Consider the following 56,722-nt stretch of genomic DNA (forward strand, 5'->3'; position numbering starts at 1 on the left):
TTGGTCCCCTTGTTCTGGGCGATCACCCGACCAGAGGCATCCTCGATCTTGGTGATGTAATGGGCCGTTGGCATTTGCCCCTCATTATCGAAGGTCGCGTAGGCGCGGGCCAGTTGCTGCGGTGAAACCCCCTTGGTCATTCCCCCGAGGGCCAGCGCCAGGTTCTTGTCGCCCTTTTCCACCGGCAGGCCAAATTTCTTGGCCATCTGGTAGCCCTGGTTGACCCCGATCTTGTTCAGCAGCCAAACCGCCGGGGCATTCAGACTCTCATAGAGGGCCTTGTACATCGGCACGCTGCCGCTGTAAGTGTCGTCATAGTTCTTCGGCGTGTAGTTGTTGGTTCCATACGTCTGCTTCTTATCCTGAAGCGTCGAGTCGTAGAAGTAGCCGTGTTCCAGTGCCGGCGTGTAGACGACGATTGGCTTGATCGTCGAACCCGGCTGCCGGCGGATCTGGGTCGCCCGGTTAAAGCCCCGGAAGACGTGCTTGCCCCGGCCACCAACGACGGCGGTCACCCCACCGGTCTTCGGATCCATGGCGATCGACGCCGACTGGACCTTGGTCCCATCGGCCGAGTCCGCCGGGAAATTGTCGTCATCATCGTAGGTCTGTTGCATTGAGCGCTGTTGATCCTGGTCCAGGGTCGTGTAGACCTTGTAGCCGTCGTTCATGATGTCCTTTTCGGAAATTCCGTACTTGCTCTCCGCCTCGGAAATAACCGCGTCAAAGAAGTACGGGTACTTGTAGGTGTCGTTTGGCACGTAGCCATTCGTCACGCTCAGCGCCGTCTGCTTGTAGCGGTTGGCCTCCGTTTGGGTCAGCTTGTGGTTTTCCACCATCAGCTGGAGAACCAGATTACGCCGCTGCTTGGTGGCCGCCGGGTGCTCGATCGGGTCGTAAATTCCCGGCGAGGTCAGCATCCCCGCCAAGGTGGCAGCCTGAGGAACCGTCAGCTCGCTGGCGTCCTCGTTAAAGTAGCGCTTAGCAGCGTCCTGAACCCCCCAGACGCCGTGTCCGAAGTAGGCGTTATTGAGATACATGGTCAAAATATCGCGCTTGCTGTACTGGTTTTCCACCTCGATGGCAATGAAGATCTCCTTTGCCTTTCTCGAGAATGTCTGTTCCTGGGTCAAGAAGGCGTTCTTGACCAGCTGCTGGGTCAGGGTACTCCCCCCACCGGAGATGTAGTCCTGGTGCAGGAGCTTGTTGCGGACGAGCAGGAAGGCCGCCCGACCGAGCCCCTTGACCGAGAAGCCGTGCTCATGGTAGAAATTACGGTCTTCGGTCGAGAGAACGGCATCCGGCACGTTCTGGGAAATCTTGCTGAGACTCACGTAGGTTCCCTTCTGGGCGTAGAGGCTGCCGGCCGACTGCTTGTTGCGGTCGTAAATGATGGTTGAACGCTCCAGGCGATTCTTCAGGTTGCCGACGTCGGCCGTCTTGGCCACAAAGGTGAGGTGAATGCTCATCACCAGAAAGGCCGCCAGGAAAACAACGATAATCCACCGCGTCAGCTGATAGCGATGCCAGAACCGGCGAAGCCAGCCCCGTGCACGCTGGCCGCCACGCTTGGTGCCCGCCCAAATGCGTGCCCAGGCCGCCTTCAGCCACGCTTTTACTTGTTCCTTAAAAGGTGTTTTTTGCGGTTCACGCTTCATTCTAATTTTCTCCGTTCATTATTGACTGATTGTCATTTTAGCATACTCCAGTGCCTGCACCACAATTTTCGGTTGGCTTTTACCAATCTTTTCCCTTTCCGAATCGGAATAGTTTCATCGCAAAACCCGAACATTAAAATTATTTTGTTCAAAAATAATTAATTTCCATCTTAAAATTTATTCCTTTATGTGGTAAAATCTGAACGTTAATAAGGAAATCGCTATTGACGATTAACTAAGTAAAGAGGAAGAAATTAAATGAATAACGACATTGAACGCATCTTAATCAGCCAGGACCAGATCGACCAGCGCGAGGACGAATTGGCAGCCGAATTGACCGCCAAGTACCAGGACCAATTTCCGATCGTCGTTTCGGTTTTGACCGGCGCCATGATTTTCACCAGCGATATGCTGAAGCGGCTTAACTTCAAGCTCAACGTTGACCTGGTCGACGTCTCCAGCTATGCCGGGGCCAACTCAACCGGCGAGGTACAACTGGTGCAGGATTTGAAATTCGACGTCTCCGGACGCTCCGTCATCGTCATGGAGGACATCATCGATACCGGCCGGACCCTCGCCTACCTGGTTCAGCTGCTGAAGGATCGCGGCGCCAAGAGTGTCGAGGTCTGCGCCCTGCTTGATAAGCCCGAGCGCCGGGAGGCCGAAGTCGATGGTGATTACGTGGGCTTTAAGACGCCAAACGAATTTCTGGTCGGCTACGGACTGGACTATAACGATCTCTACCGCAACCTGCCCTACGTCGGCATCCTCAAGCGGAGTGTCTACGAACAGTAATAATGCATTAAGGCCCGCCTACCGGGGAATTTTCCGGCAGGCGGGCCTTTTTGTGTATCAAAAAACGGCTGACGTCACCGCCAACCGTTTTATTTTGACTTAAATTACATTTCGTCCGGAGCCTGAACATCCAGCAGGTTCAGTGCAGACTTCAGGACATCGCTGACGGCCTGGGTCAGGGCCAGCCGTGCCTGTTGTCCTTCGTCTTCATCGAGAATCCGGGTGTGAGCGTAGTACTGGTTGAACTTCTTAGCCAGTTCCAGGGCGTACTTGGCAACGACGGATGGGTCGTAGTTGTCGGCTGCCCGCTTGATGGCTTCGCCGTACTGGCTCAGGAAGCTAATCAGTTCCCAAGCGGAGTCACCAACCTTGGTCAGGTCAACATCGCTGAAGTCCCGGATGCCGCCCTTCCGCAGGATACTCTCGGCCCGGGCACGAGCGTATTGAACGTATGGACCGGTTTCCCCTTCGAACTTAACAACGTCTTCCAGCTTGAAGTTGACGGAGTTCCGCCGGTAGTTCTTCAGATCGTGGAAAATCACGGCGCCGACACCGACCTGCTTGGCAACCTCGTCGGCGTTCTTCAGGTCAGGGTTCTTTTCGGCGATCTGCTTCCGTGCCAGGTCGATGGAGTCATTCAGCACGTCTTCCAGGGAAACAACATTCCCCCGCCGCGTTGACATCTTGCTCCCGTTCAGGTTCATCAGCCCGAATGAGATGTGGGTGATCTGGTCCCACCAGTTGAAGCCCATTTCCTTCAGGGCCATCCGTAATTGACGGAAGTAGGTTTCCTGATCGGCACCAACCACGTAGAGGGACTTGGCGTGACCGTACATGCGCTTCCGGTACAGGGCCGTAGCCAGGTCACGGGTGATGTAGGTCGTCGTCCCATTGGACTTGATGATCAAAAGTGGTGGCAGCTTGTACTTGTCGAGGTCAACGATCTGGGCGCCCCGGCTTTCCTTCAGCAGGCCCTTGTCACGGAGCAATTGGATCGGTTCTTCCATCTTCTGGGCGGAGAAGGCTTCACCATTGAAGGAGTCAAACTGCACGTTCAGCATGTCGTAAACCCGTTGGAACCGCTGGAGGGACATCTCCCGGAACCAGCGCCAAAGCCGCCATGCTTCTTCATCACCGTGTTCCAGCTTGGCGAACCATTCACGACCCATGTCGGTGTATTCTGGGTGTTCGTCGGCTTCGGTGTTGATCTTGACGTAGAGCTTAACCAGGGTGTCAATTGGGTCTTCTTCCAGGCCCTTCTGGATTTCTGGCTGGTCACCCCACATCTTGTAGGCCGCCATCATCTTCCCGAACTGGGTACCCCAGTCACCGAGGTAGTCGATCCGGATCAGGTTGTAGTTGACCTTTTCCAGAATCCGGGCAACGGCTTCACCGATCATCGTGGAACGCAGGTGACCAACCCCCATTGGCTTGGCAATGTTTGGCGAGGAGTAGTCAATCGTCACGTTGGCGTGGTGACCGAGGTCCTGGTTCCCGTAATTTTCGGGATCGCTCAGGATTTCCTTTAAGATGTCAGAACCAACTTCCGCCTTGTCAAGGAAGAAGTTAATGTAAGGGCCGGCCACGACAACCTTGTCAAAGCCCTGCAGGTTAACCTTCTTGACCAGTTCCTGGGCAATCATCTGGGGAGCCTTGTGCAGGGTCTTGGCCAGGAAGAAGGTTGGGAAAGCATAGTCCCCGTTCTTCGCATCCTTTGGCCGTTCGATCTTGTCTTCAATCTCAGCAACATCCATGTCCGGCAATGCCAGCGCCAGTGCGTTTGCAACTTTTTGCTTTTCGTCCATTAATATTCCTCCTTGTATCAAAAAACGCCCCTAATAAGCATCATGCTTACTAGAGACGAGATCATTCCCGCGGTACCACTCTAATTGAATGAGAAATTCCACTCTTGATTATTAAACTATGCCTGCGAGGCACGCTTTCGCGATCGGCAGGTCCCTTCCTCACACCACTGAAGGGTCGCTGTCAAGTGCCGGATCGCTACTACTCCTCGGTCATTGGCTTTAACACTGATTTATTATAACAAACTTTAACCTAATTACAAGAAAATTCGCCTTAATAATTACCATTATCTGGTGATATGCTAAAATTAATTATTAAGATCTCATGAAAGGATGATGTGAAGATGCAGGAAACAATTCAGGCCCTCACGATTGCCGGTCATGACTGCGATGGCAGTGCTGGCATGCCAGCCGACCTCCACGCCTTTTTTGTAGACGGGGTCTACGGCCATGGCATCCTAACCGCCGCCGTTGCTGGTAATTCTTATGACATTACCGCCCAGCAGGTGATGCCAGCCGACTTTATCGCCGAACAATTTCACCAGCTGGCGCGTGATTTCGATATTCGCGCGGCCAAGACGGGGATGCTGGCCAATGACGCGGTGATTGACGTCGTCGCCGACCACTACCGTGAGGAAGACTTCGGCCCCCTGGTTGTCGACCCGGTAATCATTACCAAGCACGGGGCCATGCTGCTGGAGCAATCCGCCTACGAGCGTTTTCGCGAGCGAATCATCCCCCTGGCCACCGTTATCACGCCAAACTTCTTCGAGGCCCAGAAACTGGCGGAAATGACCATTAACAATCGGGCCGACCAACTGGAAGCGGCCAAGAAGCTGCAGGCACTGGGCGCCAAAAACGTTGTGGTCAAGGGTGCTCACCACCGGGAGCAGCAGGATAACGTTGTCGATCTGGTCCTGCTGGAGGACGGCAGCCACTTCTGGCTCACCAAGCCCTTCGTTGCAACGACCCGGCTCAATGGGACTGGCGATACTTTCTCTGCCATCATCGCCGCCGAACTTGCCAAGGGAAATGGCGTCTACGAGGCGGTCAGCCGGGCCAAGGACGCGGTTCACGCCGCTATCGCCAACCCGCTGGATGCCGGACACCGCTTTGGTCCAATCAATCACTGGGCCGCCCAAAAAGAGTTAAAGTAAGGAGCTGAATTTGATGCTTGATGAATATACCCATAAAGTCGTTCTCGTTGGTGACGGGGCTGTTGGTTCGGCCTTTGCCTTTGCGCTGCTCCAGTCGACCCACGAGATCGATGACCTGGTAATTGTCGATCGTAACAAGCAGAAGGCCGCCGGTGATGCCGGCGACCTGGCCGACATCACCCCGCTGACCAGTCCGGTGCGTGTCCAAGCCGGTGAGTACGCCGATGCGGCCAACGCGGACGTGGTCGTAATTACGGCCGGGGTAGCCCGCAAGCCCGGCGAGTCACGCCTCGACCTGGTGAACAAAAACGTCGCCATCCTCAGGTCAATCGTTGAGCCGGTCGTCGCCAGTGGTTTCAAGGGCGTCTTCGTGATTTCCAGCAACCCGGTCGACATCCTGACGACCCTCACGCAGAAGCTCAGCGGTTTCCCCAAGGAACGGGTCATTGGAACGGGGACCTCGCTGGACTCGATGCGGTTGCGGGTCCTGCTCGCCCATCGCCTCCAGCTGTCGGTCAACGCGGTTGATGCCCAGATCCTCGGCGAGCACGGCGACACCTCCTTTGCCGCCTTCAACGAAATTACCATTAATGGCAAACCCCTGACCGAGCGGGTTCAGCTCAGCCAGGAGGACAAGGACCGAATCGAAGACGATGTTCACCAGGCCGGTGGCAAGATCATTGGCAACAAGGGCGCCACCTTTTACGGGGTTGCCAAGTGCCTGGCCTACATCACCAGTGCAATCATTGAAAACCGCAACGTTGTCCTACCGATCTCGGCACCACTGGAGGGGCAATACGGGATCCATGATCTCTACCTCGGGTCCCCGGCCGTCATCAACAGTCAGGGAATCGGCCAGGTGATTGAGTATCCCCTGACCCCCGAGGAACACGCCAAGATGGTCCAATCGGCCACCGCGATGCAGGCAGTACTGGATAAAATTGAATAAGAAAAAGCGGCTTGACGGCCGCTTTTTTTATTAAGCCATTTCACACTGTTTGCCATCTCATCAATTTGACAGCAAAGTTTCTTAACTCCTTTAGCCTTGATTCGTAATTCCAATTCTTCATTTTCCACCTCTATCGCTTTCTTTCATCAGTGTGGCTTGCATTGTTATTGGTCTTTCTTACAGTTTAACCGTAATTTTCAGAAGATACATTGAACATATTACGGTTTAGACGTATTATTTAGGCATAAGCAGTTAAGGAAGGGATTAATAAAAATGAGTGATCTTGGCAATAAAGAAATCATGGCTAAAAACATCCAAAGATACATGGATTTGCGAGGCGTAAGCCGTAAAAAACTAGCTGCTGATTTAAACGTTAGCTATACCACTCTGACTGATTGGATAAAAGGAAATACTTATCCGCGAATTGACAAGATTGAAATGATAGCTAACTATTTTCATATTTCAAAAGCCGATCTTGTTGAAAAACCACATAAAGAAAACGAAGCTGCTGAAACTATTGCTGCCCACATCGATGATGACACTCCAGAAACTGAACGGGAACAAATTATTAATTTTATTGAGAATTTAAAAAAAGCGCGGAAGTGATAGTATGTACCCTTATGAACAGCTTGCTAGTGAGTGAGTATTCGTGGATCCCAATTTATTATCGGCCGATGCCACGTCATCTCCCCAGCCTGACCATGTATGGTGTAATTTATCTGGATCGGCATGCTAAAGAAATATAAGATTCTTCAAGAAGAGATCGCCCACTATAACATTACTGTAGATACGAAAGACAGTCGCAAACAAGAAAAGGAGGCCCGTTCCTTTGCAATGGAACGGGCTGTACCCTTGGATGATCTTATCTTTTGTTACAACCATTATCTTGTCCAAATCCTGACGACATTAAAAGCTGATAGCATTAAATAATTAGATATGTCAATAAGTAATTGAACATGTAGTTAATTATTGACATGTAGAGAATTTAGCGTAGAATGAAGTCATAAGGAAGAGCGGTAGATACTCTACGGAGCCTATTGCGGGAAAGATCTTCATTCTACAAGAATGGAGGTCTTTTTTTGTTACCCAAAGAGTTTAAAACCATAGATGAACAAATTAATCTTTTGAAATCAAGAGGGATGAATATCCCCGATGAGCAAAGGGCTAAAAAATATCTCTTAACAAATAACTACTACAACATCATTAATGGTTATAGCAAACCATTTTTGAAAGAAAAAGAAGTTTATTTACCTGGAACTACCTTTGATGAAGTTAGCAGGCTTTACTTTTTCGATAAAGAGCTGAAGCAAACATTGTTCAACTACATCTTAGATGCCGAACACCATCTAAAGTCAATTTTTGCGTATCGCTTCGCAGAAATGCATAAAGAAGATCCTGAGGCTTATTTAGACATAAATTCATATGACCACGAAAAAAGTTTATCTGTTGCTTATATTATTTCAAAAATAAATAGGATACCAAATAAATAGGATAATCAGCAAAAATAGGCATTACCAGAACAACTCAATCAACTATTATTCACAAACATATCACTTTGTTCCAATTTGGGTATTAGTCGACTATCTTGATTTTGGTGACCTTTCAACTTTAATTGATGTAGTCCCCAGAAATCTTCAAAATAAGATTGCTAATGATTTAACAAGTTTCATTATTGATAATAATCCTGACTTCAATGATAAATTCGACCCCAAGGTAATGACATCCTTCATTAAAAACATTCATGAAACTAGAAACATATGTGCTCATAATAATCGTTTGGTTTACTTTAGATGCCGTTCTGATTCAAAATTCTTTGAGTATTTGCACACTAAATATAATTTCATTCCGGACGACGACAGAAGCACTGTCTATAGCACTTTTATTAGTCTACAGTGTTTTATCAGCCAAACTGAATATGCGAAGCTCAATAATACTATCCGGAAAAGGACCCAGACGTTGGATAATCATTTAGCCTCAATAGGCATTAACTCAATTCTAAAGCTACTTGGTTTTCCAGATAATTGGCATTTGCGCCCTAAAATCGAACAATCAGAGTAACTAAAAAGCCCCCAGATGGCGACAACCATCCAGGGACCAGGGATTGATATACATTGTTGTGTCGTATCAACCCCTTCATTATATTTTGAAAGAATGCAAAATTGAGGAAAAATTTTCACTTCCATTCATTTTGCCATAGCTATGTGGCCTTGCTTCTTAGTCAAGGAATTGACATTTATGCCATTAGTAAGCGACTTGGCCACAACGATATTGCTACTACGATGAATACCTATGTATATTTGATCGACTTATACAAGGAACACACCGATGACCAAATCATCACAGCTTTGAGTAGCTTGTGAAATTCAAAATGTGTGCGGAGTGTGTGCAGGATGTGTGCAGACTTTATTATTTTATATGATTCTCCATAACTAAGAAAAAGCACAAATCCTTTAATACCAAGGGTTTGTGCTTTTCCATTACTTCAGATAGCTCTGCACACAAATCTGCACACAAAAAGCCGATAATCCTTGATATCAAAGGGATTATCGGCTCACATTCTATGCCCCAGACAGGATTCGAACCTGTACATGGAAACCCATACAACGACCTGAACGTTGCGCGTCTGCCAGTTCCGCCACTGGGGCAATCTATTCAATTAATTTTACATCAGCATTGCTACCGATGAATGCCCCAGACAGGATTCGAACCTGTACATGGAAACCCATACAACGACCTGAACGTTGCGCGTCTGCCAGTTCCGCCACTGGGGCAATTCATTTAATTAAGTTGCTCACCTAAGCAACGATATTAATTATATCTAATCTCCAGAAAAAAGCAAGCACTTTTTTGAAAAAAGCTTCATTTTCCTAAAACCAACCGATAATTATCAACAGTGCTACAACCAAGGCCGCCGTAACCCCATAGGCCCGGTTCGGATCCCCAAAGGTCTCCCGCTTCAGCCGGAAGTTGGTCTCCATTAGGATATCAACCAGGATCAGGTAAATAATCCCGATCAACTTCAGCCACCAGTATGCTGAAAGGGTCAGGATGAAGTGAACAATCGCCACCGTCAGCAAGACAAAGAAGCAAATCCGGGCGATGACCAACCAGTTGCTGACAATTTTTTCTTTCTTCGCCCGACTGCCAAAGTGATTGGCAATAATCAACAGCACTACCATTATGATCGCGATCATTCTCAGCATCGTGGCCACCTCCTCATAGTTAATTTTATCATTCTTGGATTGCCAGCGCCAGCAAGCTTGTCACTTGAAAAAATTAATAAAACAGTGTAAAGTATACCGGTATTACGGACGATTATAACTACATAATGAGGTGAGACTTAGTGGCTGATTTCGAAATTGGTGACGTTGTAAAGGGCAAGAAGTTCGGTCCCATGGATCATGACTTCACTGGTGTCGTTGAAAAGGTTTATAACAACTCCATCATGGTTTCCATCCAGGACTTTGATCCGGCCGACAAGAGCGGTGTAAACGAACTTAACGGTCGCGCCGTAATTCGGCAAAAGGAAGCCAAGATGATCAAGGCCGTGCCGCGTGAAGAAAAGGACGCGGATGAGGACGAGGACAGCAAGAAGTCCCCCGCCAAGAAGACCCGGACAACTAAGGCCAAGACAACCAAGAAAAAAACTCAAAAGAAATCAACAAAAAAGGCTGACAAATAGTTTGAAACGTTATATACTAGCTTAGTAAGTTATTTGAGCTAGTTATGCGGGTATAGTTTAGTGGTAAAACTCAACCTTCCCAAGGTTGCGTCGCGAGTTCGATTCTCGTTACCCGCTTAGCAGACGAGGTATATTGCCTCGTCTTTTTTTATTTCAAAAATAAAGGCGGATCAAGCCCAAGCGCTAGTCCGCCTTTTTGTGATCAATTAATTGGATCATGGTCCCGTAGCCGGTCACAACCAAAAACTTCGGCGCTACCTGGACATTGGCCACCGTGGTGTTAAAGCGAACGTTAACAACTCCGTCGGCGCCCTTAGCAGCAGCCCGTTCTTTCAGTTTCTCCTCAACGGCGCCATAGAGTTGGTCAAACGACTCAAAGGCGTCAATCTCCTCGCTCGGCAGCATCAGATGGCTGGTCGCATTGACAATTCCCAGAATCCGGTGGGTCTGAGGAAAGGCCTCGGTTGATAAGAACATTCTTCTCACTTCCTTGCAGTCATTATATAACAAAAAGGAACCGGATCGTTTGATCTGGTTCCTTTTTCACTCACGGAAGGAATCTCGCCACTTTGCACTGGAACTAATTACATTACCATTTTATCTTTGATTCTAAACTTCCGCAAAGTCGCATTTATAACCCCTGCTGAAGTGCACCCCGGTGACCTGATTACAGAATATTTTGAATTCTAACTTTAAACGATGTTTCTGGTCACACTTACGTTGCTTCTGCCTACTCCATAACTTCCTTCGGCGCTTCACCAGTGGGAGGATTCCATGACGGATCATGGCCTCTTTTTTTCTTCTTTCCTTCCACGTCTTTAATATACCATTTCATGGAAGCGATTACAAGCACTTTTTAAATTTTTAAGAGCATCGCGATCGCAACAATATTGTTCAGGGCGTGAAGACCGATCGAGTTTCGCAAATCCCCCGACCGCTGGTAAACATACGCCAGAACCATCCCCATGAAGCAGTAGGTCGCAAAGCTAATCACGTTGGTGCTGAGGTGGGCGCAGGAAAACACGATCCCGGACAGGATCACTTTCAGCCAGAAACGATCCGGCCGAAAGAAGAGGTTAGTCAGTACCCCACGAAAAATCAGTTCCTCGGCTACCGGCGTCAGCGTGCAGGCCGAGATCGCAAAGACAATCGTCGCCAGCTGGTTGTGGTTAAGCATGGATGCAATCGCCTGGTTATTGGCCGTTTGAGCCTGATGATAAATCAACAGGTTCAGCTGCCCCAGCACGCTCATCCCCACCAAAAGCACCAAGTAGCCGCCGATGATCATCCCCGGTCGCAACCCCTGGTGCATCGGCCGCTGCAAGTAGCGATGATAGATTCGCTGCGCCCAGCCGATGATAAAGCCAAACAGCATTAGGAAAATGGCCAGGAGCAGAATCGTCAGCCAAAAGTTGTTCGGGTGCCGGTTAGCGATGCTGATGGCCACCGGTGGCAGCTGGATCAGCAAAAACAGGATCAGCATGATCCCGCACCGGTAAAGAAAATTAAAAATATTGCCAAGCTTATTCATTTTGCTTTTTCTTTTCCGCCTCCCGTTGCTTTTTCAGCCGCCGATAGCTTCGCTGCGCCGTCACCCGGGTCACCCAGAGATTTGCAACGACAAAACCGGCAATCCACAACAGATACATCCAAAAGCCGGTAATGACGTGGGCAATCGTCAGCCAGACCAGGAGCGCGAAGATCAGGAAGGTCGGCACAAGAATTTTGATCAGGTATTCAGCTTTCATTATTTCGGTAAACCTCGTTTTTTCCATTCAGTGTACTAAAAAGCAAAAGTGAACGCAATCCTTAGCCACTGCGTCCACTCTTTCTTAATCAAACTTAATCATTTTCTCCGCTCGCGGTGCCGCGGTACTGTCCCGCACTACCAGTTCAACTGGGAAGCGTCGGACCTGCTCGGCGGCGTGCTCGTCGTGAATCTTGCTGAGCAATAGCTTGGCGGCCCCCGTTCCTAGATCCAGGATTGGCTGTCGAACCGTCGTCAGCCGCGGCGAAACGTATTCGTCCATGTAGATATCATCATAGCCGATCACCGACAGCTGCTGTGGGACCTTAACCCCGTGCTCGGCCAGTCCCCGCAGCAGGCCAATTGCCATATCATCGTTACCGGCAAAGACCGCCGTGGCGTCACTCTTCAAAACCGCGTCCGTCGCCGCGTAGCCGCCGGGCCGGCTCAAGGGCTCGATAACGACGTCGCGTTCCTGGTCCAGGTGAATGCCATTTTTCTCCAGGGTGTCATAGAAGCCCTTCATCCGCTGGGTAAAGTTTTCGCTTTGCTGCTGCGGGCGTAAAACCACCAGGCGCTGGTGACCCAAATCAACCAGATACTGAGCGGCCAGGCTGCCCCCGCGGTAGTCATCCGTCAGGACCCGGGTCCCCCGCTGTGCGTAGTTCTTGTCAAACAGGATGTACGGGATATCGCGACTGCCGATCAGCCGGTCAATGGTGGCCGTCGTCATCGTTACGCTGGCGATGATCAGGCCGTCAATCGACCGGGAGATCATCTGCGAGAGGTAGCTCTGCTCTAATTCCGGGTCCCGATTGGCACTGAAGATCAGCGGGATCATCTTTTCGTGCTGCGCCACCTGCTGAACCCCCTTGACGAAGGTTCCAAAGAAGGGGCTGCTGATGTCTGGCACCAGGACCCCGATCATGCTCGATGACTTGCGGAGAATTAGGCTGCGGGCGTTAAAGTCCGGCACGTAGCCATACTGATCCCGGAGCTTTAAGACCCGTTTTTGCGTCTCCTTGCTGAAACGAGCACCTTTCCCGTTCAGGATCTGCGAAACCGTGGTTACCGAAACACCGGCTAAACGTGCAATGTCGCGAATTGTTACTTTCTTCCCCATTTTTCGAATCTCACCCAACTTTTATTTTCTAGTAATAACTTTATATTATTCGGCGCCCCGATTCAATCAATCTTCCGGAAAAAGGTCCTGTAAAATCTGCTGACCGGTCGCTGCCTGGGCACCCCGGGTCCGGACATAGTCAACCTGGGCCAGCAAAACGGAGTATTCCCAAAGCGACGACAGGTCGTGCTCGTTAAAGTAGTGCATGGTCAATTGAATCCGGTCAAGCTCGGTCAACCGCCCCACAAAGTCATCACTGCCCTTGTATTTGCGGGTGCCGACCACCACCGGCAGATCGTGATTAAAGGAATCCTGGAGGACGTTTTGCAGGAGGTTGCCCCGCGTAATTGCCGGATGCTGATCCAAGAACTGTTGAACCTGCCAGGTGTCGAAGTAGTGGTAGCGGTGGGCCACCTTGGTCTTTTCCGAAACGGTAAGCAGGTAGTCGGTCCCGCGCGCCGTGTAAAGAATGCTGGCCACGCGAATTACGATCAAGCCGTTGATCTTGCCGTCCCAGTCAATGCTGATCAGCATGCAGAAGGTCGGATCCAGGCCCACCACAAAGCCGACGTTAAAATAGTCGTCGTTGGGCAGGTTGTGAACCTCAATTAGCGTCCCCTGCTGCTTGGCAATGGCCAACTGCTCTTGGACCTGTGCCTGGGTCATTTGTTCCACGAATTATCATCCTTACTTTTTAGAGATTTGCTGTTTTTATTTTATTCTTGAACGGGCCGGACCACAACTAATTTAATTTCATCCCCATTTTCTACTAAATCTAGCAAAATTAATTGTGGGCATCCACAACATTTTGTAGTAAGATGGTTTTTGTGTTATTAAAAGTAAAGAGGGGCCATCATGGTGATTATTACAGCAGGAATGATCGGTGTCGGCAAAACAACTCTGACGGGAAAGATCGCCGAACACCTTCACACTAAAGCATTTTTTGAACCAGTCGGTAACAATCCCGTCTTGCCGCTGTACTACAAGGATCCCAAGCAATACGGATTCTTGCTGCAAATTTACTTTCTCAACAAGCGCTTCTCGATGATCAAGCAGGCCTTATCGGACGACAACAACGTCTTGGACCGGTCGATCTACGAGGACGCGCTGTTCACCCGCGAAAACAACGCAGAAGGCAACATCTCGGATACGGAGCTCGAGGTTTACCTCAAGCTGCTCGACAACATGATGAAGGATCTTCGGCAGCTGCCGAAGAAGGCACCAGATCTGATGGTGTACTCCGAGACTGCCTTCGATACCATCCTCTACCGGATCAAGAAGCGGGGCCGTGACTACGAACAAATCGATCACAATCCCGAGTTGAAGGACTACTACTACAAGATGTGGAGTGCCTACAAGCAGTGGTACCAGGACTACGATGCCAGTCCAAAGATGAAGATCGACTTGGATACCTACAACCTGGAGGATCCGCAGAACGTGCAAACCGTCCTCAATATGATTGACGACCGGTTAAAAGAGATTCGCTAAGCACTATTCTAAGAGGCTGAGCCCGTGTGGCTCGGCCTTTTACTTTAAAATTAAGCGGCGGACAATCTCGATCAGACCCGCCGAACCGGCCCCGCCAATGATGGAGGCCAAAGGTGAGAAGGCATAGCGCTGATGATGGTGCTGGGTTGGACGATGAAGCGAATCGGCCGTAGCGGTCTCATCACTGGGCGCACTCGTTTGAAGAGTTGGCTGATGAAGGGTCGGGCGATCATGGTGTGGCTTTGGACTGGGGCTATCATACTTAGTCAGCCGGTAAGCGGCAATGAGATGGTTCAGTTTCTGTTCGTACTGGGGGTCGGTAGCGTAGCGGCCCTGCAAGGCATGGGTGGCCTGGCGGTAGGTGGTGGCGTTTTGCCGGTGGACGTTGCGGTACAGTGGCGCCGCCAGGGTCTGGGCGTAGTCGCGGAGTGCCTGAACATCACTTTGGTAGCGACGGAAATTGTCCCGGACAGTCAGGCGCTGGCCGCCCAGGTACTCGGTCGTCGGCTGGCTGGTCGCCGCCCCGGCAAAATAGCCCTTAACCCCAAAGAGGTTGTGAAATGGTGCCCGGGCCAGCTTACTGCTTCCCCAGTTGCTCTCAAGGGCCGCCTGAGCAATGATCACCGACGGGTACAGGTCGTATTCCTGTCCGATGTCCTGGGCGAGCCCGGCCAGGTGTCTGATGAAGGCCCGTTGATCCGGAGTCGGCGTCTGTTCGGCCACCTCCGCCTCGTCTGCTTGATCCGCCGCAGCTTCCTGCTCTGGAGCGGTCTGCGAGTTGGCCGGCGTGGTCCCGGTGTCCTCCTTGGCAGCGGCCTGACTGGTCTCTTCCTCAGCTTGGCGCGCTCGCTGACCTTGTTGCCAGCCCCGCTGGTAGGCAATTGCAGCCACCTGACCGCTCGGCCGCTCCCAGTGCCCCTGCTGACCATCACGCACCCCCTCTTGGAAGGCCTGCCGGTAGATCAGGCTCTGAGCGCTAAAGGCTTTGAGAAAAGCCGCAGCGTAGTCCTCGCCCTGCTCCTGGACCGCCTGTTCGTCCACCGGCTGCTGGTCAATGATTCGCTGAATGGCCTCCTGATTTGGATCTGCCTGGACGCTTGCCAGGGCAGTTCCCGGATTGTTCAGTGCAAGAAGTGCGACGGTACTTAACAAAATGATTTTCTTCATGAGATCTTCCTCCGTAATTTTTTAGTCCCTAATTATTAAGTACGGAGAAAAACGCCAAATGTATTTTTAAAATGCAAAAAAGGGATTGAAAATTCCAAAATAATTTTCAATCCCTTTTATTCTTAGTAAACAATCACCGGTTCGTTGACCTGCATTGCGTGATAAGCCGTACCGGCATCGCTCGGGTGCATATTGGCACAACCGTGCGAGCCACCAGTTGAGGCACTGCCGCTGCTCAGGTAAGCGGTCTTAGACCAGTTCTTCCGCCAGCTGGCGTCGTGGAAGCCGCAGCCAGTGTTGGTGAACTGTGACCAGTACTGAACCTTGCTGGAGTACTTTGAACCATCATCGTTGGTCCCACGCAAGGTCGACGGCGACTGCTGGTACATGATATACCAAACACCCTTTGGCGTCCGGTCGCCCGGCGTGTTGGAGCCCGTGACCACGTCGGCATCGAAGACACACTTGCCGTCCCGGTAGAACCAGGCGTGCTGGTCGGTAATTGACAGCTCAGCGTAGGTGCCGCCGATCCCGTCGTTACTGGTAACATTGTAGCCAGTCCCACGGGTATTGTAACCAATGCCGTAAATGTCCTGTTCGGCGCTGACCTCCTTCTTGCCGGTTGCAATCGCCTGGGCCAGGGTCTGACCGGCCTTTTCGGCGCTGATCTTCCAGCCGTAGGTCCCCTTGTTGTTCGTGGTAATCACGTTGCCGGCATGGGTCTTGAACTTAAATTTCCGGCCGAGGGTCGCTTGCTTCTTATTGATCTTCTTGATCTCGCTGTTGACCGCCGTCGTGTCAAAGTGGTACTTGCCGTTCTGATAGGTCGCCCGGGAAATAATCTGGTTAGTGCCGAGCTTGTAGGTCTTGTCTTCCACCTTGTAGGTAACGGTCTTGTTGAGCAGCTTTTGCAACTGCTTCTTTTCGTTCTGAACCGTCCGACTCGAGGTCGAGAGCGGTTGGTGGCGCTGCGTGGTCAGGTGCATCGTCCCGTTGGTCGACTCCCGGTTGAATTGACGAAGCAGTGCTGCTCGGTCATACTGGGTCCCCTTCTTGGCGGCAACCAGCTTGACCTTGCCGTTAACCAGCTGGGCATATGCATCCCGGGCCGGTTGCCGGTGTTGGTTGAGAATCGTTAGCTGATTTTCAACCGCCTGCCGCTTGGCCGTCAGCTGCTCGTCCACGGCCCCACTAGCCTTTACTTCCAGGTTTTGCTGCTTGCCAGACGGGAAAAAGGTGTGCTGCTTTTTCAGTGCCTGATCAAACTTTGCCCGGTCGCTGCTGGTGATCCCCGAATTCGTCGCCTGACCGCTGTAGATCAGTTTGCCATTGAGGTACACCTTGTTGGCCCGTTGAGTCTTTTTCACCTTCGTGTAGGCCTGTTGGGCGGTTAAGCCGCCAACTCGCACCCCATTAATCGTTGTGTTGCGGTTAAAATGGGTATGCTGGTGCCATGCCATCCCACCGATCAAAACGATCAGCAGGGCCACAACACCCGTAATTAAGTACTTAAGTCGTAACTGCATGCGCTGATTACTCCTCATCATTTAATATTGATTCTAGACGTCATTATACTAGCTTCTGTTAAATTTACCAGATCAGCGCCTACCTAAATGAACGAGGCCGGGAGAAAGATTCCTCCCAGCCTCTCCCTTTATTAAATCTCAGGATAACTGTTTTCTTTGATGTCTAATTTCTTGTTCTTCATGTCGGTCTTAACAACCGTCACGTCACAAGGTGCTTCACGAATCGTGTAGGACGCGGTCGAGCCAACAATTAACCGACCAACCACGTTCAGCCCGGTCGCCCCAATCACGATCAGGTCGATGCCATGCTCGCTCGGGTAGTGCTCAGCCAGTTCCAGCTTGGCGTTGCCAATTGAAACTTCGGTAGTAACGTTTTTAATGCCGGCGTTTTCGGCCTTGGTCCGGTATGCACCGAGCCGCTTCTTCATCTCTTCAACGGCGGATTCGTAGATGCTGTGGTCAACAAAGCCGTAACCACTCGGTCCAGTGGTTGGGTAGCGTTCACCGTTGATGACGCTCAGTAAGAAGAGCTGAGCGTGATTCTGCAGGGCAAGTTCAACTGCCTTGTTGAAGGCCATGTCTGATTGTTTGGACCCATCGATCCCAACTAAAATCTTTTGGTAACTCATAAAAACACCTCCAAAAACTGCTTCTTGCTACAACCTTATTTTACCACAAAGTTGTCTAGTTTCTGGGCGATTATGATTAATCCGTGACCAGGTTGTTAATTGCCTCCATGTAAATAGCCATCGAGCGGATCAGATCATCAACTGGCTGGTACTCGTTAGCCTGGTGCATCGTGTTTGGCGTCTGCGGCATCAATGCCCCAAAGGCCACGCCCCGCTCCATCAGCCGGCCATAGGTTCCGCCACCGACAACTTCCGGCTTGGCATCCTTATCGCCGCTTTGGTGAATGTAGGCGTCCATCAGCGTCTTGACGATCGGGTCGCTTGGGTCAACGTAGTGCGGCTTCTGGGACGGACCCTGCTTAACCGCAATCCCCAGTGGATCCGCCACCTTCTTGACCGTGGCTTCCAATTCATCCGGACCAATGCCCTTTGGGAAGCGGAAGTTCATGTCAATGTCGCCACCATTTTCGGCGTCGAAGTTAAGGATTCCGGCGTTCATGGTCAATTCACCCATCACCGGATCGGTGTAGGCACCGTCAAAGCCCTTCATCCGGGTGTCCAGGTGCAGGTATTTGGCCAGGAAGTGAATGAAGCTCTTGGCCCCGGCCGCAAAGTCGTATTGGTCCAGGAAGGTGGCCAGATAGGTCCCGGCGTTAATGCCCTGCTCAGGCTCCATCCCGTGAGCCGCCTTACCGATCACGGTCAGCTTCAGGCCATCAGCCGTTGGTTCGGCCTCCCCCTGGATCGGGTTCTCGTCCACGAACTGCTCAAAGGCCGCCTGGACTTGACCAGCGTCCGGTACGACAACTTCGGCAACGGCCTCCCGCGGCACCATGTTGAAGCGCAGGCCGGAATGGAAGCTCTTCAAAACGTAGTCCTCGCCATTGGTAGCCGGCACGCTGAGCTTCAGTGAAACTTGGCCCTTTTCACCATTGATGACCGGGAATTCGGCATCCGGCGAGAAGCCCAGGGTTGGGGCCGGTTCCACTTCAAAGTAGCGGTGCATCCCCGTCCAGTCACTTTCTTCGTCGGTACCAACGATGAAGCGAACACGCTTGTTAAAGGCCACGCCCTGGTCCTTCAGGTACTTGAGGGCGTAGTAGGCAGCCATGCCGGGACCCTTGTCATCGGAAGCGCCCCGTCCGTACAGATTGCCATCCTTGATGACCGGTTCAAAGGGGTCGGTATCCCAACCCTTGCCCGCTGGCATCACGTCGAGGTGGGCCAGGATTGCCAGGGTTTCGTCACCCTCGCCCCACTCGGCGTAACCGACGACGTTGTCAATGTTCTTGGTCCGGAAGCCGTCCTGTTCGGCCATTTCCAAGAAGGCCGCCAGTGCTTGGGACGGGCCAGGACCCAGTGGGTACTCGTCCGTGGCCGCACTGTCATCGCGGACACTCTTGATTCTCATCAGGGCCATTAAGTCTTCCAGATAATTTTGCTTCTGGCTCTCGGCGGCCGCTAACCAATCTGTCATTTGAATTCCTCCAATTCATCATTTCAATTCAATTCGGCTAAAATAATGATACCATTAAAGTGTAGGACTTAACATTGAAATCATTTAGGAAGTGTCAATATGGAAGAATTAACCGAACAAATTTTGCACGATGTCATCAAGCCACGACCCGCGCATAGCTTCAAGGGCACCTTCGGCAAGGTGACCCTGGTTGGTGGCAACCGCAACTTCGGGGGCGCCATCATCATGGCCTCGACGGCGGCGGTTTGCGCCGGCGCCGGCCTGGTCACGACCTGCACCGACGCCAGCAATTCCGGTGCCCTGCATTCCCAGCTCCCCGAGGCCATGTTTGCCGACTTCACGGACGACGAGCAGGTGGCCAGCCTGGTCGCTGCGGCCACGACGGTCGTAGTTGGTCCCGGCCTTGGCGATGATGAACAAAGCCTCCATATCCTTAAAAACGTCTTTGCCCACACCAATGCCGAGCAAAACGTGGTGATCGATGGTTCCGCCATCACCCTGATGGCCCGGGAAAAGTTGGCGGCGCCACAAGGGAATATTATTTACACCCCGCACGAGATGGAATGGCAGCGCCTCTCTGGGATCAAGATCGCCGACCAAACCGAGGAGGCCAACCGGGCGGCTCGGGAAAAGCTCAACGCCACCGTCGTATTGAAGAAGCACCACACCGAGATCTACACGAAAGATAAGGTCTACCAGCTGACCATCGGCACCCCGGCCCAGGCTGTCGGGGGAATGGGTGACACCCTGGCCGGGATGGTCGGGGGCTTCACGGCCGAATTCCACCAGCACCCGCTCCAGGCCGCACTGGCCGCCGTCTACGCCCACAGCGCCGTTGCCGAAAAGATCGCTGAGGATCAGTACATCGTCCTTCCTCACCAGATCAGCCGCGCCTTGCCATCCTTCATGAAAGAAATGGCTGAGGCCGAGGACGATCACCACATCGGTTTTCTAGGCTAACTAACAAAAGCGTTCTGACCGCCGCAAAGGCAATCAGAACGCTTTTAATTTTAACGAATATGCAGTTTGCGCCGCAATGCCGCCGAGCGGGCACCGATGATTGAATCGGCCAGCCGGTACTTGAGCGCCAGGTAGAGGTAAACGCCAACGCCGACCGCGACCCCCGGGATCAGGGAGAAGAAGGCGGTGAAGCGGCCGTACGGGCTGACAAAGTGGCCGATCAGCACCATCACCAGCTTGGTGAAGACGAACATGATCAAAGAGAAGCAAAGGATCTGGTTCGTCGGCCGGGCCATTTGGGCGAAGTGCATGTTAAATTCCATGTTGAACGAGTGCAGGATCAAGTAGTTGACCACAAACATCGAGATGCAGGTCGCCAGCAATGGTCCCAAGCCCTGCAGGAGCCAAATGCACGGCAGCTGGATGATGAATTTCACCACCAGGCCGATTGCCAGGAACTTCATCATCCGCTTGTTTTCGGAAATTCCCTGCATCATCGCGGCAGCCACCGTGTAGAGGCCCATCGGAATCGCCACAAAGGAGGCAAATTCCAGGACGGTGACCCCCGCTGGATCGTAGCGGTAAAAGACAGTGTAGACCTGCTGGGCGACCGCGGCTAGACCCAGGGCAGCTGGGATCATCACGAAGTAGAAAAGCATCAGCACGTTTTCAATCTGCTTGCGCATCCCCTCCTGATCGTTTTGCGCCCGGGCGGTGGCCAGCAGCGGGATTACCGTGGCGGCCATGGCCGAAGCCAGTGAGATCACGATCATGTAAAGCTTGTTGGCGTTGAAGGAGAAGAGGGCATAGAGGACGGTGATTTGGTAGTGGGTAAAGTTCCCTACCATCTTCATCATCCGCGGGAAGGTAAACTGGTCAATTAACTGGTAGAGCGTGATTCCGGATTCGATCACGATAAAGGGAATCGACTGGTAGGCAATCTTTAGGACCAGTGTCCCGGTCGAAACATCCCGATCCTCGACACTGTTAGCGACCAGACCGTTCATCTCGCCCAAGTGCCGCATCCAGGCCATCGCCAGGACGATAATCGCACCGATCGCACCGATAAAGGCCGCAAAGGTTGACTGGGTAACGGCGCTGACCCAGCTGCCGTGCTGGATCTTCATGATGAAGTAGGTTGCCGCCAACATGTAGATGATCCGAAAGAGCTGCTCGACGAACTGCGACATCGCCGACGGGGCCATCCAATTGTAGCCCTGCAAGAAGCCCCGGGTGATCGCCATCCCCGGAATGATCAGCACCGCCCAGGCCAGCGAGCGGATGACCGGGATGACGTTGGGATCACCATTGTCCATCAATGCGGCGCCAAACATCATAATCGTCGCGCAGATGATCCCCATCGCCATCGCCACGTACATGCCGGAATGATAGAGACGGCGACTGACCCCGTACATGTTGATCCCATTGTAGTGGGCAACCAGCTTGGAAATGGCGGACGGAATCCCCGCCGTGGCCACCACCAGAAAGAGATTATAGATGTTGTACCCCTGGGCAAAGAGGGCGTTGGCTTCGTTACTATAGGCCCCGAACCAGGTGACCCACGGAATTACGTAGAGGGCCCCCAGAATCCGTGAGGCAATGCTCCCTGCCGTCATCCAAGCCGAACCACTCAGCATTTTGGCTCGGGCGTCGTTTTGCGGTGCACCACGACGCGAATCGTTCGTCTGTTCATCGTTCATGATCTGCAATACCCTACCTTTATTCGTTTAGTGTGCGGCTGAATTTTAACTCAGCCGTCTGTTCGTTTATTGTTAATAATTTCAATCCTAACTATTTTAGCGTGTCAATGGGATCAGTGCAATTTGTTTCCGCGAATTTTGTCCTTTCTTTAGTACTGGTCAAGGTCGACGGTGACCAGCCGAACATCTTTTCCCGGGAAATTTTTTTGCAGGTCGGCCACCTTGCTGGCAACCGGTGCCGCTTCAAAGTGACCCAGCTTGTCGTTGATCGTGATGGCCAATCCCAGTTTGGCAAAGTCCATCGCCTCAGCCATCGTCTTGCCCTGGGTAAAGGCCTCCGGCAGATCCGGGAAATCAACCTGGATTTCGCCGTCCTTGGGGGTAAAAAAGGCCGGGTAGCTAACAATTTCCATTAAGCAAGTTCCTCCTTAAATAAAGAAGATGGACGATGACGTCCCCGCCACAATCCATCTTCTGTTCATTTTACTTTACTACGATGTTAACGATCTTGTTTGGCACCACGATAATCTTCTTCACGTCCTTGCCATCGGTGAACTTTTGAACGTGTTCGTTGGCCAGAGCCTGCTTTTGGGCCTCTTCACGGCTAATGTCCTTGGCCATCTTGATCTTGGCCCGAACCTTGCCGTTGACCTGAACGATCATCTCAACCTCGTTTTCCACCAGGGCCTTTGGATCGTACTTTGGCCATGGCTGGTAGGCAATCGTGTCGCTGATGCCGAAGTGGCTCCACAGTTCCTCGGCCACGTGCGGCATTACTGGGGAGATCATCTTGACGAAGCCTTCCATGTATTCTACCGGCAGGTCTTCCGCCTTGTAGGCTTCGTTGACGAAGACCATCAGCTGGGAGATCGCGGTGTTGAAGTGCATCCGCTCGAAGTCCTCGGTGACCTTCTTGACGGTCTGGTTGTAAACCTTGTCCAGCTTGCCGTCGTTAAAGTTGGAAACCCGATCCCGCAGGTGGTTGTTGTCATCCATCAGCAGGCGCCAAACCCGTTGGATCCACTTGTAGGAACCGTGGAGACCTTCCTCATCCCACGGCACGGATTCAGTCAGTGGTCCCATGAACATTTCATAGAGCCGCAGGGTGTCGGCACCGTACTTGTTGACGATGTCGTCCGGATTGACCACGTTGCCCTTGGACTTGGACATCTTTTCGTGGTTGGCACCCAGAATCATCCCCTGGTTGACCAGCTTCATGAATGGTTCCTTGGTTGGGACAAGCCCCAGGTCGTAGAGCACCTTGTGCCAGAAGCGGGCGTAGAGCAGGTGCAGGACGGCGTGTTCGGCCCCACCAACGTAGAGGTCAACTGGTGACCAGTAGTCAAGGGCCTTCTTGGAGGCAAACTCCTTGTCATTGTGTGGGTCGGTATAACGCAGCCAGTACCAGGATGAGCCAGCCCACTGTGGCATCGTGTTGGTTTCCCGCAGGCCGTGCCGACCGTTCTTGTCGTAAACGTTGACCCAGTCCTTGACGTTAGCCAGTGGGCTTTCGCCGGTCCCGGATGGTTCAATGTTGTCGGTGTCCGGCAGCTTCAGCGGCAGTTCATCCTCCGGAACCAGGGAAGTCGTCCCGTCGTCCCAGTGGATTACCGGGATTGGTTCACCCCAGTAACGCTGCCGACTGAAGATCCAGTCCCGCAGACGGTAGTTGACCTTCTTGTGGCCGGCATCGTGTTCTTCCAGCCAGTCAATCATCTTGGCCTTGGCATCCTTTACGTTGAGGCCATTCAGGAAGCCGGAGTTGATGTGCTTGCCGTCGCCTTCAAAGGCCCCTTCGGACAGGTCGGCCCCTTCAATGATCGGCTTGATCGGCAGGTCGAACTTCTTGGCAAAGTCGTAGTCCCGCTGGTCACCGGATGGCACGGCCATGACGGCACCAGTCCCGTAGGAAGCCAGGACATAGTCGGAGATCCAGATCGGCAGCTTTTCGCCGTTAACCGGGTTGATCACGTAGGAACCGGTGAATACCCCGGTCTTGTCCTTGTTCAGGTCCGTCCGCTCCAGGTCAGAGCGCCGGGATGCTTCTTCCTGGTAGGCCTTGACAGCAGCCGCGTGCTCCGGCGTGGTCAGTTGGTCAACCAGGTCGTTTTCCGGTGCCAGAACGACGTAGGAGGCACCGAAGAGGGTGTCTGCCCGGGTCGTGAAGACTTCAATCTTGGTGTCTTCACTGCCGGCAACTGGGAAGAAGACCGCAGCCCCTTCCGAGCGGCCGATCCAGTTCCGCTGCATTTCCTTGACGCTTTCCGGCCAGTCAACCAAGTCTAGGTCGTCAATCAGCCGGTCGGCGTAGGCGGTAATCTTCAAGACCCACTGCTTCATTGGCTTCCGGTAAACCGGGTAGCCGCCCCGCTTGGTCTTACCGTCTTCAACCTCTTCGTTGGCCACGACGGTTCCACCCATGAAGTCGGGTGCCCAGTTAACCATGATTTCACTCTCGTAGGCCAGGCCCTTCTTGTAAAGCTGTTCAAAGATCCACTGGGTCCACTTGTAGTACTTTGGATCGGTGGTGTTGACTTCCCGGTCCCAATCGTAGGAAAAGCCCAGTGATTGGATCTGGTCACGGAAGTGGTTAATGTTTTGGTTGGTAAAGCCCTTTGGATTATGACCAGTCTTCAAAGCGTATTGCTCGGCCGGCAGACCAAAGGCGTCCCAACCCATCGGGTGCAGGACGTTGTAACCCTGCATTCGCTTCATCCGGGACATCACATCGGTTGCCGTGTAGCCCTCGGGGTGCCCAACGTGCAGTCCCTGACCGGATGGGTACGGGAACATGTCTAAGGCATAGTACTTCTTTTGGTCGGGCTTGATTTCCGCCTTAAAGGTCTTGTTCTTCTTCCAGAACTTTTGCCACTTGTTTTCAATCGCAGTATGATCGTAAGCCATTCTGTGCGCTCCTTTGTATAAAATCTAAGGTCCATTCATTGATCGTAATAAAAAAGTCCCGTAGGAATCCCTTCCTACGAGACGAAATCTAATCCGCGGTACCACCCGTTTTCCATGGTTACCCATGGCCCTTGGCTCCTTAACGCGGAAAACGTCACCGCCTACTGGCTTCAGCGGCAATCTGCTAGATGAGTTCACTATCGGCCGGCCTCCTGCTCACAGCACCGCAGGATCTCTGGGTGACCGTGCCGACAGCTACTAGTTCTATCACGATCAAATATTTACCAAGTATTCTAGCAACCATCGCCCCCAATTGCAAGGGGCCGGGCGCTTTATCCTAAAATCTTCTTCAGTTCGTCAACCTTGTCCAGGTGTTCCCACGGCAGGTCGATGTCGGTACGGCCGAAGTGACCGTAAGCGGCGGTCTGCTTGTAGATTGGCCGCTTCAGGTCCAGCATCTTGATGATCCCGGCCGGACGCAGGTCAAAGACCTTCCGGACGGCAGCGATCATTTCAGCTTCGGACCGGGTCCCGGTGCCGAAGTCATCAATCGAAATGGAAACCGGTTCGGCCACCCCAATAGCGTAGGCCACCTGGATTTCCAGCTTCTTGGCGTAGCCCGCCGCTACCAGGTTCTTGGCAATGTAACGGGCGGCGTAGGAAGCGGACCGATCCACCTTGGTAGCGTCCTTTCCGGAGAAGGCCCCACCACCATGGTGAGCGGCCCCACCATAGGTATCAACGATGATCTTCCGTCCGGTCAAACCAGCATCCCCCTGGGGACCACCGATTACGAAGCGGCCGGTTGGGTTGATGAAGTACTTGGTCTGATCGTCCAGGTACTTGGCCGGAATAACGGCCTTGATGACCTGTTCCTTGACATCCTTTTTAATCTGGTCCAGCGTGACGTCAGGATCGTGCTGAGTACTCAAAACGATCGTGTCCACCCGCAGTGGCTTATCGTTTTCATCGTATTCAACGGTGACCTCCGCCTTAGCATCTGGGCGCAGGTACGGGATCACGTGGTCCTTACGCAGCTGGGCAATCTTGTGCATCAGTTTGTGGCTGAGCATCAGTGTCAATGGCATGTACTCAGGGGTCTCGTCGGTTGCGTAGCCGAACATGAGCCCCTGGTCACCAGCACCAATCTGGTCGAGCGGATCTGCGTCCCCTTCCCGGGTTTCCAGGGAGTCGTCAACCCCCTGGGCAATATCTGGCGACTGTTCGTCGATCGCCGTGATGACGGCACAGTTGTCGGCATCGAAGCCGTACTTGCCGTCGGTGTAGCCGATCTTGCGAATGGTGTCGCGGACAACCTTTTGGATGTTGACGTAGGCCTTCGTTGAGACCTCACCGAAGACCAGAACCAGGCCAGTCGTGACGGAGGTTTCTACCGCCACCCGGGAATCTGGATCCTTTTCCAGCATTGCGTCCAGGATTGCGTCACTAATTTGATCGGCAATCTTGTCAGGGTGTCCCTCGGAGACTGATTCTGATGTAAAAAGATGTTTTTCTGCCATTTGATTTAATTCCCCCATATTCTAGTCGAAACTTTTCAACAGTTTTGTAGTTGCGGTTACAAGGCATCTTCACGGCAAGCGTGAATCCTATCGGGAATTTGCTTCATAACTTGACCAATCTTAGCATAAGACCGGTCCAATAATCAATGCTTAGCTTTCAGAGCCGGGCGTTGACCAGGCCGACCGCGGTCATAAACGAGTAGACGGTCGTGGGTCCAACAAACTTGAAGCCGTCTTTTTTCATTTGCTTCGCCATCCGCTTTGACAGGTCGGTTTGGGCCGGCAGCGGTTCGCCCGGTGTTAGAATCAGCCGCTGGGGCTGGCCGTCAACGAACTGCCAAACGTAATTGTCAAAATCCTGTCCCGCTTCTTGCAGGTGCTTGATGACCCGGGCGTTGTTGATGACGGCCGCAATCTTGCGCTGGTTTCGGATAATGGACTCATCTTCCCGAAGGCGCTGGGCATCGGCTGCGGTAAATTGGGCAACCTGGTCAATTTGAAAGTCGGCAAAGGCCTTTTCAAAGGCCGGGCGGCGAAGCCAGATTGTCCTCCAGCTCAGTCCCGCCTGAAAGAGTTCCAGGCTCAGCATTTCAAAGAGGAAGCGGTCGTCGTGAACCGGCAGCCCCCAGTAGTGATCGTAGTAGTCCTGCATTGCCAGGGAGCTTTGGGCCCAGGCTGGTCGTTTTTCTGCCATGATATTCATCCTTTCCTTTCATAAAAAGCATCCTCTACTTAATTAATACGGGAAAAATGCTATTTTGTATCTTCTTTTTGGACATTTTTGAGCATCAAGGCCAGAATCAGGCCGATCACTTCCACGACGACCAGCAGGTCAAAGACCAGGTGGTAACCGTGCAGAGCGGCTGCCAGGTGCGTACTGCCGCGGCGCAGCGCATTGGCGGTCCCCGTCGTCAGAATGATGGTGGAAACTGCTACCCCGGCCGAACCCAGCACCTGCCGGACGGTGGTGATCACGGCCGTCCCGTGGGGAACCAGGTCGTTTGGCAGGGCGTTGGCACCGAGGGTCACCGCCGGCATCATTACGAAGGCGTTGCCGCCCTCAATGACCATCGCGCAAAGGATCATGATTAATAGGCTCCGCCGGTCGAGCAGGCACAGCCCGGCGACCCAGCCAGTGATGATCATCACCATGCCGACAATCATCGTGGGCTTAAAGCCAATCCTGTCGGCCAGGCTCCCGGTCAGCGGGTTTAAGAGGCTGAGCAGGACCGCTCCGGGGACCAGCGCCATGCCGGAGACGAAGGGGCTGACGCCCAGGACACCCTGGTAGAACAGTGGGAAGATGATTGTTGTTACGATCAGGGCGATGTAGGAGATCGAGGTCAAAAGGATTGCCAAATCGTAGTTGAAGGTCTTGAGCACCCGCAGTTCCAGCAGCGGTTGGTCAAGATGCAGCTGGCGGTAGCAGAAGGCCGCCACCGCGAGGACGCTGACCAGCAGGAGCAGGCCGCTGAGCGTCCAGTTAACGTTTTGCTTGCCAGCCTGGTTAACCACGTACATGATCCCGATCAGGCCAACCGACAGAATCACCGACAACCAGTCGAGGCTGCTGGTGTGCCGGACCATGACGTCACGGATCAGGCCGCTACCCGCCATGAAAATGATCACGGTGATGACGACCATGAAGAGGATGAAGAGACCCTTCCAGGTGAAAAACTTCAAAACGATTCCGGAGACGATCGGTCCACAGGCCAGGGCTGAGCCCATCACCAGCCCGGCAACGCCCATGACCGTTCCCCGCTTTTTCTTCGGCGTGATCTCAAGCAAAACCGACTGGTAGGACGGGAAAAGGACACCGACCGCAAAGGCCTCCAGCGCCCGGCCAATCATCATGAACCAAAAGCCGCTCACGCCCCAGCTGGCCGGCGTCAAAATGATCATCAGCGAACCCAGGTCAAAAAGGCCCAGCGCCCCCATGAACATCGTCTTAAAACTCAGGTTATTCAGCATCCAGGGACTGATCGGCATGCTGACGCACATCACCAGCATGAAGCCGGTCGTCAGCCACTGCACCGTCGAAGCCGAAATGCCAAAGGCTCGCATCAAGGTCGGGTAGGCCGTCGACAATGACGATTGACTGATCGACATCGTAAAGGTCCCCACTAACAACGTGAAAATAAACCAAAACCGACTGTAGGAACGGCCATTTTGGTCAATGCTTGTTTCCATCTTCTCATCCCTCTTTAGAATTATTATTGTTTAACCGGGGACCATTATATATTTTACCTTCGTGATTGTAAATGATATAATACTAGTAGATTACAACTATTATAAGAAAGGAGACTTGTTCATAGCAGAAGCGGAGTTTGACCGGGCACTCGCTACCCTCCGGTCCAATAAGGTGCGGCTAACACCGCAGCGAAAGGAAATCCTGGAATACCTGATCAGCCACCATACCCACCCGAGCGTGGAGATGATTTACGACGACCTCAAAGGCAACGTCAAAAACATCAGTATGGCGACGGTTTACAACACCCTGAAGCTGCTCGTCGACTACAACCTGGTCATCGAGTTGAAGAACGGTGACGGCAGTACTCACTACGACTACTTTGGTCATCCCCACTATCACGTTGTCTGCGACAATTGTGGCAAGATCAGCGACGTCTTCGATGAGCATTTTTCCACCATCACCAAGGAGCTGCAATCCATGACCCGTGACAAGACCGGTTATCTGGTGACCGGGAGCACAATCGAGGTCCACGGCCTCTGCCCGGATTGCCAGCGCAAGTTACACTTAAATCGCTAAAAAAACGTAACAAATCAAAATCATCGCAAGCCATAGTGGGATTGCGATGATTTTTGATTTATTCAGTTTCTCGTTGACTCAGCGAGGCCACGCCAAGGATGGCGAACCAAACCAGGGTCAGAATCAATGCCTCCAGGGTTTGGCGCTCCATGCAAAGGACCACCAGAACGAAGGCCAAAAATGCTAGGACCAGGTAGTCGGTCAGCGGTGCCCCCGGCATCTTAAACTGACGCTTTTCGGGGCACTGCTTGATGTAGCGCAGGTGGGCGGCGATGATGGCGGCCCAGATGAAGAGGAAGCTGGTCGTGGCAATGCTGGAAACAAAGGTGAAGACCCCGCTCGGCATCACCATGTTTAAGATGGCGGCCAGGCCGATCACCAGACAGGAAATCACGACCGCTCGTGCCGGAACCGCCCGCTTGGAGAGCTGGCTGATCTTTTGGATGGCTGGTCGGTGAGCATCGGCCGTCAATTCCGCCAGCATCCGCCCGGTCGTGTAGATCGAACTGTTGCAGGCCGAGGCCGCCGCGGTGATAACCACGAAGTTCACGATGCTGGCCGCGCCCCGCAGCCCGGCATCGCGAAAGACGAGGACAAAGGGGCTGTTGTTCGGCGACAGCTGGTTCCAAGGATAGATGCACATGATGACGGCCAACGCACCCAGGTAGAAGAGCAGGATCAGCACCGCAATGTGGTTGATCGCTTTGGGGATGACCTGGCGGGGATTTTCGGCCTCCGCCGCGGTCACGCCGACCATCTCAATGCCGACAAAGGCGAAGACGACCATCTGAAAGGACAAAACAAAACCGTGCAGGCCGGTTGGGAAGAAGCCCCCGTAGCGGATCAGGTTGGCTGGCGAGGCGACATAGCCTCCCTTGGACTTGAACTGGATCAGCATCATGAAGATCCCGACCGCCACCAGGATAATGATTGCCAAGATCTTAATCAGGGCGAACCAAAAGTTGATCTCGCCGAAAACGTCGACGGTGATCAGGTTCAAGCACAAAAAGATCACCAGGGTAATCACCCCGGGAATCCACTGGGGCAGATGGGGCAACCAGATTCGAATGTAAAGGCCGATCGCCGTAATCTCCGCCATCGCCAGGGCCAGCCAGCAAACCCAGTAAGCCCAGCCGGTCACGAAGCTTATCCGGGGACCAAGGTAGTCCCGGATTGCTTCCATGAAGGACCGGTAGTTCAGATCGGAAAGCAATAATTCCCCCAGGGCCCGCATGATGCCAAAACAGACGATCCCCGTAATCAGATACGCCAGCAGAATCGATGGCCCGGCCACCCGGATCCCCTTGCCGGCTCCTAAGAACAGGCCGGTGCCGATCGTACCGCCCAGGGCCATCAGCTCGATGTGGCGACTCTTGAGCCGTCGCTGCATCTGCTGCTTTTCACTCATTCTCAACTCACTCCTATGCAATTTTCGCCGGCACCTGTTCATCACGGCGGCCGTGCGATATCATTGAACCTATATTGTATACCTAATTATTTATGAGGAGTAATCTTTTTGCGATCCTGGATACCATTCACAACTTACTTTCTTTTGACCTTAGTTCTTTTCTGGTACTGGCCGGCCCGTCAACGCTGCCGGACTGCCGGACAACGAGTGACCATTGTCACCTTTTTGATCTACCTGGTGGCAATCTACTGGCTCTGCCTGACTCCCGCCCAGTTTTCCTTTCCGTCGGCACCCAAAATTCTTTTCTACTTTCACGGCGTCCCCTTCAACGCGGTCCCCTTTCAGGGCCTTAGTCCGGAATTCTTTCTCAACATCGTGATGACCTTTCCGCTGGGCGTCTACCTCTTCTTGATCAACCCCCAACGCCGTTTCGAGGGGGCCATCGGCTGGGGACTGCTCTTCAGTCTCTTCATCGAAAGCAACCAGTTCGTCTGTGACTGGCTCTTCAACCTCCAGCGCCTCGCCGACATCGACGACCTAATCACCAACACCCTGGGGGCCATCATTGGGTTCGCTTTAATGATCCTGCTTGACCAAAACGGCGGCCATAAATTCCTCCATTATTTTGTGCTCAAGTAGGCAAAATTTGCTACACTATAACATTGAGGTGAATAAAATGATTTCTAATGAACAACGGGCCCATGACATCGCCATCGCCCTGATGCAGGCCCACGCCAAGGACCTCAAGCCAATCGAGGCTTACCACGAATACGTCAACTACCTGCTGCCGATCCTCAAGGAAATCGACAAGGACTTCCCCCACGGCATCAAGGAACATTTGTAAAAAAGAACGGACCAGTCGTCCGCAAGTGTCTGCTTAAAAGACACATTGCACCGACCGGTCCGTTTTCTATTGTGCTGGTATTCAAACTGCCTTATGATAAGAATTATCAAGTAGTTGGAAGGAGGGGTAAACATGCTTTATGAACAAAAGAAGTTTGATTGGTTTAGTCTGATCGTCGGAATCCTCTTCGTCCTGGCCGGGATCGCATCCCTGATGCACCCGGACAAGACCTTGCATTTCCTGGCAATTCTTGTCGGAATCGCCTTTATCCTGCGGGGAATCTACGAACTCTGGTTCCGGCAATTCGTCAACCGAGTGCTCAATGAGGGCTCCGGCTGGCTGATGTTCACCGCGATCCTGGACATTATTTTGGGGATCATTGTCCTGGTCTACCCGAACTGGGGAGTCCTCTACATCGCCATCCTGTTTGCCATCTGGTTCATCATTGATTCCGTCATGCAGATCAAGGCGGCCGGACTCTTCCGGGAGTTCCACCGGGGCTATTCGACCTGGCTGGTGATCCTCGGGGTCTTAAGTGTCATCTTAGGAATCATCCTGCTCTTCAGCCCGATGATGTCCGCAATGACGATTGTCTGGTTGATCTCCTTGTTGCTGATGGTCTTTGGGATCATGCACATCATTGAGGCGTTCTAAGAACATCTCTGTTAGCAAAAAAAGCAATCCGTTTTTCGCGGATTGCTTTTTCTTATTTGGATTGGTTGGGGATTAGTCAATTTCAATGTGGCTGTCGTTGTCCTCACTTGCGGCCAGCTTTGGCAGGTCGAGTGTCAGAACACCGTTCTCGTAGTGGGCATTAACCTTAGTCCGGTCAACATCCGGCAGACGGTACTGACGACTCATCTGACCATAGCTCCGTTCACTATGCAAGATGTTGCCTTCCTTGTCACTGTCATCGGCGAAGGTGTCACGGTGTCCAGTGACGGACAGGATGTTGTTGGCGTAGTTGATGTGAATGTCCTTCTTGGCGAAACCAGGCATGTCAATCTTGACTTGGTAGCCCTTGTCGGTTTCGGCGACATCAGTCTTCATGTGATCAGATACCGGGGTTAAGCCTGAGAAGAAATCATCGTTCATCCAATCACGCATGTTCATCAGATTATCGAATAGGTTGTTGTTACGACGTTGAATTTCATTAGCCATAATTGATTCTTCCTTTCTGTACCTTGATCTTGATTACACTTACTATCTTAATCCCGGCCGGGGGAAATGCAACAGTTTTTTAGCAGTTAATGTTAAAGAGTGCTAATTTTCGTTTGACTATTATTGACCAAATTAATGAGTACTACTCGCCCAAGGGATTACGACTGCAAAGATTTACATAACCACAGCCCAATTTTTTTGAAAAATTTATTTTCATATGAAAAATCAATCATATAAGGACGCAAAAAATGGTGACCCTCATCCCCGAGGATCACCATTACTGATTAATTAACTGATTTTAGTACCAACCGTGTGATTGCCAGAATGCCTGTGCGGCAGTCCAGGAGCCATAACGGCTAGCAACGTACTGGTCAGCCACCCTTTCTTGGTTGGCAGCGGAGTAATCGCCGCCCAGGTAAGAAGCGGAAAGCTGGTACTTACCGATGTACTGACCGTTGGTAGCGGAGTATGAGCCACCTGATTCGCGGCCAGCAATCCAGGCCTTCGCCGCAGCTTCACTACCGCTAGCGCTAGAAGTGTAGCTCGTGCTCGTTTGACTAGCAGCGGCACTCGTCGTGTTCGTGCTTGCCTGTGTTTCCGTGGCCGTATTCTGGCTGGTTGCACTTGGCAGAGTCTCTGCCTGGCGAGCAGTGGCAACGGCAACTTCACCGTCGTCCTTGATAACCAGCTTTTGACCAACGTAGATGACGTTCTTGTCGGCAATCCCATTGTTGTTCGCCAACGTGTCGACAAAGGTTAAGTCATGACCTAACTTGTAAGAAATCCCAGAAAGGGTGTCCCCTGCCTGAACCGTGTAAATTGAATCGGCATTGGCAGTCGTTGCAGTAGCAACGGTCCCCAGTGCGACGGCACCGGCAATTGCTGCTGTAATCTGGGCGGCTTTCTTCGATAACTTCATAAAAAAATCAATCCATCCTTTTTCTCAATAGTAGATCTGCGACCAGACTTGCTGGCCGCGACAACGGTAACTACTATACTAGATTGTCTTTACGGACGGATTACCGGGAGTTATCATTTTTCGTCATTTCTGTAAACTGCCTGTAATCTTCGGCGGTGCGAACCGCTTAAAATCTTTAGGCCAACCACGGCTTTTGCTTCGTGATCGCCGCCACGATCGTCTTTTGCCGCTGACGGTTTTCCTTCCGGTGCAGCCGCCGGGTCTCGTAGCCCTCGACCATTGCCCGCTGCTCATCGGTCTGCGGAACCACCCGGTCGTACTTAATTCGCTGGTCCGGGTCCTGGATCACGTAGGTCATGAAGCAGGTAAAGCCAACGAAGCGCTCACCGGTCATCAAATGCTCCCCGATCACCTTGACGAAGACCTCCAGCGAACGCCGACCGACACCGGTAACGTAGGCCTCCATGCACATTGAATCCTGAAGCTTGAACGGCCGCAAGAATTGCACATGATCCATGGCCGCCGTGACCACCGTCGTTCGGGTCACCCGCATTGCCGCCACCGAAGCTTCGCCGTCGACCAGCTTGAGAATTTGGCCGCCGAAAACCGTCCCGTGCTCGTTCAGGTCGGCATTAAAGACCCGGTGCAAAGAAACTGATAATGTATCGTCACAATTGATGTCCATAATTTAACCCCTTACATGTTGATTATATTAGTATTTTACCACACTTCAGTTGACCCCTATGGCCGTGAGAATTGCGGAATTTTCATAATCTTTTTTAATTTTATTATCATTTTTCTCTAAAAATAAACTATAATAGGTGCAAGCCTTAATAGATGAAAGGATTGATGGTACAGATGACGGAAAACAGTCAAAAGATTCAAAGCAGGGCACTTTATGCCAACCTTGATCGCGGTGTCGCTACTCTGAATCTGAGTGAAGCTTACTATAATGACATCTATTCACTGGTCAACAGTGAAGAACTCTTAAGCATTGTTAAGCTTTATCTTGGTTCGCGCAATCCAGATTACGATGACGATGCATTCGACAATGCAACGCCAGAAGAATACGTTGAAATTATCAAGAAGATCTTAGTTAACGACGGCAGCGCCTACGATGTTTACGATCCAAAGGAAATCCTGGCCAGCGTCGAAGATCTCTACTCATTCTACCGTTCACTGCTGCGGGTTTCCGTTGTAAACTACAACAACAGCAAGATCGCCGGCAATGAATTCAAGGTCATCGACACCCACTTAAACGAGCTGGTTCGGAAGCTCTACCGGGTCATTGAAGAAAAGCTCCAGGGCTTTAAGAACCGGACCTACCGGGAAGTTAACGCTGCAACCAACGCCTCCATGCTGGTTCAGCCTAACAACTGGCCGATTCCGGAAGGCTACGAAGAGTTACGGGACATTGACTTCATCGACACCGTCATGCTTCGTCCACCAATGATGATGCACACGAAGAGCAACAAGCGTGAAGGAGTCTTCTCAGCAGTTGACGAAAATCCAATCAAGCGTTTCCACGGTCAAAAGGGTCAGTGGTACTGCTACCCAGCCAAGATCGGTGAAAGCCTGGCCTACATCTACTTTAACGTTGACTACCTGGTTAACGGGATCGCTCTTTCCAACCTCTTCGAACTGGCATCCCCAGAAGAAATCGAAGGTCAAAAGCCGGATTTGATCCTGCTCTTCGGTCTCGAAAAGACGGAAGGAATGGTTTCCCACTACTACCTGGACAAGGAAAACGACATCTGGGTCGGTGAAGTGCCATACACTGACAAGACCACTTACTTCGGCTACATGAAGAAGATGTGCCTGACCCTGCACAACCTGCACCAGATCTACAATGGCAAGCTGCCAATCCACGGCTCGATGATGCGGATCCGCTTCACCAACGGGAAGGAAAAGAACGTGGTCTTCTTCGGTGACTCCGGCGCCGGGAAGTCCGAATCAATCGAAGCCCTGCAGGAAATCGCCGATGACAAGATTGTCGAAATGGAAACGATCTTCGACGACATGGGGAGCTTTTCAATTGGTGACGACGGCAAGCTCTACGCCCAGGGGACCGAAACCGGTGCCTTCGTTCGGCTCGACGACCTGAGCAGTGCTGTTGCCTTCAACAACATGGACCGTGGTGTTTACCTCAACCCTGAACGGAAGAACGCCCGGGTGATCATCCCGGCCGACACCTACGAACGGGTAATCACCAAGCATCCAGTTGACATGTGGCTCTACGCCAACAACTACAGCAGCGAGGTTGGTATCCACCAGTTTGAGACCGAAGATGAGGCCAAGGACGTCTTCGTCGCTGGGAAGCGGAAGGCCCTCGGAACGACCGATGAAGTCGGCATGAGTACCACCTTCTTCGCTAACCCATTCGGTCCGGTTCAGGAACAAGAACGGACGAAGCCGATCATCGACAAGGTCTTCAACAAGTTTTTCAAGGACGGCGTCTACGTTGGTGAAATCTACACCCACCTGGGCAACGACAAGTCCAAGGATGCCCTGCACGAATCCGCACAGGAACTGCTGAACCTGCTGATGAACAATTAATTATAAGTGAGTGGGAAACAACCACCAAAGTGGGGCGTATGGCTAGCCTAGGGCGGGAGTTGACGCTGAAGGCGTCAGCTTTCGTCCGTAGCTAGACACTAGCCCCACGGTTGTTTTCCACGTTATCTTTTCATTATATTAAAAGAAAAAGGGACTGCAGAGAATTTCTTCATTCTTTGCAGTCCCTTTCAATTACTTCTTATCCCAATGTTCCTGCTTGAATTGCTCCCGGCCGCCAGCCTCCTCGGCAGCAAAACGCTCCGGGTGCTTCCGGTAGAACTGCTGGTGGTAGTCCTCAGCCAAATAGAAAGGCTGCGCATCCTGGATCTTGGTAACGATCGGCTCGTCAAAGAGGCCGCTTTCTGCCAGCCGTTTCTTCGAGGCTGTAGCAATTCGTCGCTGCTCCTCGTTCCTGACAAAGATCACCGGCCGATAGTTGTCGCCTCGATCCTGGAACTGCCCCATCGCGTCCGTCGGGTCGGTCTGATGCCAGTAAATCGTCACCAGATCGTCATAGGAAACCACCGCCGGATCAAAGGTGATTCGGACCGCCTCGGTGTGCCCAGTCGTCCCGGACTTTACCTGCTCGTAAGATGGGTTAGCAACGTGGCCACCGGTGTAGCCCGACTCGACCTTCTCGATTCCCGGATAGGTATCGAAGGGTTGCACCATGCACCAAAAGCAGCCACCCGCAAAAATTGCCGTTTCTAAACTCATTTGAATCATCCTTTCTGCTCCGCATTAAAAAACGTCCCGAAAAGCAGTTCATTCTGCTCTTCGGGACGTCGCTTCAACGTGTTACCACCCGTGTTCAACCGGACCTCACAGCCCAATTCTCAATGGGTACTAAGATACCCAGACCTGATATCGAGGTCACCCCGCGCGATTGCTTATCGTTCGACTCACCACCGCGATCCGCTCCAAGACCATCTTCACCATCATCAACCGGACGGGCTCACACCTCCCCCCGCTCTCTGGGCCAATCAATTAATGGTTACTCATCTTTTCTCAGCGTTTTATAATTTAATTGCCATTATAATATAACAAAGAAACAAAGAGGTCAATCATTTCCTAGCTAAAATTTACCCACCGGGGTTAAAATTAAGATAATACTTCTGAAAGGGCGGTGGTTCCAATGCAGCTTCATTCCAAGAAGCGCCTCTTATTCGACATGGCTCTGGTTCTGGTCCTTGGCCTGATCCTGGCTAAGGTCTACTGGCCGGAATTGGTTTTGCTCTTCAACCCGTCAAGTGCCCACCAGGCGGAGCTGATCACCCTGGTCCACCGTCACGAATTGGTGGATGTCTTCCTCTTAATGCTAGTGATCGCCGTCCTCTGCAGCGTGCCCGGCGCGCCCAATTCGGTGGTCTGCATCTTCACCGGTGCCTGCTTCGGTCCCCTCGCCGGCTTCCTGATCAACTGGTGCGGCAACATCATCGGCAACGGCTTCGTCCTGACCCTAGTTCATCGCAGCGGCGTTACTGATAATCTGCGACAAAAGCCCGCCTTTTCCTACCTGACTCGGCAGCGTTACCCACTGCTCGGGCTAACAATGGGTTTCATCGTCCCCTTCATCCCCAACCTGGTGGTTAATTGCGTCGCGACGGGCCTGGAGGTTTCCCGGCGCGGCTACCTCTTGGCGGTTAGCCTCGGCACCTTGCCGATCGCCTTTATCTACGCCTACAGCGGTAACGCAATTTTTACCCTGGACCTGAAAAAAATCATCATTATTGTTGGAATGTTTATCCTTCTCTGCGCCTTCTACGTCGCAGTTCGACTGCTCCACCAGAAAGAAAGAATCAAAAAAGGATGATGGCGTTTGTGTCATCATCCTTTTAGTATGTTTATTTGAGGTTAGATTTTAGTACCAACCATGTGATTGCCAGAATGCCTGTGCGGCAGTCCAGGAACCGTAACGGCTAGCAACGTATTGGTCAGCAACCTTTTCCTGGTTAGCAGCGGAGTAGTCACCGTTCAGGTAGGAAGCGGAAAGTTGGTACTTACCGATGTACTGACCGTTAGTAGCGGTGTAGGAACCACCAGATTCACGAGCGGCAATCCAGGCCTTAGCAGCGGCATCGTTGCCACTAACGCTGGAAGTGTAGCTAGTGGAGCTCGTGTTGGTTGCAGCAGCTTGGCTGTAACGAGCAGTAGCGTAAGCAGTCTGAGTGGTGTTGGCAGTAGCAGCAGCACTAGTAGACTGTTGACTTTGGCTAGCAGCTTGACTAGTAGCTGCAGCGCTGGTTGCTTGGCTAGTGGTGTTTTGACTAGCACTAGCAGTGTTTTCAGGAGTTGCGCTCGGCAGAGTTGCAACTTCTTGAGCGGTTGCCGGAGCAACTTCGCCGTCATCCTTGATTACCAGCTTCTGGCCAACGTAGATCAGGTCCTTGTTGGCGATGTTGTTGTTGGAAGCCAGGGTATCAACGAAGCTCAGGTCATGACCAAGCTTGTAGGAGATTCCTGATAAAGTATCACCACTTTGCACCGTGTAAATTGAGTCGGCGTTTGCAGTGGTAGCAGTTGCGATGGTTCCCAGCGCAACGGCACCAGCAACAGCGGCAGTAATTTTAGCGATGTGTTTAGATAACTTCATAAAGATTCAATCCCATCCTTTTTAATTCTATAGTTTCTAAATTAAAATTTATTATCTTGTTCAAATTGTTGACCGCTCATATCAATCAACGGTTTATACTATACACCGCGTAAATTACAGGCGGATTACTCCCGAATATCAATTTCCCGGCTAACCGTAACAATTTGTAATAAAAAGACACGAAGATTTTTACAAACAGGCGTTCTAATGGGCTTTCATCGTTTTCATTTTCAATTAGCAAACTGTAACATAGACCGCTAAAAAAGTGGCAATTTAACCTTGAACTGGTCAAATTGCCACTTTTTTTCATAGAATTTGGCATGTTTGTAACGTTCCCGTAACACGATTTTGGGAACTAAAACTTATTCTTTAGCCAACTTGCCGCCGGTAGCCGGTCGGCCAACCGTTCCTCCGGTGCCAAGCGCACCTGAGAATCATCGAGCTGCAATGGTTCACCGGAGCCGGTCCGCAGCTCGTGAAGGATCAGGTTGTCGCCTTCTGCCTGCCCCCAGAGCGTAAACTGCCCCCGGGTTCCCTGACCATACCCGTCCAGCACTGGCCGGATCTCCTGCTGACTGCCGTACGGGACCTGGATGGCCGCTTGGGCATCCCAGGCAGCGTGCGCACCATCAAGGAAGCTGTAGAGGCTGGTCGTCACGCTGGTTGCACTCGCCTGGCCGTACTCAACCCGCAATCGACTGCCCTGGGCCTGATAAGCGTGCAGCACCTGAAGGGCCCGCGGGCAGTCAAAACGATTGAACTGCCGATAGTGCACCCGGGCCCCGGTTCCCATCAGGATCTCCACGGCGGCAAAGGCCGGCTGACTGCATTCGATCCTGGCCGTCTCCTCGATGGTCACCTGGGCCCCCGCCCCAACGATAATCAACGTATGCGGGTTCTGCAGACTGAGGACGGGGGCAAGCTTTATTGGCCCTTCAACTGTCGTCTCATCCGGCACATAGATGAATTGGCCGCCGTCAATCCGACTGAGGTGGGCAGCATTCAGTTGCCCTTCCTGCCAGGAGAGGGCCTTCTCGGCCAGGTTTTCCTGGAGCATTTGTGAATAGTTATTGACAGCCTGAGCCAGGGGCTGGGCAACATAATCCCCGTCGTGGGTCAGCCAGCCCCTAGCTTGGCCGGGGATAACCGGCTCCCGCCACGCTTTCAGCCACTCGTCCTGCTGATCTTGCTTGGGGAAGCGTTCCTGAAGCATCCCCGCCAGCTGGCGCTTTTTTTGCAGCCAACCCGGTTCGTTCTGCCATACGGCACTTGTTAATTCTGCCATCATGACGCCTCCGTTTAGTGCACCAGCTTGTCCCAAATGACCACCTTGCCGGCCGCCAGCGACTTCGGGACGTCGATGATCCGCTGGTTGGAGCTCCCCCGAAACTGCAGGGTCAGGTCCTTCTTGGCCAGTTCGAAGCGCCCGTCGACCAGGATGTCGAGGTTGTGAAGCAGCTCAACCTTGTCCGGGGAATCCTTTAAGATTTCCTCCCAGGTGTAGCCGGACCAGCTCCAAACGTCCTTGGTGTGGCCAAGTTCCTTGCGCAGCCGGTGAACCAGCTTCAGGCAGACCTGGGTGTTTAGGAAGGGCTCCCCGCCCAATAGGGTCAGCCCCTGGACGTAGCTTTGGGAAAGGTCTTCCATAATCTGGTCCTCCAGCTCCTGGGTGTAGGGCTGACCATAGTGGAAGTTTTGGGCGGCCTTGTTGTAGCAACCAGGGCAGTTAAAGAGGCAGCCGCTGACGTAAATGCTGCAGCGCACCCCTTCCCCATCGACGAAGTTAAAGGGCTTGTAGTCCGCAACGTACTGGGCGGAACGGTCGGCCGCCAGCCATTCCTTGGGTTCTGGGTAACGAATCTTAGTTTTTGGGTCTGTGTATGCCATAATCTTTTTTCCTCTCTTATATAAAAAGGGAGATCAGCTCGATGATCTCCCTTAAATGCCTCCGGTGGGGGTCAAATCCGCACCGGTTTCTAGCTTTAGCTAAATCTGGTCACCAGTGATGTCGGCGTGAGCCTTGGTGTCCATCTGACGGTTCTTTTCAAATTCGGCAGCGTTAGCGATCATTCCGGGGTTCATGTGCTTAACCCGGTGAATGATTTCCTCGTGCCGACCGTGAACCATTGGCCGTTGCTGTGGGTTCCCCAGGTAGCCACAAGTCCGCTTAACGACGTCACAGGTTGCCGGGTCGGAGTTGCCACACTGTGGGCACTTAAAGCCGGTTGCCGTTGGTTCGAATTCACCCTTGAAACCACACTTGAAGCACTGGTCAATTGCCGTGTTGGTTCCGAGGTAGCCAACGTGATCGTATGCCCAGTCCCAGACGGCTTCCAGGGCCTTTGGGTTCTGCCGCAGGTTCGGGTATTCGCAGTAGTGGATGAAGCCACCAGCAGCCTGGTATGGGAAGTCCTCTTCGAATTCAAGCTTCTCAAACGGGGTTGGGTGCTTCCGAACATCGTAGTGGAAACTGTTAGTGTAGTATTCCTTGTCGGTGACGTCTTCAATCCGCCCGAACTTCTTGATGTCATCCTGGCAGAAGGTATCAGTCAGCGATTCGGCAGGCGTGGAGTAGAGACTAAAGTGGTAGCCTTCCTCGTCTTCCCACTTGGCACAAAGGTCGTGCATGGCCTTGGTGATGGAAACGGCAAAGTCGTGCGCTTCCTTGTTGTGTTCCCAATTTGGACCGTAGAAGGTCGTGCAGACTTCGTAGAGTCCAATGTAGCCCAAGGAAATCGTGGCCCGGCTGTTCTTGAAGACCTCATCAACGCTGTCGGTCTTCTTCAGCCGCTTACCAAAGGCACCATACATGTAAAGCAGCGGTGCGTTTTCTGGCTTGGCCTGCTTGGTCCGTTCGATCCGGTAGTCCAGAGCGATCTTACAAATCCGCATCTTTTCCTTGAAGATCTGCCAGAAGAGCTGCTTGTCACCATTGGCTTCCAGGGCAATCCGTGGCAGGTTGACGGTAACGACCCCGAGGTTCAGCCGGCCGGAGTTGACCTCCTTACCGGTCTCAGGATCCGTCCAGCCCTGCAGGAAGGACCGACAGCCCATTGGCGTCTTGAAGCTCCCGGTGATCTCCTTGATCTTGTCGTACATTAAGAGGTCAGGATACATCCGCTTGGTGGAGCACTCCAATGCCAGCTGCTTGATGTCGTAGTTCGGGTCACCAGGATCGAGGTTTAACCCCCGTTTCAGGGTAAAGATCAGCTTTGGGAAGATGGCCGTCCGGTGTTCCTTCCCCAGGCCCTTGATCCGGATCTGCAGGATGGCCTTTTGAATTTCACGGGCAATCCAACTGGTCCCGAGGCCGAAGTTAATGGTCGTAAACGGCGTCTGACCCTGGCTGGAATAAAGAGTGTTGATCTCGTATTCCAGAGCCTGCATCGCGTCATAAATATCCTTCTTGGTCTTGGCACGGGCAAATTCTTCCCGCTTGTCGGGCGCAATCCACTTCTCAGCGTCCTTCATGTGCTTCTCGTAGTTGATCTTGGCATATGGTTCCAGCAACTGGTCAATCCGGTTGGCAGAGCAGCCACCGTACTGGAGAGAAGCCACGTTAGCAATGATCTGTGACATCTGGGCGGTGGCCGTTTGAATCGACCGCGGTGAGGAAACCCAGGCGTTCCCAATCTTGAAGCCGTGCTTGAACATCTCGTCGAAGTCAATCAGGCAGCAGTTGGTTTCTGGAGTCACCGGTGAGTAGTCCAGGTCGTGCCAGTGAATGTCACCACGCAGGTGCGCCTTTGCAACAATTTCGGGCAGCATCCGCAGGCCCAGTGCCCGACTTACCATCCCGGCTTCCAGATCCCGCTGTGTGTTGAAGACGTGGCTGTCCTTATTGGCATTTTCGTGAACCACCCGGGAGTTGCGGTCAAACAATTGCTCCAACTTGTGCTGCGGGTTGGTTGCCTCGGCAAAGGCTTCCTCGTCGCGCTTCCGGTAGTCCTTGTACAGCTTAACCATTTCGGGATGGCCAGCCGCCTGCAGTCCAGAAACGAAGAGGTCCGCAATCGTGGTGGTGTCCACGTTCGCCTTCTTAATCAAGTTTTCAAACAGAGTCGTTGCCACAATCTGCTTGGTCTGGTCGTCAGCATGCAAGGCACCTAAGACCAGCGCGATCTTGTAAGCGTAAAAGTCGGTAACCGTGCCGTCACGCTTAACAACTTTTAAGTCGGTCAGATTGTTTAGATCTTTTTCATCGATTATTTGTACCTTCATGTGAAAATCCCCTCTCGTGTTAACGATTTTTATCATAGCACAAAATACTATCTATAGAAGACTTGACATTTAAAAACACTATATATTGTGGTTTACTACGTTAAATATTCCCCCAGTGCATTCCTGTTTTGCCACGGCCAATTCATTGAACGATAAGACCCGCCAAAGCCGCGATTATTGTTGCCATCCGGCAGACGTTTGATCAATTTTCAATCATTGTTTTCTCGAATTGGCTTATCAATGGATAGGAATTATTTTTCTGAATTTAATATGATCAAATTTACATATGAGATTTGAAGGACCTATTTATTGCCGTTCTTCTCTAGATAATTTACTGGCGAAAGCTGCCTTAAAGTGCATTACCAAGGCATTTCTTTATCATTCAAAGCATTTTCGTCCATAAACGTTCAGAAATGAAGTCAAGGTGTCTTCCTTAACAGTCCGGACACCGCTGATGATTGAATAGTCCAACCAATCGTTTTTCAGCATCCAGTTAATTTCCGAACAATCATATCATCCTATAAAATGGTTTCTACCTATTAAACTCCCTCTGAAGCGAATTAAACTGGAGAGTTCTCAGGCAGAAATTTCAAACAGTTTCTATGATATCATGATTTGCCCAATAGTAAATGCCCAAATTATGACAGAGCAGTTCACTACATATTGAAAAGGGTTCCGTAAAGGGGCTGCGTACACATTATTCCCGAGTGGTCTAAGGTAATAAGTTGAGCACATCCTAACCGACCTGTTTAGCCCAGCAGTCCGCGATGACCGTACCTACGGATCCCGGCCGTATTCCGCAGCTAACTGTTCTTCGCCGGCCGGAGCCGTTTTCAAAAACAACAAAATAAAAAGAACCGCAAATCTTGTGTTTCAAGGTTTGCGGTTCTTTTAATATTTAGCTGACTACTTTGTACAATTGTACTTGAATGCCTCCGGTGGGGGTCGAACCCACACTCCCTCAACGGGAACTGGATTTTGAGTCCAGCGCGTCTGCCAATTCCGCCACAGAGGCATCAGCTAACTAAAAGGTGGTAATCGGATTTGAACCGATGATGAAGGTTTTGCAGACCTCTGCCTTACCACTTGGCTATACCACCAAATAGTTACGATTAAGTATTATTACCTAATCAAAAGGGCGGTAAGTGGGATTCGAACCCACGCGTGCCGGACCCACAAACCGGTGTGTTAACCAAACTTCACCATTACCGCCAAAATATTCAGTTAACAGGGATAGTAGGAATCGAACCCACAATGACGGTTTTGGAGACCGTAGTTATACCGTTTAACTATATCCCTATAAAAATGGAGGAGAGTGGATTCGAACCACCGAACCCGAAGGAATGGATTTACGGTCCATCGCGTTTAGCCAGACTTCGCTACTCCTCCATAAATGGCGCGGGACGGAATCGAACCGCCGACACACGGAGCTTCAATCCGTTGCTCTACCAACTGAGCTACCGAGCCATCGTATGTTTGATTGATGCAACATAAGAGTTGCAATGGAGGATACAGGGCTCGAACCTGTGACCCTCTGCTTGTAAGGCAGACGCTCTCCCAACTGAGCTAATCCTCCAAAAGTGACCCGTGCGGGATTTGAACCCACGATACCAGCGTGAAAGGCTGGTGTCTTAACCACTTGACTAACGGGTCATTAACGGAGAGTAAGGGATTCGAACCCTTGATACAGGCTTTAACCCGTATACAGCATTTCCAATGCTGCTCCTTCGGCCAACTCGGACAACTCTCCAATATCCAAGCTTTTATCAAAGCTTGCTTTTGCGTGGCAACGTCCTATCCTCGCAGGGAGCGATCCCCCAACTACTTTCGGCGTGTTGAAGCTTAACTGCTGTGTTCGGCATGGGAACAGGTGTATCCTTCAAGCCATCATCACCACACTACCCTCTCGGGTGAGAGCTTATGCTCTCAAAACTAAACAATATCCATTTCTTCAATAAACCTAACCGCTCTTCTTGGTTAAGTCCTCGACCGATTAGTAATGGTCCGCTCCATGCATCACTGCACTTCCACTTCCATCCTATCTACCACATCATCTTTGTGGGGTCTTACTTCCCCGAAGGGAATGGGAAATCTCATCTCGAGGCGAGTTTCACACTTAGATGCTTTCAGCGTTTATCTCGTCCATACATAGCTACCCAGCGATGCTCCTGGCGGAACAACTGGTACACCAGCGGTATGTCCATCCCGGTCCTCTCGTACTAAGGACAGGTCCTCTCAAATTTCCTACGCCCGCGACGGATAGGGACCGAACTGTCTCACGACGTTCTGAACCCAGCTCGCGTACCGCTTTAATGGGCGAACAGCCCAACCCTTGGGACCGACTACAGCCCCAGGATGCGATGAGCCGACATCGAGGTGCCAAACCTCCCCGTCGATGTGGACTCTTGGGGGAGATAAGCCTGTTATCCCCAGGGTAGCTTTTATCCGTTGAGCGATGGCCCTTCCATGCGGAACCACCGGATCACTAAGCCCGACTTTCGTCCCTGCTCGACCTGTCTGTCTCGCAGTCAAGCTCGCTTGTGCCTTTACACTCTGCGAATGATTTCCAACCATTCTGAGCGAACCTTTGGGCGCCTCCGTTACCTTTTGGGAGGCGACCGCCCCAGTCAAACTGCCCACCTGACACTGTCTCCCAGCACGTTCAGTGCTGCGGGTTAGAGTGGTCATAATGCAAAGGTAGTATCCCACCAACGCCTCCAGCGAAACTAGCGTTCCGCTTTCTACGGCTCCTACCTATCCTGTACAAGCAGTACAAACACTCAATATCAAGCTACAGTAAAGCTCCATGGGGTCTTTCCGTCCTGTCGCGGGTACCCTGCATCTTCACAGGGATTTCAATTTCACCGAGTCTCTCGTTGAGACAGTGCCCAGATCGTTACGCCTTTCGTGCGGGTCGGAACTTACCCGACAAGGAATTTCGCTACCTTAGGACCGTTATAGTTACGGCCGCCGTTTACTGGGGCTTCAATTCAGAGCTTCGCCGAAGCTAACCCTTCCTTTTAACCTTCCAGCACCGGGCAGGCGTCAGCCCCTATACTTCATCTTACGATTTTGCAGAAACCTGTGTTTTTGATAAACAGTCGCCTGGGCCTATTCACTGCGGCTGGCCTTGCGGCCAGCACCCCTTCTTCCGAAGTTACGGGGTCATTTTGCCGAGTTCCTTAACGAGAGTTCTCTCGCTCACCTTAGGATTCTCTCCTCGACTACCTGTGTCGGTTTGCGGTACGGGCAGTTAACTACTTGCTAGAAGCTTTTCTCGGCAGTGTGACATCAGCGACTTCGTTACTAAAAGTTCACTCCTCATCACAGCTTGTCAACCCGAAGTTAAGCATTTGACTCAACTCCTGACTTACTGCTTGACCGCACTCTTCCAATCGTGCGGATCGCTTAGCCTCCTGCGTCCCTCCATTGCTCAAACGCAGTTAACTGGTACAGGAATCTCAACCTGTTATCCATCGCTTACGCCTTTCGGCCTCGGCTTAGGTCCCGACTTACCCTGGGAGGACGAGCCTTCCCCAGGAAACCTTAGTCATTCGGTGGACAGGATTCTCACCTGTCTTTCGCTACTCATACCGGCATTCTCACTTCTAAGCGCTCCACCAGTCCTCACGGTCTGACTTCGCCGCCCTTAGAACGCTCTCCTACCACGTGCACGTAGTGCACATCCACAGTTTCGGTAATATGCTTAGCCCCGGTACATTTTCGGCGCAGGATCACTCGACTAGTGAGCTATTACGCACTCTTTAAATGATGGCTGCTTCTGAGCCAACATCCTAGTTGTCTATGCAACTCCACATCCTTTTCCACTTAGCATATATTTAGGGACCTTAACTGGTGATCTGGGCTGTTCCCCTTTCGACGGTGGATCTTATCACTCATCGTCTGACTCCTGAGGATAAATCAATGGCATTCGGAGTTTATCTGAAGTTGGTAACCCATGACGGGCCCCTTGTCCAAACAGTAGCTCTACCTCCACGATTCTTACCTCAAGGCTCCCCCTAAAGAGATTTCGGAGAGAACCAGCTATCTCCAAGTTCGTTTGGAATTTCACCGCTACCCACACCTCATCCCAGCCATTTTCAACTGACACGGGTTCGGTCCTCCAGTGCGCTTTACCGCACCTTCAACCTGGACATGGGTAGGTCACCTGGTTTCGGGTCTATAACTACATACTTCATACGCCCATTTAAGACTCGCTTTCGCTGCGGCTCCGGTTTTTCCACCTTAACCTTGCATGCAATCATAACTCGCCGGTTCATTCTGCAAGAGGCACGCCGTCACCCATTAACGGGCTCCGACAGCTTGTAGGCACATGGTTTCAGGAACTATTTCACTCCCCTTCCGGGGTGCTTTTCACCTTTCCCTCACGGTACTGGTTCACTATCGGTCACTAGGTAGTATTTAGCCTTGCGAGATGGTCCTCGCAGCTTCCGACGGGGTTTCACGTGTCCCGCCGTACTCAGGATCCTGAACTGAGGGTGTGACGTTTCGCCTACTGGGCTCTCACCATCTCTGGCACAGCTTCCCAACTGTTTCGACTACGTCGCACTTTGGTAACTCAAATGTTCAGTCCTACAACCCCAGTGAGCAAGCTCACTGGTTTGGGCTCTTCCCCTTTCGCTCGCCGCTACTCAGGGAATCGAATTTTCTTTCTCTTCCTGCAGCTACTGAGATGTTTCAGTTCACTGCGTTTACCGCTTGCCAGCTATAGATTCACTGGTCAAGCAAGCACCGACTAAGGTGCTTGGGTTTCCCCATTCGGAAATCTCCGGATCAAAGTGTACTTACCACTCCCCGAAGCATATCGGTGTTTGTCCCGTCCTTCATCGGCTCCTAGTACCAAGGCATTCACCATGCGCCCTTCATAACTTAACCTTGATGATCACTTCGTGATCACCTTGATTAATTGAGTTAGCGATTATTTCGTTAATAAAACTCAAATAACGCGGTGTTCTCGGTTTATTGTTTTAAGTTAATAAATAAGAAAATAGATATTATTTAGTTTTCAAAGTACAAGCTCGTGCCAACCTCGCGATTGGCAATGGAGAATAACGGAATCGAACCGATGACCTCCTGCTTGCAAAGCAGGTGCTCTCCCAGCTGAGCTAATTCCCCATAATGGGCCTAAATGGACTTGAACCATCGACCTCACGCTTATCAGGCGTGCGCTCTAAACCAGCTGAGCTATAGGCCCAAATAAGCGTCTCAGTAAGTTCTGAAGGTAAACCCCTCAAAACTAAACAAAGTTTCAACTAATGTGTAGGTTCCGTTTTATTCCTTAGAAAGGAGGTGATCCAGCCGCAGGTTCTCCTACGGCTACCTTGTTACGACTTCACCCCAGTCATCTATCCCGCCTTAGGCGGCTCCCTCCAAAATGGTTAGGCCACCGACTTTGGGCGTTACAAACTTCCATGGTGTGACGGGCGGTGTGTACAAGGCCCGGGAACGTATTCACCGCGGCATGCTGATCCGCGATTACTAGCGATTCCGACTTCGTGTAGGCGAGTTGCAGCCTACAGTCCGAACTGAGATCGGCTTTAAGAGATTAGCTTGCCCTCGCGGGTTAGCGACTCGTTGTACCGACCATTGTAGCACGTGTGTAGCCCAGGTCATAAGGGGCATGATGATCTGACGTCGTCCCCACCTTCCTCCGGTTTGTCACCGGCAGTCTCACTAGAGTGCCCAACTGAATGCTGGCAACTAGTAACAAGGGTTGCGCTCGTTGCGGGACTTAACCCAACATCTCACGACACGAGCTGACGACGACCATGCACCACCTGTCATTGCGTCCCCGAAGGGAACGCCTAATCTCTTAGGTTAGCGCAAGATGTCAAGACCTGGTAAGGTTCTTCGCGTAGCTTCGAATTAAACCACATGCTCCACCGCTTGTGCGGGCCCCCGTCAATTCCTTTGAGTTTCAACCTTGCGGTCGTACTCCCCAGGCGGAGTGCTTAATGCGTTAGCTGCGGCACTGAAGGGCGGAAACCCTCCAACACCTAGCACTCATCGTTTACGGCATGGACTACCAGGGTATCTAATCCTGTTCGCTACCCATGCTTTCGAGCCTCAGCGTCAGTTGCAGACCAGACAGCCGCCTTCGCCACTGGTGTTCTTCCATATATCTACGCATTCCACCGCTACACATGGAGTTCCACTGTCCTCTTCTGCACTCAAGTCGCTCAGTTTCCGATGCACTTCTTCGGTTAAGCCGAAGGCTTTCACATCAGACTTAAGCAACCGCCTGCGCTCGCTTTACGCCCAATAAATCCGGATAACGCTTGCCACCTACGTATTACCGCGGCTGCTGGCACGTAGTTAGCCGTGACTTTCTGGTTGAATACCGTCACTGCGTGAACAGTTACTCTCACGCACGTTCTTCTTCAACAACAGAGCTTTACGAGCCGAAACCCTTCTTCACTCACGCGGTGTCGCTCCATCAGGCTTGCGCCCATTGTGGAAGATTCCCTACTGCTGCCTCCCGTAGGAGTATGGACCGTGTCTCAGTTCCATTGTGGCCGATCAGTCTCTCAACTCGGCTATGCATCATTGCCTTGGTAGGCCGTTACCCTACCAACAAGCTAATGCACCGCGGGCCCATCCTGAAGTGATAGCCGAAACCATCTTTGAAACGAAAACCATGTGGTTTTCGTTGTTATGCGGTATTAGCACCTGTTTCCAAATGTTATCCCCCGCTTCAGGGCAGGTTGCCCACGTGTTACTCACCCGTCCGCCGCTCACTGGTAATCCATCGTCACTTCAGTGCAAGCACGTCAGATCAGTTGGGCCAGTGCGCTCGACTTGCATGTATTAGGCACACCGCCGGCGTTCATCCTGAGCCAGGATCAAACTCTCATATAAAATATAAGAATTTGAGATAGCTCTCAAATTAAAAGTTATTAAGCGAATTGACTTCGCAAATGTTTTGCTTCAAATCACCGAAGTGATTGAAGACCCTACACATTTGATTCGTCGAAACTTTGTTCAGTTTTCAAAGGTCTACCGTTTGTTAGCACAAAACTAACAAATAAATTTTATCATCTCATCAGCGGCTTGTCAAGAACAAATTTCAATTCCTTTTTGCTGCCGGTTTTAACAAACTCACGAGACAACTTTATTATAATAACAAATCACCTGAGATCTGTCAACCGCTATTTTGAAGAAGCAATCAACTGCATCCCCGCAACAGCATGTATTAATATACCAACCATTTCGATTCCCGTCAACACTTTTTTGCAACATCTAAAAAGTATTTTCAAAATCATACAAACAGTTAAAAACCTCAACCGCCACCAGATCAATATTGTCAAAACGGAATCGTTCCCGCGGACGAAAACGGACGAAGATATACTCGCCGCGATCCTGAACGTAGGTCACTTCACAGACCGGAATACCAAAAACCTCAAAGGTCCGGCGCTGGCGGTTCCCAGTATGGTCAAACTGCATCGCGGTCAGGCGCCGAATAATGTGGACCAGCTGTGAATCAGCCATTTCAACCCCTCCTTTTCTTCAAAGACACCATTCTAGATTACTATTGTCTTAATTTTCTGTAAACAAAAAAGTCATGCTGAAGTGCATGACAATCTTATTTTCATTCATGAACCTTATCCGGCTTAACCACCAGGGCAACCATTCCCGCGATCATCCCGAAGTAGTAGGTGATCAACCGCCAAAGGATCATCGCCAGGACCAGTTTTGTATTCGAATGGACAAAACTGGCAAAGAGAACGGAAAAACTATATTCCGCCCCACCGGCACCACCTGGGATCGGGAACAGTGAGATGATCATAAAGATCAGAACGTGAAGGCTAACCACCATCACAACGTTTAAATGATGAACCCCCAGGGCCAAGAGAATAAAGTACGGGATCAGGTAGTAAAACAGCAGCTGAAAGAGCGTCACCACGCAGACCTTCCCCATCATCTTGTACTGTTTTTTCATCTTCAAACTTTCCTGGTAGAAGGAGTCCACCATCTCGTTCAAGCGCGCCTTCATCTTTTCGTAGCGCTCGGGCTTCACGAAAATGGCGACTGGGCGAATTAGGATGTTCATAGCCTTCTTGGTGAAATTGTACCAGTACATCACGAGCAGTAGGCCAACGATCACGCTCAAGTGAATCAAGAACCCAAGAATCACCAGCAACGAGAGCGCATGCAGCCGTGCGGCGATAAAGTGAAAACCAATCAGCAGACTGACCAAGAAGTTGATGACGATCATGGCCTGGAAAACCACAAACTTCATTAAGAGGACTGAGCTCGCCCGGCCCCCATCAACTCCCGACTGGAGCATTGCCACCAGCTGTGCCGGCTGACCACCGGTTGAAAAGGGCGTGATGCCGTTAAAGAGCTGTTCGATTGGCGGCAGGCGCAGAGCATCCTTCCAGGAAAAGTCGCGGTGCCGCTCGTTCATAAAGATCTTGACAACAACCCCTTCCAGACCGAGGTAAAGGCAGATGCACAGGACCGCTACCAGCATCCAGCCCCAGTTCAGGGTGTTGATCTGATTCATCAACAAATGGAGATTCACGGTCCGCAACGAGTAGGCAATGATGCCGACGCCGACCAACAGCATCGCAATTAATACTAACCAGTTTCGCCTATTCACGAGCTTGTCCCTCCCGTGCTTGCTGACGATAGAAATCATACCAAACCTTGGCCAGGTGTTCCTTAGAGTAACGCTGGGCTGCCAAGTGCGCCTGGTGCCGCCAATGATCTAACCGGGCCGGGTCGTTACGCAAGAAGGTCAGTTTCATCTGCATCTCAGTAACGTCGCTGGCCGGCTCGTAGTCCCCCGCAATGATGGAATGGTACAGGTCGAGGTCCCGCAGCATCACCGGAGTTCCACAGCTAAAGGCCTCCAGCACTGACATCGGGAACAGCTCGTTGTATGACGGCAGGAGGAAAAGATCCGCCGCATTGTTGAGCTCAGCGATTTCGTCCCTAGAGACAATCCCAGTGAAGCGCAGGTTCTTCGGCGGATCGTCCACCACCTGCTTTAATTCGTGGTAACCGTCCGTCAGCCGGCCAAACGAAAAGCCCCCGGCCCAGACAAACTGCACGTCTTCATTCTGCTTTGCTAGGCGGATGAAGTCGGGAACCCCCTTTCGCTCCTGGATCTGCCCGCTGCCGAGCACGATGAAACGATTCTGGGGCAGGCCGAACTTATCCCGCAACTGAGCCTTTTTGGCCGCCGTCACCGGATGGAACCGATCGCTGTCGACAAAGTTGGGGATGTAGGTAACCCGTTCTTTGGGGATCCCGTAGTCCGCTAGCTTCGGAATAAAGGAAGGGTTCACCACTACCAGGTGATCCATCCGCTTGTAGAAGGCAATCACGTAACGATAAAAAATCCCCCGAAACGGCTGGGGAATCTTTAAGCTGCCCTCAAGCGTTTCCGGCAGAAAATGGACGTAGCCAATCTTGCGGCCCCGCTTTTTTGAAAAAGTCGACAGGTAAAAAGACGGGTCGATGGTGTGATAGTGGCTAATGTCACTGGTCCGGTAACGGTTGATGGCAATGTCGAATTCGTCTTGAAAATTATTCTGCATTAAATCAATCAGTTCACGATAGGCACTGCCGACTCCCTGGCCAGCTACCTTGTCTGCAGATGAATACATGGTAATTTTAAGCATGATTAATCCCTCCGCCGAAAGAGACGGTGCTTGGGCTCAGCCTCCTGGCGCTGGGCCATGGCAATCTGACAGTCATCATAGAAGCGTAACACCTTTTGGGCAAACACCTCCGCCGAAATGGCATGCAGTTTCGCCTGACGCTTAGCATGGGACTCCGGGCTCTCCCGGTGATCCAGGTAGTGAATCACGCCCCGGACCAGGTCCTCCTGCTTCTGGAAGCTGACCCCGATGGCCGGATCATCAATCAGTTCGTCCGTGTACTCGCTGCGCATCACCACAATCGGCAGGTCGGACGCCAGCGCTTCATCATAGGTCAGTCCCTGCGATTCCGAGTCAGAAGCCGAAACGAAAACGTCCGCCATCTGATAGTAGTGACAAACATCGTCGTTATCGATTTGCCCGGTAAACTGAACGTGATCCGCCAGCTGCAACTGACGCACCTGGCGCTCCAGGGTTTCACGGGCGGGCCCATCCCCCACAATCAGCAGCTGAGCTTTGGGTTTTTCGGCGATGATGTCCGGCATGGCCGCAATCAAGGCGTGAATATTCTTTTCATATGCCAGGCGGCTCAGTGACAAGAGAACCGGCGTGTCGGCCTGGTAGCCAAACTTTTCCCGCAGCTTCAGGCGCTGGGTGGCCGAGTCCTGCTGCTGGTAGACGCGCAGGTTAATCCCGGTGGGAATCACCCGGATCGGCGTGGTGACCTGGTAGCTCTCCAGGGTGTCCAGGACCCGTTCGCTGGGGGCAATCACCCCGTCGATGCTCTTCATATAGAGGTGGACGAAGGTGGCGACGTTGTGCGGCTTGACGATGTGACCGTTGGCGATATAGTGCAAATAGTCCTGGTACATCGTGTGGTAGGTGTGCAGACATGGAATATCCAGCTCGCGCGCCACCAGCTTCCCCATCATCCCCAGGGCAAACTCGGTCTGATTGTGAACAATGTCCAACTTAAACTTCTTGGCGAGCTTCACCGCCCGAAAGGCACCCCGGATGGCAATCCGGCGTTCCGTAAAGGAAACAAAGGGGATGCTTGGAAACCGGTAGATCCCTGCCTCCACGTCGTCATGCTTGGCTTGTGGATCCGTCGTGGTAAAAATGTAGACATGGTGCCCCTGGGCAATCAGTTCGTCACGAAGGGTTTTGATTGAGGTGGCGACCCCACTAACCTGCGGGAAATATGTATCTGTAAAAAGACCGATATTCAAACTGATTGCTCCTTACTATCACGTATTTTGCTTAGGCCAATTATACTAGAAAATGACATTTCATACCATTTTATGATCAATTCGCGGCAGTGACAAGTTTTCCACCAAGAAATTAAAAAAGACGTAACCTTCTGCTTGAAGGTTGCGTCTATTCCTTGCGTAAAATGGGTACGTATTCCTTGACCAGCATCTCGACCTCGCGGGCACTGCGGGCAGCCAGGGCCCGGTGCACCAGTGGTTGGAGCTGGCGGTTATTGAGGTGACTGATTAAAGAACGGATCCGCAGAATTTGGCTGCTGTTCATCGAGAACTCGTCTAGGCCCATCGCCGTCAACAGCGGTGTAGCCAGCGGATTGCCGGCCATCTCGCCGCACATGCCGACCCACTTGCCCTCCGCATGGGCGGCGTCAATCACCCGCTTGACCAGGCGCAGGACGGCCGGGTGCAGCTCCTGGTAGAGGTAGGCCACCCGGGAATTGCCCCGGTCGGCCGCAAAGAGGTACTGGATCAGGTCATTGCTGCCGATGCTGAAAAAGTCAACGTCGGGGGCAAAGACGTCCGCCATCACGGCCGCCGACGGCACTTCCAGCATCATTCCAACCTCAACGCTATCGGCCACCGCCACGCCGGCCCGGCCGAGCTTCCGCCGTTCATCGTCCAGAATGTCCCGGGCCTGGGTAAATTCCTCCGGCGTGGCAATCATCGGGAACATGATTGCCAGTCTGCCATAAGCTGATGCCCGGAGCAGTGCCCGCAACTGGGGCCGCAAAATTTCCGGCTTAGCCAGCCCGATCCGGATCGCCCGAAAGCCCAGGTAAGGATTATCTTCGTGGGGCAGCTTGAACATCCCCAGGCGCTTATCGCCACCGATATCCAGCGTCCGGGCCACCACCCGTTGCTCACCCATTGCCGTGACGAACTTCTTATAGGTGCGGAACTGCTCGTCCTCGGTGGGCAGCTTTGTCTGGTCCATATAGAGGAATTCCGTCCGCAGAAGGCCAATCCCCTCGGCACCGTTGTCGTGGGCATACTTGATGTCATTGAGGGTCCCCACGTTGGCGCCGACCTCGTACTTGCGGCCATCCTTGCTGACGGTGTGCTGGTCGCGCAAGGCGCCCCAGACCTGTTGCTCCCGGGCAAACTCCCCCGCCAGCAACTGATAGTGCTCCAGTTGCTGGTCGGTTGGGCGCACGATTACCTTGCCGTGAATGCCGTCGACGATCAGCAGGTCGCCGTCCTCAATCTGGCTCGTCGCATTGTGGGTACCGACAACCACTGGCAGCGACAAGGTCTTGGACATGATGGAAAAGTGGGACGTCCGCCCACCATAATCGGTCACCAGCCCGGCAACGTAGCGGCGGTCGAACTGAGCCGTGTCGGTAGGCGTCACGTTCTTAGCCACGATAATTGCCCGGTGATCCAGGGCATTCGGGTCGGGAAGCTTTATCCCCAGCAGGTGGCTCAACAAGCGCTTGTACACGTCTTGCACCGCCAGGGCCCGCGACTGGAGATAGTCATTATCATTCATGTGTTCAAAGAGGTTCAGATAATGATCCGTCGTCACCTTGGCCGCCCACTCGGCTGTGTAGGCATTCCCCCTGATCAGGCGCTCAAGGTTCGCCAAAAGGACGGGATCGTTCAGTATTTCCAGCTGGGTGTCAACAACCGCGGCCGCCTGCTGACCCAGGTTCTGGTGGGCCCGCTGCCGAATCTGCTTAAGCTCCTTCGTCGTTAACGTAAAAGAATCACGAAGCCGGGCGACCTCATGATTCTTGTCAGCTGTATGCTGTTTCTTAATGGATAGATCTGACCCTACTAATAGGTAGGCCGGCGCAATGGCAATCCCACTGCTCGCCGCCAACCCAGTTAGCAGCAGTGACATTAGTCAGTCAATCCTTCCTTCTTCATCGTTTCAGCAACGGCGTCCAGTGCTTCCTTTTCGTCGTCACCGTTGGCAGTGATGGTAACCTCGGCGTTTTGACCAACACCCAGGGACATAACGCCCATGATGGACTTCAGGTTAACACTCTTGCCTTCGTATGACAGGGTTACATCGGAACCGTACTTAGATGCGGTCTGAACCAGAATAGTGGCAGGACGAGCATGAATACCAGTTTCTGCAGTAATAGTAAAATCACGTTTTTCCATACTTAATCAGTCTCCTTCGAGCAGATATAATAAATTATCAGTGGCCATACCGCTGATACACCTCGATATGTTTATTTTAGCAATTGTAAGCGTTAAATACAAGATCAGCCGGCGCTTTTGTCAACAATCAATCCTGGCGCAGGTGATAAACAATTTTACCCCCGATATTGGCCTTGCCCTCAATCTGGGTACGGTACGGATAAGCGTGATAGACCCGCTGGAAGGCCTGGAAATTCTCCGGCGTAATCACGAACTGGTCGATCTTGCCATCCCGCAAGTCGTCAAGCTCCTGCTCAAAATTCTCCTCTGCCATTTAATCACCTCATTTTTTCTTACATTATATTATGGCGAACTTTCCGTCACCTATTTTAGCATTCTTTGTCAAAGAGTGCTAAAATTTACAGTAAAGACTTTGACCATTGATGATCTACTTAGGGCGGCAAGGCTTTGCGATTTGATTAAGAAGAGTCTTTTGGCTTGCACTACGATAAAAAGTAAGTATAATGTAGTCATGGTCAAGAAAGGTCAAACTTTTATCTGACCTTTCGGAGATACTATCAAGGAGGTATTTATTCGATGCTCTGTCAAAATTGTCATCAAAATCCCGCAACGATTCACCTGCAGATGAATTTCAATGGTCAGCGGGTGCAAATTGACCTCTGCCAAAATTGCTATCAAAAATTACAAGACTTACAAACCAACATGATGAATGGGGGTAACGGAATGAACAACTTCAACTTCGGAAGCCTGGAAGACTTCATGAACGCCATGGGCAACATGCAAGGTCAGCCGGCCGGTGCCAATGGCCAGGCGGGCGGTGCCAATGGCCAGCGCCAGGGTGGTCGCCGTGGCGGCAAGGGCGTCCTCGGCCAGTACGGAATTAACCTGACCGACATGGCCCGCCAAGGCAAGATCGACCCGGTGATCGGCCGTGACAAGGAAATCAAGCGGGTCATCGAAATC

General features: G+C 51.9%; 50 protein-coding genes, 14 tRNA genes, 3 rRNA genes, 1 pseudogene, 1 riboswitch and 1 other annotated feature (2 of these 70 only partly in view). Of the genes and pseudogenes, 18 read left to right on the plus strand and 50 right to left on the minus strand.

Going from position 1 to position 56,722, the window contains the following annotated elements; all coding sequences use genetic code 11:
- Positions 1–1,658: the 5' portion of a PBP1A family penicillin-binding protein gene (locus tag LKE23_RS03620; RefSeq protein ID WP_291978125.1), read on the minus strand. It extends 505 nt beyond the left edge of the window; 1,658 of the gene's 2,163 nt are visible here — the first part of the coding sequence; it begins with the start codon at positions 1,656–1,658; its stop codon lies beyond the left edge, outside the window.
- A gap of 258 nt (positions 1,659–1,916) precedes the next feature.
- Between LKE23_RS03620 and hpt the strand changes: the two genes are divergently transcribed.
- Entirely contained in the window at positions 1,917–2,453 is a 537-nt protein-coding gene (gene hpt / locus LKE23_RS03625; RefSeq protein WP_291978126.1) for a hypoxanthine phosphoribosyltransferase, read from the plus strand.
- A gap of 104 nt (positions 2,454–2,557) precedes the next feature.
- Here the strand turns inward: hpt and argS are convergent, their stop codons facing one another.
- A complete protein-coding gene (gene argS, locus LKE23_RS03630) occupies positions 2,558–4,258 on the minus strand; it encodes an arginine--tRNA ligase (RefSeq protein WP_291978127.1) in 1,701 nt (566 codons plus the stop codon).
- A 341-nt stretch (positions 4,259–4,599) separates the two neighbouring features.
- Between argS and thiD the strand changes: the two genes are divergently transcribed.
- From thiD to LKE23_RS03660, 6 genes and pseudogenes are all read left to right on the plus strand, one after another.
- Entirely contained in the window at positions 4,600–5,412 is an 813-nt protein-coding gene (gene thiD / locus LKE23_RS03635; RefSeq protein WP_291978128.1) for a bifunctional hydroxymethylpyrimidine kinase/phosphomethylpyrimidine kinase, read from the plus strand.
- A gap of 13 nt (positions 5,413–5,425) precedes the next feature.
- Positions 5,426–6,361, plus strand: a complete 936-nt coding sequence (locus LKE23_RS03640) for an L-lactate dehydrogenase (protein ID WP_291978129.1) — start codon at positions 5,426–5,428, stop codon at positions 6,359–6,361.
- A gap of 273 nt (positions 6,362–6,634) precedes the next feature.
- Positions 6,635–6,967 carry a helix-turn-helix domain-containing protein gene (locus LKE23_RS03645; RefSeq protein WP_291978130.1) on the plus strand — a complete coding sequence of 111 codons (333 nt, stop codon included), beginning with the start codon at positions 6,635–6,637 and terminating at the stop codon, positions 6,965–6,967.
- Positions 6,968–7,440: 473 nt separating this feature from the next.
- Positions 7,441–7,851: an Abi family protein gene (locus tag LKE23_RS03650; protein WP_291978131.1), complete on the plus strand. Its 411-nt coding sequence runs from the start codon at positions 7,441–7,443 to the stop codon at positions 7,849–7,851.
- A gap of 37 nt (positions 7,852–7,888) precedes the next feature.
- Positions 7,889–8,419 carry an Abi family protein gene (locus LKE23_RS03655; protein ID WP_291978312.1) on the plus strand — a complete coding sequence of 177 codons (531 nt, stop codon included), beginning with the start codon at positions 7,889–7,891 and terminating at the stop codon, positions 8,417–8,419.
- A 104-nt stretch (positions 8,420–8,523) separates the two neighbouring features.
- A pseudogene (locus LKE23_RS03660) lies at positions 8,524–8,721 on the plus strand (tyrosine-type recombinase/integrase); the annotation flags it as partial.
- Between the two features lie 201 nt (positions 8,722–8,922).
- Here LKE23_RS03660 and LKE23_RS03665 read toward each other — a convergent pair.
- From LKE23_RS03665 to LKE23_RS03675, 3 genes are all read right to left on the minus strand, one after another.
- Positions 8,923–9,006, minus strand: a tRNA-Leu gene (locus LKE23_RS03665).
- Positions 9,007–9,048: 42 nt separating this feature from the next.
- A tRNA-Leu gene (locus tag LKE23_RS03670) sits at positions 9,049–9,132 on the minus strand.
- 96 nt (positions 9,133–9,228) lie between these two features.
- Positions 9,229–9,564 carry a hypothetical protein gene (locus LKE23_RS03675; RefSeq protein WP_291978132.1) on the minus strand — a complete coding sequence of 112 codons (336 nt, stop codon included), beginning with the start codon at positions 9,562–9,564 and terminating at the stop codon, positions 9,229–9,231.
- Positions 9,565–9,704: 140 nt separating this feature from the next.
- Here LKE23_RS03675 and LKE23_RS03680 point away from each other — a divergent pair, with 140 nt between their 5' ends.
- Together LKE23_RS03680 and LKE23_RS03685 are read left to right on the plus strand one after the other, a co-directional pair.
- Entirely contained in the window at positions 9,705–10,043 is a 339-nt protein-coding gene (locus LKE23_RS03680) for a hypothetical protein (RefSeq protein ID WP_291978133.1), read from the plus strand.
- A 46-nt stretch (positions 10,044–10,089) separates the two neighbouring features.
- Positions 10,090–10,160: transfer RNA gene (locus LKE23_RS03685), tRNA-Gly, on the plus strand.
- Between the two features lie 66 nt (positions 10,161–10,226).
- Here the strand turns inward: LKE23_RS03685 and LKE23_RS03690 are convergent.
- The 5 genes from LKE23_RS03690 to LKE23_RS03710 form a co-directional block, all read right to left on the minus strand.
- Positions 10,227–10,520 (minus strand): heavy metal-binding domain-containing protein, encoded by a 294-nt coding sequence (locus LKE23_RS03690; protein WP_291978134.1) that lies wholly within the window; start codon positions 10,518–10,520, stop codon positions 10,227–10,229.
- A gap of 379 nt (positions 10,521–10,899) precedes the next feature.
- Complete coding sequence (locus LKE23_RS03695) at positions 10,900–11,574, minus strand: CPBP family intramembrane glutamic endopeptidase (protein ID WP_291978135.1); 675 nt, start codon at positions 11,572–11,574, stop codon at positions 10,900–10,902.
- The gene (locus tag LKE23_RS03700) at positions 11,567–11,791 is read right to left on the minus strand and encodes a hypothetical protein (RefSeq protein WP_291978136.1); all 225 of its coding nucleotides are present in this window, start codon (positions 11,789–11,791) and stop codon (positions 11,567–11,569) included. Before LKE23_RS03700 ends, LKE23_RS03695 begins: the two co-directional genes overlap by 8 nt.
- A gap of 84 nt (positions 11,792–11,875) precedes the next feature.
- Positions 11,876–12,913, minus strand: coding sequence for a ribose utilization transcriptional repressor RbsR (rbsR, locus tag LKE23_RS03705; protein ID WP_291978137.1), 1,038 nt, complete (start codon positions 12,911–12,913; stop codon positions 11,876–11,878).
- A gap of 66 nt (positions 12,914–12,979) precedes the next feature.
- Entirely contained in the window at positions 12,980–13,588 is a 609-nt protein-coding gene (locus LKE23_RS03710; RefSeq protein ID WP_291978138.1) for a hypothetical protein, read from the minus strand.
- Between the two features lie 180 nt (positions 13,589–13,768).
- On the opposite strand from LKE23_RS03710, the gene LKE23_RS03715 reads away from it, so the two are divergent.
- Positions 13,769–14,401, plus strand: coding sequence for a deoxynucleoside kinase (locus LKE23_RS03715; RefSeq protein WP_291978139.1), 633 nt, complete (start codon positions 13,769–13,771; stop codon positions 14,399–14,401).
- 39 nt (positions 14,402–14,440) lie between these two features.
- Here LKE23_RS03715 and LKE23_RS03720 read toward each other — a convergent pair whose 3' ends face one another.
- The 4 genes from LKE23_RS03720 to pepV form a co-directional block, all read right to left on the minus strand.
- On the minus strand, positions 14,441–15,568 hold the full coding sequence (locus tag LKE23_RS03720) for a glycoside hydrolase family 73 protein (protein WP_291978140.1): 1,128 nt from the start codon (positions 15,566–15,568) through the stop codon (positions 14,441–14,443).
- Positions 15,569–15,690: 122 nt separating this feature from the next.
- Positions 15,691–17,094: a L,D-transpeptidase family protein gene (locus tag LKE23_RS03725; RefSeq protein WP_291978141.1), complete on the minus strand. Its 1,404-nt coding sequence runs from the start codon at positions 17,092–17,094 to the stop codon at positions 15,691–15,693.
- Between the two features lie 131 nt (positions 17,095–17,225).
- Entirely contained in the window at positions 17,226–17,723 is a 498-nt protein-coding gene (locus LKE23_RS03730) for a universal stress protein (protein ID WP_291978142.1), read from the minus strand.
- A 76-nt stretch (positions 17,724–17,799) separates the two neighbouring features.
- Entirely contained in the window at positions 17,800–19,200 is a 1,401-nt protein-coding gene (gene pepV / locus LKE23_RS03735) for a dipeptidase PepV (protein ID WP_291978143.1), read from the minus strand.
- Between the two features lie 99 nt (positions 19,201–19,299).
- Between pepV and LKE23_RS03740 the strand changes: the two genes are divergently transcribed.
- A complete protein-coding gene (locus tag LKE23_RS03740) occupies positions 19,300–20,160 on the plus strand; it encodes an NAD(P)H-hydrate dehydratase (RefSeq protein ID WP_291978144.1) in 861 nt (286 codons plus the stop codon).
- Between the two features lie 50 nt (positions 20,161–20,210).
- Here the strand turns inward: LKE23_RS03740 and LKE23_RS03745 are convergent, their stop codons facing one another.
- The 6 genes from LKE23_RS03745 to LKE23_RS03770 form a co-directional block, all read right to left on the minus strand.
- Positions 20,211–21,860: a putative polysaccharide biosynthesis protein gene (locus tag LKE23_RS03745; RefSeq protein ID WP_434737608.1), complete on the minus strand. Its 1,650-nt coding sequence runs from the start codon at positions 21,858–21,860 to the stop codon at positions 20,211–20,213.
- Positions 21,861–22,009: 149 nt separating this feature from the next.
- The gene (locus LKE23_RS03750) at positions 22,010–22,273 is read right to left on the minus strand and encodes a type II toxin-antitoxin system HicB family antitoxin (RefSeq protein WP_291978145.1); all 264 of its coding nucleotides are present in this window, start codon (positions 22,271–22,273) and stop codon (positions 22,010–22,012) included.
- A 70-nt stretch (positions 22,274–22,343) separates the two neighbouring features.
- Positions 22,344–24,764: a leucine--tRNA ligase gene (gene leuS, locus LKE23_RS03755; protein WP_291978146.1), complete on the minus strand. Its 2,421-nt coding sequence runs from the start codon at positions 24,762–24,764 to the stop codon at positions 22,344–22,346.
- Positions 24,765–24,838: 74 nt separating this feature from the next.
- Positions 24,839–25,047 (minus strand) — a binding site (T-box leader).
- Positions 25,048–25,096: 49 nt separating this feature from the next.
- Positions 25,097–26,284, minus strand: coding sequence for a methionine adenosyltransferase (metK, locus tag LKE23_RS03760; RefSeq protein ID WP_291978147.1), 1,188 nt, complete (start codon positions 26,282–26,284; stop codon positions 25,097–25,099).
- Positions 26,282–26,393, minus strand: a riboswitch (SMK box riboswitch). It overlaps the preceding gene by 3 nt.
- A 48-nt stretch (positions 26,394–26,441) precedes the next feature.
- Complete coding sequence (locus LKE23_RS03765; protein ID WP_291978148.1) at positions 26,442–26,978, minus strand: DNA-3-methyladenine glycosylase I; 537 nt, start codon at positions 26,976–26,978, stop codon at positions 26,442–26,444.
- A 59-nt stretch (positions 26,979–27,037) separates the two neighbouring features.
- Positions 27,038–28,474: an MFS transporter gene (locus LKE23_RS03770; protein ID WP_291978149.1), complete on the minus strand. Its 1,437-nt coding sequence runs from the start codon at positions 28,472–28,474 to the stop codon at positions 27,038–27,040.
- Positions 28,475–28,595: 121 nt separating this feature from the next.
- Between LKE23_RS03770 and LKE23_RS03775 the strand changes: the two genes are divergently transcribed.
- Complete coding sequence (locus LKE23_RS03775; RefSeq protein ID WP_291978314.1) at positions 28,596–29,051, plus strand: Fur family transcriptional regulator; 456 nt, start codon at positions 28,596–28,598, stop codon at positions 29,049–29,051.
- Between the two features lie 58 nt (positions 29,052–29,109).
- Here LKE23_RS03775 and LKE23_RS03780 read toward each other — a convergent pair whose 3' ends face one another.
- Positions 29,110–30,459: an amino acid permease gene (locus LKE23_RS03780; RefSeq protein WP_291978150.1), complete on the minus strand. Its 1,350-nt coding sequence runs from the start codon at positions 30,457–30,459 to the stop codon at positions 29,110–29,112.
- A gap of 108 nt (positions 30,460–30,567) precedes the next feature.
- On the opposite strand from LKE23_RS03780, the gene LKE23_RS03785 reads away from it, so the two are divergent.
- The 3 genes from LKE23_RS03785 to LKE23_RS03795 all read left to right on the plus strand — a co-directional run bounded on the left by LKE23_RS03785 (position 30,568) and on the right by LKE23_RS03795 (position 31,957).
- A complete protein-coding gene (locus LKE23_RS03785; RefSeq protein ID WP_291978151.1) occupies positions 30,568–31,098 on the plus strand; it encodes a VanZ family protein in 531 nt (176 codons plus the stop codon).
- 37 nt (positions 31,099–31,135) lie between these two features.
- Positions 31,136–31,303: a hypothetical protein gene (locus LKE23_RS03790; RefSeq protein WP_267202039.1), complete on the plus strand. Its 168-nt coding sequence runs from the start codon at positions 31,136–31,138 to the stop codon at positions 31,301–31,303.
- A gap of 132 nt (positions 31,304–31,435) precedes the next feature.
- A complete protein-coding gene (locus LKE23_RS03795) occupies positions 31,436–31,957 on the plus strand; it encodes an HdeD family acid-resistance protein (protein ID WP_267202040.1) in 522 nt (173 codons plus the stop codon).
- Between the two features lie 72 nt (positions 31,958–32,029).
- Here the strand turns inward: LKE23_RS03795 and LKE23_RS03800 are convergent, their stop codons facing one another.
- The 3 genes from LKE23_RS03800 to LKE23_RS03810 all read right to left on the minus strand — a co-directional run bounded on the left by LKE23_RS03800 (position 32,030) and on the right by LKE23_RS03810 (position 34,068).
- The gene (locus LKE23_RS03800) at positions 32,030–32,464 is read right to left on the minus strand and encodes an Hsp20/alpha crystallin family protein (protein ID WP_291978152.1); all 435 of its coding nucleotides are present in this window, start codon (positions 32,462–32,464) and stop codon (positions 32,030–32,032) included.
- Positions 32,465–32,762: 298 nt separating this feature from the next.
- Entirely contained in the window at positions 32,763–33,383 is a 621-nt protein-coding gene (locus LKE23_RS03805) for a LysM peptidoglycan-binding domain-containing protein (RefSeq protein ID WP_291978153.1), read from the minus strand.
- A gap of 175 nt (positions 33,384–33,558) precedes the next feature.
- A complete protein-coding gene (locus LKE23_RS03810) occupies positions 33,559–34,068 on the minus strand; it encodes an acyl-CoA thioesterase (protein ID WP_434737609.1) in 510 nt (169 codons plus the stop codon).
- Between the two features lie 173 nt (positions 34,069–34,241).
- On the opposite strand from LKE23_RS03810, the gene LKE23_RS03815 reads away from it, so the two are divergent.
- On the plus strand, positions 34,242–35,939 hold the full coding sequence (locus tag LKE23_RS03815) for a phosphoenolpyruvate carboxykinase (RefSeq protein ID WP_291978154.1): 1,698 nt from the start codon (positions 34,242–34,244) through the stop codon (positions 35,937–35,939).
- Between the two features lie 192 nt (positions 35,940–36,131).
- Here LKE23_RS03815 and msrA read toward each other — a convergent pair whose 3' ends face one another.
- Positions 36,132–36,656, minus strand: coding sequence for a peptide-methionine (S)-S-oxide reductase MsrA (gene msrA, locus LKE23_RS03820; protein ID WP_291978155.1), 525 nt, complete (start codon positions 36,654–36,656; stop codon positions 36,132–36,134).
- Between the two features lie 418 nt (positions 36,657–37,074).
- On the opposite strand from msrA, the gene LKE23_RS03825 reads away from it, so the two are divergent.
- Positions 37,075–37,752 carry a TVP38/TMEM64 family protein gene (locus tag LKE23_RS03825; protein ID WP_291978156.1) on the plus strand — a complete coding sequence of 226 codons (678 nt, stop codon included), beginning with the start codon at positions 37,075–37,077 and terminating at the stop codon, positions 37,750–37,752.
- Positions 37,753–37,800: 48 nt separating this feature from the next.
- Here the strand turns inward: LKE23_RS03825 and LKE23_RS03830 are convergent, their stop codons facing one another.
- From LKE23_RS03830 to LKE23_RS03950, 25 genes are all read right to left on the minus strand, one after another.
- Positions 37,801–38,532, minus strand: coding sequence for a LysM peptidoglycan-binding domain-containing protein (locus tag LKE23_RS03830; protein WP_291978157.1), 732 nt, complete (start codon positions 38,530–38,532; stop codon positions 37,801–37,803).
- 355 nt (positions 38,533–38,887) lie between these two features.
- A complete protein-coding gene (locus tag LKE23_RS03835; protein WP_291978158.1) occupies positions 38,888–39,817 on the minus strand; it encodes a SufD family Fe-S cluster assembly protein in 930 nt (309 codons plus the stop codon).
- A gap of 14 nt (positions 39,818–39,831) precedes the next feature.
- Complete coding sequence (gene nrdG, locus LKE23_RS03840) at positions 39,832–40,419, minus strand: anaerobic ribonucleoside-triphosphate reductase activating protein (RefSeq protein WP_291978159.1); 588 nt, start codon at positions 40,417–40,419, stop codon at positions 39,832–39,834.
- Between the two features lie 99 nt (positions 40,420–40,518).
- Positions 40,519–42,753 carry an anaerobic ribonucleoside-triphosphate reductase gene (nrdD, locus tag LKE23_RS03845; RefSeq protein ID WP_291978160.1) on the minus strand — a complete coding sequence of 745 codons (2,235 nt, stop codon included), beginning with the start codon at positions 42,751–42,753 and terminating at the stop codon, positions 40,519–40,521.
- A 930-nt stretch (positions 42,754–43,683) separates the two neighbouring features.
- Positions 43,684–43,768 (minus strand) — tRNA-Leu (locus tag LKE23_RS03850).
- A 14-nt stretch (positions 43,769–43,782) separates the two neighbouring features.
- Positions 43,783–43,853: transfer RNA gene (locus tag LKE23_RS03855), tRNA-Cys, on the minus strand.
- Positions 43,854–43,890: 37 nt separating this feature from the next.
- Positions 43,891–43,965 (minus strand) — tRNA-His (locus LKE23_RS03860).
- 16 nt (positions 43,966–43,981) lie between these two features.
- Positions 43,982–44,052: transfer RNA gene (locus tag LKE23_RS03865), tRNA-Trp, on the minus strand.
- A gap of 7 nt (positions 44,053–44,059) precedes the next feature.
- Positions 44,060–44,142: transfer RNA gene (locus LKE23_RS03870), tRNA-Tyr, on the minus strand.
- A 5-nt stretch (positions 44,143–44,147) separates the two neighbouring features.
- A tRNA-Phe gene (locus LKE23_RS03875) sits at positions 44,148–44,220 on the minus strand.
- A gap of 36 nt (positions 44,221–44,256) precedes the next feature.
- Positions 44,257–44,329, minus strand: a tRNA-Val gene (locus LKE23_RS03880).
- A gap of 5 nt (positions 44,330–44,334) precedes the next feature.
- Positions 44,335–44,406 (minus strand) — tRNA-Glu (locus tag LKE23_RS03885).
- 5 nt (positions 44,407–44,411) lie between these two features.
- Positions 44,412–44,503, minus strand: a tRNA-Ser gene (locus LKE23_RS03890).
- A 31-nt stretch (positions 44,504–44,534) separates the two neighbouring features.
- Positions 44,535–44,651, minus strand: a 5S ribosomal RNA gene (rrf, locus tag LKE23_RS03895).
- A gap of 75 nt (positions 44,652–44,726) precedes the next feature.
- Positions 44,727–47,649: ribosomal RNA gene (locus LKE23_RS03900) — 23S ribosomal RNA — on the minus strand.
- 167 nt (positions 47,650–47,816) lie between these two features.
- Positions 47,817–47,889: transfer RNA gene (locus LKE23_RS03905), tRNA-Ala, on the minus strand.
- A gap of 4 nt (positions 47,890–47,893) precedes the next feature.
- A tRNA-Ile gene (locus tag LKE23_RS03910) sits at positions 47,894–47,968 on the minus strand.
- Positions 47,969–48,056: 88 nt separating this feature from the next.
- Positions 48,057–49,632: ribosomal RNA gene (locus tag LKE23_RS03915) — 16S ribosomal RNA — on the minus strand.
- The 16S, 23S and 5S rRNA genes sit together here with 11 tRNA genes alongside, the layout of an rRNA operon.
- 381 nt (positions 49,633–50,013) lie before the next feature.
- Positions 50,014–50,262 (minus strand): DUF1797 family protein, encoded by a 249-nt coding sequence (locus tag LKE23_RS03920; RefSeq protein WP_291978161.1) that lies wholly within the window; start codon positions 50,260–50,262, stop codon positions 50,014–50,016.
- A 100-nt stretch (positions 50,263–50,362) separates the two neighbouring features.
- Positions 50,363–51,376, minus strand: a complete 1,014-nt coding sequence (locus tag LKE23_RS03925) for a lysylphosphatidylglycerol synthase transmembrane domain-containing protein (protein WP_291978162.1) — start codon at positions 51,374–51,376, stop codon at positions 50,363–50,365.
- Complete coding sequence (locus LKE23_RS03930) at positions 51,369–52,403, minus strand: glycosyltransferase family 4 protein (RefSeq protein ID WP_291978163.1); 1,035 nt, start codon at positions 52,401–52,403, stop codon at positions 51,369–51,371. The genes LKE23_RS03925 and LKE23_RS03930 overlap by 8 nt, the downstream gene beginning before the upstream one ends.
- A gap of 2 nt (positions 52,404–52,405) precedes the next feature.
- A complete protein-coding gene (locus LKE23_RS03935; RefSeq protein WP_291978164.1) occupies positions 52,406–53,611 on the minus strand; it encodes a glycosyltransferase family 4 protein in 1,206 nt (401 codons plus the stop codon).
- 148 nt (positions 53,612–53,759) lie between these two features.
- Positions 53,760–55,493 carry a phosphoenolpyruvate--protein phosphotransferase gene (gene ptsP, locus LKE23_RS03940; RefSeq protein ID WP_291978165.1) on the minus strand — a complete coding sequence of 578 codons (1,734 nt, stop codon included), beginning with the start codon at positions 55,491–55,493 and terminating at the stop codon, positions 53,760–53,762.
- Positions 55,493–55,759, minus strand: a complete 267-nt coding sequence (locus tag LKE23_RS03945) for a phosphocarrier protein HPr (protein WP_291978166.1) — start codon at positions 55,757–55,759, stop codon at positions 55,493–55,495. Before LKE23_RS03945 ends, ptsP begins: the two co-directional genes overlap by 1 nt.
- Positions 55,760–55,886: 127 nt before the next feature.
- Positions 55,887–56,072, minus strand: a complete 186-nt coding sequence (locus LKE23_RS03950) for a hypothetical protein (protein ID WP_291978167.1) — start codon at positions 56,070–56,072, stop codon at positions 55,887–55,889.
- Positions 56,073–56,335: 263 nt separating this feature from the next.
- Between LKE23_RS03950 and LKE23_RS03955 the strand changes: the two genes are divergently transcribed.
- Positions 56,336–56,722, plus strand: the 5' end (the start) of a protein-coding gene (locus LKE23_RS03955; protein ID WP_291978168.1) for an ATP-dependent Clp protease ATP-binding subunit. 1,833 nt of this gene lie beyond the right edge of the window; the window shows 387 of its 2,220 coding nt (coding positions 1–387); its start codon is at positions 56,336–56,338; its stop codon lies beyond the right edge, outside the window.

Source organism: Limosilactobacillus sp. (assembly GCF_022482365.1).
In the GTDB taxonomy this organism is placed as follows: domain Bacteria; phylum Bacillota; class Bacilli; order Lactobacillales; family Lactobacillaceae; genus Limosilactobacillus.

What these genes read in the sequence shown, in the direction of transcription:
- hpt (WP_291978126.1), top strand. Translation starts at nt 1,917, where the DNA reads ATGAATAACGACATTGAACGCATCTTAATCAGCCAGGACCAGATCGAC.
- argS (WP_291978127.1), bottom strand. Translation starts at nt 4,258, where the DNA reads ATGGACGAAAAGCAAAAAGTTGCAAACGCACTGGCGCTGGCATTGCCG.
- thiD (WP_291978128.1), top strand. Translation starts at nt 4,600, where the DNA reads ATGCAGGAAACAATTCAGGCCCTCACGATTGCCGGTCATGACTGCGAT.
- LKE23_RS03640 (WP_291978129.1), top strand. Translation starts at nt 5,426, where the DNA reads ATGCTTGATGAATATACCCATAAAGTCGTTCTCGTTGGTGACGGGGCT.
- LKE23_RS03645 (WP_291978130.1), top strand. Translation starts at nt 6,635, where the DNA reads ATGAGTGATCTTGGCAATAAAGAAATCATGGCTAAAAACATCCAAAGA.
- LKE23_RS03675 (WP_291978132.1), bottom strand. Translation starts at nt 9,564, where the DNA reads ATGCTGAGAATGATCGCGATCATAATGGTAGTGCTGTTGATTATTGCC.
- LKE23_RS03690 (WP_291978134.1), bottom strand. Translation starts at nt 10,520, where the DNA reads ATGTTCTTATCAACCGAGGCCTTTCCTCAGACCCACCGGATTCTGGGA.
- LKE23_RS03695 (WP_291978135.1), bottom strand. Translation starts at nt 11,574, where the DNA reads ATGAATAAGCTTGGCAATATTTTTAATTTTCTTTACCGGTGCGGGATC.
- LKE23_RS03700 (WP_291978136.1), bottom strand. Translation starts at nt 11,791, where the DNA reads ATGAAAGCTGAATACCTGATCAAAATTCTTGTGCCGACCTTCCTGATC.
- rbsR (WP_291978137.1), bottom strand. Translation starts at nt 12,913, where the DNA reads ATGGGGAAGAAAGTAACAATTCGCGACATTGCACGTTTAGCCGGTGTT.
- LKE23_RS03715 (WP_291978139.1), top strand. Translation starts at nt 13,769, where the DNA reads ATGGTGATTATTACAGCAGGAATGATCGGTGTCGGCAAAACAACTCTG.
- LKE23_RS03720 (WP_291978140.1), bottom strand. Translation starts at nt 15,568, where the DNA reads ATGAAGAAAATCATTTTGTTAAGTACCGTCGCACTTCTTGCACTGAAC.
- LKE23_RS03725 (WP_291978141.1), bottom strand. Translation starts at nt 17,094, where the DNA reads ATGCAGTTACGACTTAAGTACTTAATTACGGGTGTTGTGGCCCTGCTG.
- LKE23_RS03730 (WP_291978142.1), bottom strand. Translation starts at nt 17,723, where the DNA reads ATGAGTTACCAAAAGATTTTAGTTGGGATCGATGGGTCCAAACAATCA.
- pepV (WP_291978143.1), bottom strand. Translation starts at nt 19,200, where the DNA reads ATGACAGATTGGTTAGCGGCCGCCGAGAGCCAGAAGCAAAATTATCTG.
- LKE23_RS03740 (WP_291978144.1), top strand. Translation starts at nt 19,300, where the DNA reads ATGGAAGAATTAACCGAACAAATTTTGCACGATGTCATCAAGCCACGA.
- LKE23_RS03745 (WP_434737608.1), bottom strand. Translation starts at nt 21,860, where the DNA reads ATGAACGATGAACAGACGAACGATTCGCGTCGTGGTGCACCGCAAAAC.
- LKE23_RS03750 (WP_291978145.1), bottom strand. Translation starts at nt 22,273, where the DNA reads ATGGAAATTGTTAGCTACCCGGCCTTTTTTACCCCCAAGGACGGCGAA.
- leuS (WP_291978146.1), bottom strand. Translation starts at nt 24,764, where the DNA reads ATGGCTTACGATCATACTGCGATTGAAAACAAGTGGCAAAAGTTCTGG.
- metK (WP_291978147.1), bottom strand. Translation starts at nt 26,284, where the DNA reads ATGGCAGAAAAACATCTTTTTACATCAGAATCAGTCTCCGAGGGACAC.
- LKE23_RS03765 (WP_291978148.1), bottom strand. Translation starts at nt 26,978, where the DNA reads ATGGCAGAAAAACGACCAGCCTGGGCCCAAAGCTCCCTGGCAATGCAG.
- LKE23_RS03770 (WP_291978149.1), bottom strand. Translation starts at nt 28,474, where the DNA reads ATGGAAACAAGCATTGACCAAAATGGCCGTTCCTACAGTCGGTTTTGG.
- LKE23_RS03780 (WP_291978150.1), bottom strand. Translation starts at nt 30,459, where the DNA reads ATGAGTGAAAAGCAGCAGATGCAGCGACGGCTCAAGAGTCGCCACATC.
- LKE23_RS03790 (WP_267202039.1), top strand. Translation starts at nt 31,136, where the DNA reads ATGATTTCTAATGAACAACGGGCCCATGACATCGCCATCGCCCTGATG.
- LKE23_RS03795 (WP_267202040.1), top strand. Translation starts at nt 31,436, where the DNA reads ATGCTTTATGAACAAAAGAAGTTTGATTGGTTTAGTCTGATCGTCGGA.
- LKE23_RS03800 (WP_291978152.1), bottom strand. Translation starts at nt 32,464, where the DNA reads ATGGCTAATGAAATTCAACGTCGTAACAACAACCTATTCGATAATCTG.
- LKE23_RS03805 (WP_291978153.1), bottom strand. Translation starts at nt 33,383, where the DNA reads ATGAAGTTATCGAAGAAAGCCGCCCAGATTACAGCAGCAATTGCCGGT.
- LKE23_RS03810 (WP_434737609.1), bottom strand. Translation starts at nt 34,068, where the DNA reads ATGGACATCAATTGTGACGATACATTATCAGTTTCTTTGCACCGGGTC.
- LKE23_RS03815 (WP_291978154.1), top strand. Translation starts at nt 34,242, where the DNA reads ATGACGGAAAACAGTCAAAAGATTCAAAGCAGGGCACTTTATGCCAAC.
- msrA (WP_291978155.1), bottom strand. Translation starts at nt 36,656, where the DNA reads ATGAGTTTAGAAACGGCAATTTTTGCGGGTGGCTGCTTTTGGTGCATG.
- LKE23_RS03825 (WP_291978156.1), top strand. Translation starts at nt 37,075, where the DNA reads ATGCAGCTTCATTCCAAGAAGCGCCTCTTATTCGACATGGCTCTGGTT.
- LKE23_RS03830 (WP_291978157.1), bottom strand. Translation starts at nt 38,532, where the DNA reads ATGAAGTTATCTAAACACATCGCTAAAATTACTGCCGCTGTTGCTGGT.
- LKE23_RS03835 (WP_291978158.1), bottom strand. Translation starts at nt 39,817, where the DNA reads ATGGCAGAATTAACAAGTGCCGTATGGCAGAACGAACCGGGTTGGCTG.
- nrdG (WP_291978159.1), bottom strand. Translation starts at nt 40,419, where the DNA reads ATGGCATACACAGACCCAAAAACTAAGATTCGTTACCCAGAACCCAAG.
- nrdD (WP_291978160.1), bottom strand. Translation starts at nt 42,753, where the DNA reads ATGAAGGTACAAATAATCGATGAAAAAGATCTAAACAATCTGACCGAC.
- LKE23_RS03920 (WP_291978161.1), bottom strand. Translation starts at nt 50,262, where the DNA reads ATGGCTGATTCACAGCTGGTCCACATTATTCGGCGCCTGACCGCGATG.
- LKE23_RS03930 (WP_291978163.1), bottom strand. Translation starts at nt 52,403, where the DNA reads ATGCTTAAAATTACCATGTATTCATCTGCAGACAAGGTAGCTGGCCAG.
- ptsP (WP_291978165.1), bottom strand. Translation starts at nt 55,493, where the DNA reads ATGTCACTGCTGCTAACTGGGTTGGCGGCGAGCAGTGGGATTGCCATT.
- LKE23_RS03945 (WP_291978166.1), bottom strand. Translation starts at nt 55,759, where the DNA reads ATGGAAAAACGTGATTTTACTATTACTGCAGAAACTGGTATTCATGCT.
- LKE23_RS03950 (WP_291978167.1), bottom strand. Translation starts at nt 56,072, where the DNA reads ATGGCAGAGGAGAATTTTGAGCAGGAGCTTGACGACTTGCGGGATGGC.